Below are 56,769 nucleotides of genomic sequence, written 5' to 3' on the forward strand. Positions count from 1 at the left end.
GATCCGGGGTGCCCGGATCCGCACCGGCCCGCCGTGGACGCATCAGAGGTGGTAGGCGAACTTCCGGCCCGCGCCGCCGTCCACCACCAGGGTCTGGCCCGTGATCCAGGCCGAGAGGTCCGTCAGGAAGAACAGGATGGCCGACGCGATGTCGCTCGTCCTGCCCACCCGTCCCAACGGCACCTGTGCGGCGGCCTTGTCGTAGTAGTCGGGTTCGGGGTGCCGCTCGGCCACGCGGGGGGTCGCCGTCTGGCCGGGTGCCACGACGTTCACCCGGATGTCCGGGCCGAGTTCGAGGGACGCCGTACTGACCAGGTTCACGAGGCCGGCCTTCGCCGCACCGTAGACGGCGTGGTGGGGAGCGGACCGCAGACCCGAGACGGAACCGACGAACACCATGGAGCCGCCCTCCGTCATGGCCCTCGCGCCGATCTGCAGGGCGAGGAAGACATGACGGAGATTCAGATCGAGCCCGCGCTGCCAGAGTTCGTCGGTTACCTCGCCCAAAGGGCCGTTGTCGGAGATGCCGACGATGTCCGCCAGCCCGTGCAGCGGCCCGAAGCGTGCGACGGCCTCGGCGACCAGCCGTTCCACGTCCGCGCGGTCGGTGGCGTCACCGGTGAGGGCCAGGCCGTCGACCTCGTCGGCGACCGCGGCGGCACGCTCGGGGTCCCTGTCCACCACGGACACCCTGGCACCGACGTTCGCCGCGGCGAGACAGGTCTGCCGACCGATGCCCAGCCCCCCGCCGAGTACCAGCACATGTCTGCCCTTGAGATCGATCAAACCGCGGTAGTCCGGTGTGAGCTCGGTGATGCCCATCCTGCCTCCCTCTCTGCCGAGGGGCCGGTCCGCAAGGCGTCGCAGAAGGTGCTGACACGTTCCTTGACGCCCGGTGGAGCCACCTCGTTAATATAGCCATATCCGTTAAAGAAGTTAGATGAATAAGCGAGAAGTGTTCAACGCCCCGGCCGAAGTCCGGACTTGAGGGAGCGGGACACCGCGACCGTGCCGCACGGATCCGCGCCCGCCGCCCGATGGAGAGGTGAACCCCGAATGATCCAGGTGGAGCCGGAACCCTTTCTCCGTGGTGTGCTGCCGGGACTGTCGTGGGCCGACGGCGGCTCACGGCTGCCGCTCGCGGGGTGCGCGAAGCTGCCGGCCGACACCGTGCGGGCCGCCCGCGTGCCGGCCGGCGTCCATCTCGCCTTCACCGGCCCGGTGTCGACGGTCGAGCTGAGGGTGGAGGTGGGGGAGCGGACCACCGTGCCGGCTCCCACCGTCCCCGAGGGATTCGTCGTACGAATGCCGGGAAGCCCCTCTCAGTTGATCCCCCTGCCCTCCCGGGACGGAACCGTGCGTGTGCGGTTGCCGGAGCGGGACCGGGACCGTGTGGTGCGGGTGTACCTGCCCGAGTCGGCCGAGGTGACGGTGGTCGGTCTCGCGGGCGACCACCTCCTGGAACCCGCTGCGCGGGGCCCCCTCTGGGTGGTCTACGGCGACTCCGTCACGCAGGGCTGGTCGGTCACGGAGCCCGGCCTGGCGTGGCCCTCACAGGTCGCCGACACCCTCGGACTCGACCTGGTCAACCTCGGCTTCGCGGGGGCGGCGCGCGGCGAACTCCTGACCGCCGACGTACTGGCCGCTTCCGGGGCGGAAGTCGTCACCCTGGCCTGGGGAACCAACGCCTACTCGTCCCTGCCGACCAGCACCGCCCAGATCGCCGAGACGATGCGGCTCTACCTCACCGCCCTGCGCGAAGGCCTTCCCGAGGTTCCGGTCGTGGTGGTGAGCCCGATCGTCCGTCCCGACGCGGAGCGCGTCCCCAACCGGTTCGGCGCGAGCCTCGCCGATCTCCGTGCCGCGCTGGAGGAATCGGTGCGCCGGTTCGCCGTGGCGAGAGGTGACGACCGCGTGACCCTCGTACCGGGGCTGCACTTGGTGCCGCCCGAACACCTCGTGGACGGCATCCATCCAGGGGACGAGGGGCACCGCAGCCTCGCCGAGGGCGTCGTCCCGCACGTCGCCGCCGGGCTCGGACGGAACCTGGCCCACACACGGGCCGGTGCGCCATGACGAGCCGTCCGCAGGCCGTCAGCCAGTGACCGCACCAGCGCAGCACCGCCGCACCACGGCGGGGAGGAGTGAGATGGACCCGTCGAACGTGTTCCGGCTGACCGGAAAGGTGGCCGTCGTCACCGGTGCGGGGAGCGGCATCGGGCGGGCGAGCGCGGGTGTTCTCGCCGCGTCCGGCGCCCGGGTCGTCGTCGCCGATCTGGACGAGTCGAGCGCCGAGGAGACCGTGGCCGGCATCAAGGAGGAAGGCGGGGAGGCCGTGGCCCGCCGGGTGGACGTGGCGGACCCGGCCGCCATGGGCGCACTGGTCGACGAGACCGTCTCCGGACTCGGACGGCTGGACGTCCTCGTCAACAACGCGGGCATCATGATCCGCCGCCCGCTCGTGGAGGTCCCGCCGGACGAGTTCGACCGCATCCTGTCGGTCAACCTCAAGAGCGTCCTCTACGGCAGCCAGGCCGCGGCCCGCGTGATGCGGCCGGGGTCGAGCATCGTCAACACACTCTCCACGATCATCGACTTCGCCACCTCCGGCACCGGCTCCTACGCCGCAGCCAAGAAAGGCGGCGAGGCGCTGACCCGGACCTTCGCCGTCGAACTGGGACCCCGGGGCATCCGCGTCAACGGCGTCGCCCCCGGCTGGACGGACACCGGCATCACCCGGCGGCGGCACGTGGACGACGCGGGCGAGTTTCAGCAGAGCGGGTTCGACCAGCTCGCGAGCAGGATGGCCGCCGCCGCTCCGCTGGGAACGGTGGCCGAAGCCGTCGACTCCGCGTACGCCGTGCTCTATCTGGCGTCGGACGCGAGCCGCTGCGTCACCGGACACGTGATCCGCGTCAACGGCGGCGCGTCCATGGCCTGAGGGGCGATCATGACAGGAAGACTGCAGGGCAAGGTGGCGCTGATCACCGGCTCCGCGCGCGGCCAAGGCGCCTGCGAGGCCGCTCTGTTCGCGCGGGAGGGCGCCGAGGTCGTCGTCAGCGACGTACTGGACGAGTGCGGCGAGGCGACCGCGCGTTCGGTGGCGGGCAGCTACCTCCACCTCGACGTCACCTCCGTCGCGGACTGGAGCGCCGCCGCCGACACCGTGCGGGAGCGGTTCGGGCGTCTGGACGTCCTGGTCAACAACGCGGGGATCGCACCCGCACGGCTGGGCCGGGTGGACGAGCTCGACATCGAGGACCACCTCCGGCTCTTCGATGTCAACGTCCACGGCGCCTTCTACGGCATCCGCGCCCTGCTGCCCCTGCTGCGGAAGGGCCGTGGCGCCTCGGTCGTCAACGTGTCCTCGATCGACGGGCTGACCGGCATCGGCTCGATGGCGAGCTATGTCGCGTCGAAGCACGCGCTGACCGGACTCACCCGGTCGATGGCGATCGATCTGGGCCCACTCGGGATCCGGGTCAACTCCCTGCACCCGGGGGTCATCGACACACCTCTGGTCCGCTCGATCGGCGAGGCCCGGGCCGCGAGGCTGGCCCGCACCGTGGGGCGGCAGCCCCTGGCCCGGATGGGCCGCTCCGAGGAGGTCGCGGCCATGGCCCTCTTCCTCGCCTCGGACGAGGCGTCGTACTGCACCGGGTCCCAGTTCACCGCCGACGGCGGTCATCTGGCCGGCCCCTACCGGGAGTTACCTGTCTGATCAAGGCCCGGCCGAGAGGCCGGGACGAGCCGCTCCGACCAAGAGCGGGCTCCGCCGGGAGTCCGCAGTGATCTGACGATGCAGAGCCGATGAAGTCTTTCCCCATGAGGGACCCGTTGGACGACGCCCGGTGCCGACCAGGCCGCCGTCCAGGGATGCTCAGGAGGTCACCGTGTCCGAATCCCCGTCCAGCATGGTCGACAGGGTCGTCATGATCCTGGGTGTCTTCGAGCGGTCCACCGGACCGCTCAACCTGGGGCAGATCAGCGCCCGCAGCGGTCTCCCGCGCTCCTCCGTGCACCGGATCCTCCAGCAACTGGTCAACGCCCGTCTGCTGAGCAGGTACGACAACGAGTACCGGCTGGGGCTGCGCATGTTCGAGATCGGCAGCCTCGTCGTGCACCGCACCCGGATGAACGAGGCCGCCAGGCCCCTGTTGCAGGAACTGTGCACGGCCACCGGACACGTGGTGCACCTGGCGGTACTCGACCGGCAGGACGTCGTGTATCTGGACAAGGTCGGCGGGAGCTTCGCCGGCACCCTGCCGTCCAGGATCGGGGGCCGTTTCCCTGCGCACTGCACCGCGGTGGGCAAGGCGATCCTCGCCCACTCGCCCAAGGAGGTGGTGGACGAGTACCTCTGGAGCGGTCTGGGCCGCCGTACGGAGGCGAGCATCGCCACCCCCCAGGCCCTGGAAGCCGTCCTCGCACGGATCCGCAGCACCGGATACGCCACGGAGGCCGGCGAGTCCGTCTCCGGGGTGGCGTGTGTGGCCGCACCCGTACTCGTCATGAACCAGGCGATCGCCGGCATCTCGGTATGCGGCCCCCAGGAGCGCATCCGCGTCGACGAGTTGAAGTTCCACGTGAAATGGATAGCCGCGGAGATCTCCCGCCGCCTGACGGCGACCTCCACGCCCCGCCCCCGCCCGCGCCCGCTGATCACTTCTGTCCCGCTCAGCGGACACATGGCGTCCGCCGGCGTGGCCGACGCCGGACGATGAGGGCGTGATGGACGAAGCGGTGATGACCGCCAACCCGCGACGACCGGTCCCGGCCGCGATCCGCCGGCCGCGCACACCGCGGTCCGGGTGGACCGCGGCCCGCGGCGGACACTCATGACGGCCGGGACGGACGCCGTTCTCGCGGCGGCCACCCGGCTGGAGCACGCGAGTGCCACCGGACGGGCCTGCGGGCCGGTCACCGACCTCATCGGCGGGACCGACATCGCGACCGCCTACCGGGTGCAGCAGACCGTCACCGAACACAGGCTTGCCGCCGGCGCCCGGCTGATCGGCCGGAAGATCGGACTGACCTCCGCGGCGGTGCAGTCGCAAGTGGGCGTCGACCGGCCCGACTTCGGTGTCCTCTTCGACGACATGCGCTACGCCGACGGTGACGTGGTTCCCTACGGCAGGCTGTTGCAGCCCAAGGCCGAGGCCGAGGTGGCGTTCCTGCTGTGCCGTGACCTCGCCGATGCCGACGACCTGTCCGCGCTCCGGGAGTCCGTGGCAGCGGCCTACCCGGCCGTGGAGATCGTCGACAGCCGTATCGCCGACTGGAAGATCGGCATCACGGACACCGTGGCCGACAACGCCTCGTCCGGGGTCTTCGTGCTCGGTGGCGAAGGACGGTCGCTGGACGCCTTCGAGCCGGTGGACACGGTCATGACGATGCGGCGCGACGGCGAGACCGTCTCCAGCGGCACGGGCCGCGCCTGTCTCGGGGACCCGCTCAACGCGCTCGGCTGGCTCGCCGCGACCGCGATCGAGTTCGGTTCGCCGCTGCGCGCGGGGGACCTGGTGCTCTCCGGGGCGCTCGGGCCGATGGTCCCGGTGCTCCCCGGGGACGTCTTCGAGGTGACGATCGAGCCGCTCGGCACCATCACCGCCCGCTTCTCGGAGGACAAGGGAGAGTGATGACGGACAGGGTGGGAGTCGCGATCATCGGGTCGGGCAACATCGGAACCGACCTGCTGATCAAGATCAAACGCACCTCTAAGAACCTCGAGGCACTGGCCATGGTGGGGATCGACCCCGAGTCGGACGGCCTGGCCCGCGCCGCCCGCCTCGGCGTGGCGACGACGGCGGAGGGGGTCGAGGGCCTGCTCCGCATGCCGGAGTTCGAGCGGGTCCGGATCGTGCTCGACGCGACCAGTGCCGCCGCCCATGTCGCCAACGCGCGGGCGCTGGAAGGGTCCGGGCGGCGGCTGGTGGACCTGACACCGGCGGCGCTCGGCCCCTTCGTGATCCCTCCGGTCAACCTCGGCGAACACCTCGACGCCCCGGACATCAACATGGTGACGTGCGGCGGACAGGCCACCATCCCGATCGTGGCCGCCGTCTCCCGGGTGACCGAGGTGCCGTACGCGGAGATCGTCGCGTCCGTCGCCTCGCGCTCCGCGGGTCCGGGCACCCGGGCCAACATCGACGAGTTCACCGAGACCACCGCCCACGCCATCGAGACGGTGGGCGGCGCCCGCCGCGGCAAGGCGATCATCATCCTCAATCCGGCCGAACCACCGCTGATCATGCGGGACACGGTGTTCTGTCTGGTCGGCCAGGCCGACCACGACGAGATCCGCCGGTCCGTCGAGGAGATGGTGGCCGAGGTCGCCACCTATGTGCCGGGCTACCGCCTGGTGCAGGACGTGCAGTTCACCCCGATCGAGCGGACCGAGGCAGCGACCTTGCTGCCCGAGGGGTCCGGCCCGGTCGACACCAAGGTGTCGGTGTTCCTGGAGGTCGAGGGAGCCGCGCACTACCTGCCCGCCTACGCGGGCAACCTCGACATCATGACGTCCGCCGCGCTGCGCGTCGCCGAGCGGATCGTCGAGCAGGCGGAGCTGGTGGCCCGATGACCGAGATCTACGTCCAGGACGTGACCCTGCGCGACGGCATGCACGCCATCCGGCACCGCATCGAGCCCGAGCAGGTCGGCCGGATCGTCGCCGCCCTCGACCGGGCCGGAGTGGCGGCCATCGAGGTCAGCCACGGCGACGGCCTGGCCGGCGCCAGCCTCAACTACGGGCCCGGCAGCCACACCGACTGGGAGTGGATCGAGGCTGCCGTCGCCCACGCCGCGCGCGCGATCATCACGACCCTGCTGCTGCCCGGCGTCGGCACCATCGCCGAACTCCGCAAGGCCTTCGACCTGGGCGTGCGTTCGGTACGGGTCGCCACCCACTGCACCGAGGCGGACGTGGCGGCGCAGCACATCGCCGAAGCCCGTGAACTCGGCATGGACGTCTCCGGGTTCCTGATGATGAGCCACATGCTCCCGCCGGCCGAACTCGCCCGGCAGGCGAAGCTGATGGAGTCCTACGGCGCGCACTGCGTCTACATCACCGACTCCGCCGGCCGGCTCACCTCGGAGGACGTCCGCGACCGGGTCAGGGCCTACCGGGACGTACTCGACGACGACACGCAGATCGGCATCCACGCCCACGAGAACCTCTCGCTAGGCGTCGCCAACTCCCTCGCCGCGGTGGAGGAGGGCGCCTACCGCGTCGACGCCTCGCTGGCCGGACAGGGCGCCGCCGCGGGCAACAACCCCATCGAGCCGTTCGTGGCGGTCGCCAACCTCAAGGGCTGGAAGACCGGTTGCGACCTGTTCATGCTGGAGGACGCCGCCGACGATCTCGTCCGGCCGCTCCAGGACCGCCCCGTGCGGGTGGACCGGGAGACCCTCACCATCGGGTACGCCGGCGTGTACGGCAGTTTTCTGCGCCACGCCGAGAACGCGGCGCGGCTGTACGGCGTCGACACCCGGGAGATCCTCGTCGAGGCGGGCCGCCGCCAACTCGTCGGCGGCCAGGAGGACATGCTCATCGACATCGCACTGACCCTCCAGACCCAGAAGTCCTGACGTCCCGGACGCCGGTCTTCCCGGCCCGGTCGATGTCCAGGACCCCGGGCCGGACCACCACATCGATCCGTACCCCGGGCCGCCACATCCTCGACCCGGACTGGGAGGCATGGAAATGGAAACATCCCGAGCCGGAGCACAGGCAGACCTGACGACCGCCCTCACCTTCGAGTCGAGCAGGGCCACCCTCGACGTGGACGGGCTCACCTTCGCCTACCACCAGTCCGGTGAGGGCGAGCCGCTGTTCCTGCTGCACGGATCGGGGCCCGGTGTCAGCGCCTGGTCGAACTTCCGCCACAACCTGCCGGTCTTCGCCGAGCACTTCCGCACGATCGCGCCCGACCTCCCGGGATTCGGCGGCAGCGACCTGCCGGAGCTCACCGAGGTCTATCCGGTGGCCGCGGCGCGCCGGATCGCCGGCCTGATGGACGAACTGGGCATCGAGTCGGCCGTGTTCGTCGGCAATTCCATGGGCGGCGCGGTCGCGGCGGAGCTCGCCGCCCTGCATCCCGAACGGGTCCGGAAGCTGGCTCTCATGGGATCGGGCGGACTCTCCGTGGGGCTGTTCGCCGCCGAGCCGAGCGAGGGTTTCGTACGGCTCTTCGAGTTCCTCGACGATCCCACCCGGGAGCGCATGATCGCCTGGGTCCGGACCATGGTCAGCGACCACGGCAGGATCACCGACGAACTCATCGACGAGCGTATGCACAACGCCCTGGAGAAGGGCGTCATCGACAAGACCCGGAAGATCATCGGGTCGATGTTCCATCCCGCCCTGCGGGAGAAGTACACGCCCCTGTGGACCAAGGCGGCGGCCTTCACCACCCCGACCCTGCTGCTGTGGGGCCGGGACGACCGCATGCTCCCCTACGACCAGGCGCACTTCGCCACCCGGTGGCTGCCGGAGGTCGAGTTGCACACCTTCGCCCGCTGCGGCCACTGGGTGCAGGTGGAGCGCAAGACCGAGTTCGAACGAGTGGTACTGGAGTTCCTCACCCGGAAGACAGCGGAAGTGGAAGGTGCCGGGCATGGCGCATGAAGTCGTCGAACGAGTCGAGCAGTACGGTCCGAAGCTGGCGGAACTGGCCGTCGAGAACGAGAAGTTGGGCAAGTTGAGCGACGAGACCGTGAGTCTCCTGCGCTCCGCCGGCGTGCTGCGCCTGCTCCAGCCGACCAAGTTCGGCGGCTACGCGGCCCACCCCCGCGACTTCGCCGAAGCCGTCATGACCGTGGCCCGGCACGACGGTGCCGCCGGCTGGGTGTGCGGGGTCGTGGGAGTCCACCCGTGGGAAGTCGCCCAGATGGACCCGCGGGTCGCCCAGGAGATATGGGGCGAGAACCAGGACACCTGGATCGCCTCCCCTTACATGCCGAACGGGATCGCCGAGCCGGTGGACGGCGGCTACGTCCTCTCCGGGCGGTGGCCCTTCTCGTCCGGGACCGACCACTGCGACTGGGTGTTCCTCGGCGCGCTCGTCGGGGACGGCAAGGGCAGGCCGGCCTCGCCGCCGAGCGTCCTGCACGTGATCCTGCCCAGGGCGTCGTACGAGATCGTCGACGACACCTGGGACGTCATCGGACTGTCCGGCACCGGCAGCAAGGACGTCGTCGTCGACGGCGCGTTCATCCCCGCCTACCGCACCGTCAACCAGGACGAGGTGTCGGCCGGGGAGGCGGCGGTGGGCAACGGCGTCACCGAAGCCCTCTACCGGCTGCCGTTCACCTCGATGTTCCCGCTCGGGATCACCTCGGCCGTCATCGGCATCTGCGAGGGAGCCCTCGACGTCCATCTGGCCCAGCAGCGCGACCGGGTCGCGGTGACCGGTGTGCAGGTGCGCGACGACCCGTACGTGCTCTACTCGGCGGGCGAGGCCGCCTCGGAGATCGCCGCCTCCCGTGTGCAGCTGATCGACGGCATCAGCCGGGTGTACGACCAGGTCGCGGCCGGAGAGCCGGTGTCCGTCGAGGAGCGCTCCAGGGTCCGGCGCAACCAGGTGCGCTGCGCCTGGCGGGCGGTGTCGGCCCTCGACGAGATCTTCGCGAGGTCCGGGGGCAACGTCATCCGGCGTGACAACCCGTTGCAGCGCTACTGGCGGGACGCGCATGTCGGCCTGGCCCACATGATCCATGTGCCGGGTGCGGCCTACCACGCCAACTCCCTGGCACAGATGGGTCTCGAACTGCCTCCGCAGCTGCGGGTGCTGATCTGAACTCCGGTGCTGCGGGCGAGGAGGAGAGAACCCATGCACACTGAGAGCGGCACGAACGCCTCTTCCCCCGAACTCCGGGACTCCCCGAACGACAGGACCCACTTCCGCCAGGTGCTGGGGAACTTCCCCACGAGCGTGGTGGCCATCACGGCGGGGGTGCCCGGAGGCCGGCCCGAGGGGATGATCGTCGGATCCTTCACGTCGGTCTCCCTCGATCCGCCCCTGGTGGCCTTCCTGGCGGACCGCTCCTCCGGGACCTTCCCCAGGATCCGGGCGGCCGGCCGCTACTGCGTCAACGCACTGGCGGCCGACCAGGAGGTCCTGTGCCGGTCGATGGCGGCCAGGAGTGCCGACCGCTTCGACGGCGTCCCCTGGCGGCTCTCGCCGTTGGGAAACCCCGTGCTCGACGGCGTGGTCGCCTGGATCGACTGCGAACTCGCGGAGGTCGTCGAGATCGGCGACCACTACCTGGCGGTGGGGCGGGTCCATGCCCTGCGCGCCGAGTCGGCCAAGACACCGCTGCTGTTCTTCCGCGGCGGCTACGGCGACTACTTCTCCACCACTTCACTGGTACTGGACCGGCTCGTCGGCTGGTAGCGGCGGTGCCGCGAACGCGGAGCGGGCGGCGGGTCCCAGGACTCGCCGCCCGCTCCGCCGCGTGGCCGGGTGAGGGAGCGGCCTCAGCCGGCCAGGTCCGGCTCGCGCACGGTGACCTCGGCCAGTTCGATGCCGCGGGTCTGGAGCCCCTCCTCGATGAACGCCTTGAGCGACTCGCCGTCGAGCACGCACGTGGCGCAGGCGTCGTTGTGGCCCCGGGAGTAGTCGACCGTGAGACGGGACTGCTCGGGAGCGAACTCCGCGAGCTGGATGGAGCCGCCGTCGGGGGCGACCATCGGTTCCAGCAGTTCGAGCACTTCCTTGACGACGTCCTGTGCTTGCGGCATGGCCGGTCTCCTCTGTCGTGGGGTGAGCGTGCCCGGTGTTTGCGGGGCATCCCTCTCAGGGCGCTTCGGTGGCGCCGAGTGTGTCCATCAGCGCCAGACTGGAACGTGCGTAGGCCTGACGGCGGCGCTCGCCGACCATGAACGACGGCGGCGCGAAGTAGGCGACGTCACGGGCGATCGATCCCCGGCGCCGGCGCAGGGCGGCCGTCGCGTCGGCGGTGCTGCCGCACAGCGCGATGGCGTCGACCATGTCGTCCGTCACGGCCCGCCCCATGTCGTCGAACCGCCCGTCGGCGAACGCCTCCCGGATCTTCTCGACCTGGGAGGTCCAGCCGTGGTGTGCGGCGAACGCGTCGTAGGTGCGTACGGTCAGGTAGAAGGCGATCATCCGGCGCATGTCGGTGACGGCACGCTCGGGATCGTCGTCGTCGATCGCGGTCAGCAGCCAGCCGTGCTCCAGCGGCCGCCGGTCGTGTTCGCTCCGGCGCGCGCCGGCCTCGACGGCCGGCCGGACGACGCTGTCCCACCAGTCGTCCGTGAAGAGTCCGTGGCCGATGATCCCGTCGGCCGTGCGGCCGGCGGCGGTCGCCATCCCGCGCTGGAACCCGGCCAGCAGGATCGGCACGTCGATCCGGCCCAGTACCGGTGCCTTCACCCGCGCGTCGATCCGGTAGAACTCGCCCTCGAAGCCGATGCGTTGACCGTTCTCGGCGTGCAGCCACGCTCGTACGGCCCTCACCAGCTCGGACATCCGTGCCACGGGACGGTCCGCGGCCACACCGCACCAGTCACGATTGATGGCGAACGCCCCCGAGCCCAGGCCCGCGAAGACGCGTCCGGGCGCCTGCTTCCACAGGTCGCGGATCGCCGTCGCGTGGGCGAACGGCGTACGCGAGAACCCGTAGGCGATCGCCGGGCCGATGAGAGCGCCACGGGTCGACGCGACCATCCCGGCGACCGTGACATAGGCGTCGTGGTCCGCGAACTCGCCGGTGCAGAAGGCCGCGACGCCCGCGGCCTCCGCCTCCCGGCCGAGATCCGCTCCCGGCCAGGGCATACCGAACCCAGTCATGTGCGCCGATCCTCCCGCAAGTGTCGTGCGCTGCTCGGCTGAGACCGTGAATTGTAGCATTGAGTTAGCTGATTCAAGTGTCGGATACCTTCACATGATTTAACTGTTCTTCTAAACTCACCCCGTTGGTCGGAGGCCCCAGGACGGAGATACAGGGATGACGCACACCTCGGCCGCGCCCACGGATCTCGATCGGGCGCGCGCCAAGTACCGAGCCGAGCGGGACAAGCGCCTCGATCCCTCGCGCCGGGAGATCCTGGACCTCTCAGGACGCGAGAAGCTCGTCGAGGACCCCTTCATGGACGTCGTGCCACGTCAGCCGCTGCACGACACGGTCGACGTGATGGTGGTGGGAGGAGGGTTCGGCGGCCTGCTCGCCGCGGCACACCTGCGCAAGGCCGGAGTCGAACGCATCCGCATCGTCGAAAAGGGCGGAGACGTCGGCGGCGTGTGGTACTGGAACCGGTATCCGGGCGCGATGTGCGACGTCGAGTCGTACGTGTATCTGCCGATGCTGGAGGAGCTGGACTACATACCCCGGCGCCGCTACTCGTACGGCCCCGAGATCCTCGCCCACGCCCAGCGGCTGGCCAGGCACTTCGAGCTCTACGACCACGCGCTCTTCCACACCTCGGTGACGGGGCTGAAGTGGCAGGAGCAGAGCGCCAGGTGGAGCGTGCGCACCGATCGCGGCGACGAGTTCCAGGCGCGGTACGTGGTGGTGGCCCACGGCTCCTTCACCTCGCTCAAGCTGCCGGCGATCGAGGGCATCGACGGCTTCGAGGGCAGGCTGTTCCACACCTCGCGATGGGACTACGACTACACCGGCGGCGACAGCTCCAGCCCGCTCGCCGGACTCGGTGACAAGACCGTCGGTGTCATCGGCACCGGCGCCAGTGCGATCCAGATCGTGGCCCCGCTCGCCGAGTCGGCCCAGAAGCTCTACGTGTTCCAGCGCACCCCCTCCACGGTCGCCGTCCGGGACAACAGGGAGACGGACTACGCGTGGGCGCGGTCCCTGGAGCCGGGCTGGCAGAAGCGGCGACGGGACAACTTCACCGCGGTCACCAACGGCGAGCCGATCACCGAGGACCTGGTCGGCGACGGCTGGACCGTCTTCTACCACGCGATCCTCAGCCGCGACGAGAACGGCGCTCTGACTCACCAGGAGCTCGCGGAACAGCGCGAGTTGACCGATCTGGGGCACATGGAGCACGTCCGGGCCAGGATCGACGAGGTGGTGCGGGATCCGGCGACCGCGGAAGCACTCAAGCCTTACTACCGCTACCAGTGCAAACGCCCCTGCTTCCACGACGAGTACCTGCCGGCCTTCAACCGGCCGAACGTCGAACTGGTCGACACCCAGGGCGAGGGCGTCCGGCGGATCACCCCGCGGGGTGTCGTGGTCGGCGAGGCCGAGTACCCGCTGGACTGCATCATCCTGGCGACCGGCTTTGACCAGGACTCCGCATACGTCGACCGGGTGGGATTCGACGTCACCGGCCGCGACGGCCTCATCCTCTCCCGGAAGTGGAAGGACGGTCCGGAAACTCTCCACGGCGTGATGTCGAGCGGCTTCCCCAACTTCTTCCTCCTGCCGCCGAACTACACCCAGGGCACCGCCGCCGTGAACTTCTGCCACACCCTGGACGAGACCGCACAGCATGTCGCCTTCCTCGTGGCCGAGTTCGAGCGGCGGGGTGTGATCGCGGACGTCACCAGGCAGGGCGAGGAGGCGTACGTCCGACAGGTGACGGACGGTTCCGGCCTGGCCATCCTCGGCGCGGGCGGCTTCCTGAAGGACTGCACGCCGGGCCGCTGGAACAACGAGGGCGATCCCGACGGCCGCCCCCGCAAGAACGTCAACTACCCGGGCACCTCCACGACGTACTTCACCATGCTGGAGGAGTGGCGGCACAGGGGCGAGTTCGCCGAGCTGAGCCTCACCCCGGCGCCGAAGCCGACCGCCGACCGAAGGAGCACACGATGACCGGCACCGTTCCCGAGGCACCCGTGCCAAGCGCGCCGAACGCGCACCGCTTCCAGGGCAAGGTCGTCTTCATCACCGGAGCCGCCCGCGGACAGGGCAGGGCCGAGGCGGTGCGCTTCGCCGCGGAGGGCGCGGACATCATCGCGCTGGACATCTGCGAGGACCTCCCCACCACGACGTATCCGGGGGCGACCCCCGAGGACCTCGCCGAAACGGCCCGGCTCGTCGAGAAGCTCGGCCGGCGCGTCCTCACCCACAAGGCCGACGTACGCGACTTCCCCGCCGTACGGGCGGCCCTGGAGGAGAGTGTCCGCGCACTCGGCCGCCTGGACGTCGTGGTGGCCAACGCCGGTATGACGACCTTCGCCCGCACCTGGGAGATCGAGCTGGAGCACTGGAACGCGACGCTCGACATCAATCTCACCGGCGCCTTCCACACCGTGAAGGCCGCCGTGCCGCTCATGATCGAGCAGGGGACCGGCGGCGCCATCGTCTTCACCAGCTCGGTCGCCGGACTGCGCGGGCTGCCGCTGCTCGCCGACTACGTGGCGGCCAAGCACGGGGTCACCGGACTGGCCAAGACCCTGGCGAACGAACTGGGGGACCACCGGATCCGGGTGAACTCCGTTCATCCGCACGGGGTCGACACCAAACTCGTCCCCGGGATCCGGCCGATCCTGGAGAAGGACCCGCAACTGAGCGCCTTCTTCCAGGGCGTCCTCCCCGACGGCGTGAGCCAGGCCGATGACATCGCGGCGACCGTGGCCTGGATCGCCTCGGACGAGGCACGTCACGTCACCGGCATACAGCTGCCGGTGGACCTCGGCCGCACCAACCGCTGACTCCAGCGCGTCCCGCACATTCCGTTCCGGTCACCGGAATCGCGCCACCTGCGTGCCTGAAGCCGACAACACACTGATGACGCGGCCGCCCGAACGCACAAGCCCGCCGCACCGCACCCGATGACGACGACCGGCGACCCCTCGGTGGCCGGGCCCCCGGTCGGTCGCCCGGCCGGCGGGGGGCTGTCTCGCCGGCTCCGGCTGATCGGAATCCACTGCGCGCGGCAGCCGAGCAGCAGAACCGCGCGCGGGGACGGGCGGGCGTACCGGGGGCGTCCGGCCAGGGACGGGCGCCCGAGGCTCCAGGACGTCGTCCTCGGCTCGGTGAGCCGGGCGCGAGAGCCTGAGACGAGGAGGACTGTGATGGCCGGTGGGGAGAACTACGACGTCGTCGTCGTGGGATCCGGAGGAGGTGGTCTGGTCGGGGCCTACGTCGCGGCGTCGCGAGGCCTGCGCACGCTCGTGATCGAGAAGACGGACCGGGTCGGCGGTACGACCGCCTACTCCGGTGCGGGGCTCTGGTTCCCGGGGTCGGCGCCGCTGCTGCGGGCCGGTGTCGAGGAGGGAAGCGAGGTCGCCAGGACCTATCTGCGCAGTGTGGTGGCGGACGACACCAGGGAGCATCTGCAGGACGCCTATCTGGACGCAGGCCGGAAGCTGATCGACGAGCTTGAGCAGAATCCCTGGTTCCGGTCGTTCGTCCACGGACCCGTGCCCGACTACTTCGCGGGGGTACCGGGCTCCTCACCGGCGGGGCGGACCATCTTCCCGCCGGACGTAGCCGCAGCGGATCTGGGCGAACGAGCCGCGCTGGTAAGGGACTCGATACCCACCGAACGCTGGGGGGCAGAGCGCGCCGCCGTGCTCACCGGCGGCCGGGCACTCATCGGCCGGGCCCTGACGGCCTTCCTGGAGACCGGCAACGGGCAGCTGCGGGTCAACACCCGTCTGGAGAGCCTGCTGCTGGAGGACGACAGGGTCGTCGGTGTCACGGCGACGAGCGGGGGTGAGCGGACCACCTTCCGCGCCGAGCGCGGAGTGCTTCTCGCCGCCGGAGGCTTCGAACGCAACGGGGAACTCCGCAAGAAGTACCACGCGGTGCCGCTGGACGGCACGTGGTCGAACGGCTGCCCCGGCAACACCGGCGACGCCCTCCAGGCCGGCATCGCGGTGGGCGCCGCCACCGACCTCCTCGACGAGGCATGGTTCGTACCGGGACTCGTCCAGCCGGACGGACTGCCGGTGTTCCACACGGGAACCCGCGGCGGCATCTGGGTCAACGGCGCCGGCGAGCGCTTCGTGAACGAGACCCGCCCCTACGACCAGGCCGGCCACGAACTGGTCCGCCTGCACTCGACCACCGATGTCTCCCACATCCCCTGCCACTGGGTGTTCGACCAGCGTCAGCTCGACCGCGACAGCATCGGCGGGGACCCCGGCCAGGCGCCGGACCCGGCGTGGCTGGAGTCGGGCGCGCTGAAGAAGGCGGACACCCTGGAGGAACTGGCGGAGCTGATCGGGGTGCCGTACGAGGCTCTGAACAAGACCGTCGAGGAGTACAACGGTTACTCCGGTACCGGGGTGGACGAGCGGTTCCACCGGGGCGAGACCCCGTGGGACCAGATGTACCACCACATCGTCGGCTTCCCCGCCGGGCCCGTGATGAACTACCCGGCGAAGGCCTCACCGGGCTTCGCCCATCAGCTGCTGCTGCCTGTCGACACGGCGCCGTTCTACGCCGCGACCATCGTCCTCTCCGACATCGGCACCAAGGGCGGCCTCAAGACGGACGAGAACGCACGCGTGCTGCGCCCCGACGGCGGAGCGATCGCCGGTCTCTACGCCGCGGGGAACACGGCGGCGGCCATGTCGGGACGGGTGTACCCGGGCGCCGGGACCCCGATCGGCAGCAGCCTCGCCTTCGCCTACCGAGCCGTCCTCGATCTCGCCGGTGACAAGACGGGCTGACACCCGTTCCGCACCCACAGCGCCCGGAGGCCGCCACCCGCACAGGGTCGCGGTCTCGCGCCGAATGCCGACACTCTCATTGATTGTACCGACCGGTCGAAGTATTATTCCTTGCGTGCACATCGCAGTGCCGTCGATGTCGTGACGAACGCGCGGACCAGCGCCGTCCGACGGCGAATTCAAGGAAGAGGAGTGCGGACATGGCCGAGAAGGTGACCGGTGCCGGCGCGACGGAGGAGATTCCGAAGTACCCCTCGCCGCGGGCTGCGGAGTGCCCGTTCGCGCCGCCGCCGGGTCTGCGCGCCCTGCACGGCTCGGGCAGGTCGGTGCACAAGGTCGAGACCTGGGACGGCACCACCCCCTGGCTGGCCACGACGCACGCCTCGGCGCGGCAGTTGCTGGCCGACCCACGGCTCAGTGCCGACATCGGCGCTGCCGGCTATCCGCACACCACCGCCGGGATGAAGGCGCACGCGGGCCAGATGCAGCCCTCGATCAACAACACCGACGGCCCCGAGCACCAGCGGTGGCGCCGGATGCTGACGAGTTCTTTCACCCGGCACCGGATGGAGAAGCTGCGCCCGGAGATCCAGCGCATCACCGACGACCTCATCGACAGGATGCTCGCGGGCCCGAACCCGACGGAGCTGAACGAGGCGCTGTCGCTGCCCCTGCCGTCCCTCATGATCTGCGCTCTGCTCGGTGTGCCCTACGAGGACCACGACTTCTTCCAGCACCACGCCGGGGTCACCAACGCACGGTTCCAGACGCCCGAGGAGGGCGCCGAGACCGCCAGGGTGCTGCGCGCGTACATCTCCGGGCTCATCGAGGCCAAGATGGACGACCCCGGTGAGGACGTTCTCTCGGACCTCGCCGAGCGTGTGAAGGCGGGCGACCTGTCCATGACGGAGGCCGCCCCGCTCGGGCACATCCTGCTCGTCGCCGGCCACGACACCAGCGCGAACATGATCACCCTGGGTACGGCCCTGCTCCTGGAGAACCCCGATCAGCTCGCCGCCCTGCGGGAGAACAGCGACGATCCGAAGTTCGTGGCCAACGCCGTCGAGGAGCTGCTGCGGTATCTGACCATCCCGCACCTGCTCGCCCGGCGTGCGGTCGCCGAGGACATCGAGATCGACGGCGAGGTCATCCGCGCGGGAGAGGGCGTCATCGCGTCCCTGGCGGCGGCCAACTGGGACCCGGAGGCGTTCCCGGAGCCCGAGAAGCTCGATCTCGTCCGCAAGGCCGCCCATCACATGGCGTTCAGCTGGGGTCCGCACCAGTGCATCGGCCAGCAGCTGGCCCGTATCGAACTCCACGTGGTCTTCAGCACGCTGTTCCGCCGGATCCCGACGCTGCGGCCGGCCGCCGACCTGTCGGAACTGAAGTTCAAGGAAGACTCGCAGGCCTACGGCATCTACGAGCTGCCCGTCGCCTGGTAGCCCACCACCCGGCCGGGAACCGGGGCACGACGAGCTTGGACGCGAGCGGTGCTCCGCGGCGGGGCCGGTCCACGACTCCACCGCGCGGACGCCGCTCGCGTTCCGTCTTTCGCGCTCCCGAACCGGCCGTGGGCTTTCCCAACCACCCCAGTGCACGGCAGCCGTCCCATGTCGCCCGGCCACCGGGAGGACCGATTGTCCAGGTGGAGAGCACGACCATAGCGTCGCGTCAAAGAGCCGCCGATCCCCCGGGGAGCGACGATGACGCCACGCCAATCCCGCACGGCGAAGACGCCGAGCCAGGACGGACAGGGCTGGACACCACAGCTCGTCGTGTCGACGGTCGCCATGGTGATGGTGGTGGAACTGGTCGCGCTGAGCTACACGATGACGTCGACGGCGCTCCCCTCGGTCACCCGGCACTTCCGTACCGACCAAGGCGGTTGGCTCCTCACCTGCTACATGCTCACCGGCGCGGTCGTCAGCCCGCTCCTGGGCAAGCTGGCCGACCTGCACGGCAAACGGCGGATGCTGCTCGGCGGCCTGACCGTGGCCACGGCCGGCGCGGCCGTCTCCGCGGTCGCGCCGAGTTTCGGGGTGCTCCTGGTGGGCCGGTGCCTGGAGGGGTTCGCCATCTCCGGCATGTTCCTCACCTACTCGCTGATGCGCGACGTCTATCCGCCGCGCACGCTTCCCCTCGCCGCCAGTATCTCGGTGACCGGTATCGGCGCCTTCGGCGTGGGAGTGCCGTTCCTGGTCGGATGGCTGCTCGACACGTTCGGCTTCCGGGGCATGTACACCTTCAATGTGATCGTGATGGTCGTGCTGGCCGCGCTGATCCGGCTGAGCGCGCCCGAGACGCCCCTGCGGCACCCGGCGCGTGTCGACTACGGGGGTGCCGTGCTGCTCGGGGCCGGCGTCGCCCTGGTGCTGGGGGCGGTCAGTCAGGGACAGCGGTGGGGCTGGACCTCGGCTTCCGTCGTCGGCCTGTTCGTCGCAGGCTTCGCGGCACTCGCCGGCTTCGTGCTGAGGGCCCGCAGAACGGCGGAACCCATCCTCAACATCGCGCTGTTCACCCGGCGCCCGATCCTCCTGGCGGCCGTCACGGGTGCGACGGCCTACGGCGCGACGGTGGTGCCCGCCACCGTCCTCCCCATCCTCTCGCTCACCCCCGCCGCCGTCGGCGGCACGTACGGCCTGGGCATGACCGCGTTCGCCTTCGCCGCCATCGCCTCACCCCAGGCCTTCGCCCAGGTGATCGGTGGAGTGACCGTCAGCCGTGCCGTCCGGCGTCTCGCGGCGCGCTGGTGCATGGTCGCAGGTCTGTCGCTGATCGCGGCCGCCGGGTTCTTCCTCGTCTTCTGCCACGACAGCCTCTGGAAGGTGCTGGCGGGTGCGGTGTGCGACGGACTGGGGACGGGGCTCGCCTACGGCGCCGTGCCGAACATGGTCATCGCGGAGACGCCGCCGGAGGAACAGGCCTCCATCGCCGGCAGCGTCCAGGTGTGCCAGAGCGGCTTCGCCAGCATCGTTCCCGTCATCATGTTCGCCATCATGGCGGGCTCGTCGACCGTCTCCGCAGCGGGTGTCCGCTACGGCGAGCCGGGTATTCGCGGCGCGCTGCTGCTCATGGTCGGTCTGGCGCTCGGCGGCGCCCTGCTCGCGGCCACCGTGCCGGCGCCGAGGCGGCGTTCAACGACCTCGGCCACACTCGCCACGGCGCGCACGACGCCGGCGGAGAGGCCCGCGGACGCCTGAGTGAACGACGGAGTCATCGACGCGATGGTGCGCAAGGAACAGGACCCCCAGCTCCTCGCCGACCTGTACCGCGTCGACCACCTCGCCACCCGCATGCGGCGCAACGCGGAAAGCCTGACGGTGCTGTCCGGTTCCACGCAGCGCCGCCGCTGGAGAGAAGCGGTGCCGCTGGCGGACCTGTTGCGCAGCGCGGTGTCCGAGATCGAGGGCTACACCCGTGTGGTCGTCGAACCGATGCCCGCGATCGCGGTCAGCGGCCCCGCGGTCGGCGACACGATCCACCTGATGGCCGAACTGATCGAGAACGGAGTGACCTTCTCGCCACCGCACACCGAGGCGCGCGTCCGGGCCCTCGCAGACTCTGACCTCGACCCCACAGCGATCTCACCCGACGCGGAGACCGCCAAGATCCTCGTGGCGGGCGGCTTCGGCGTCGGCAAGACGACTCTCGTCGGCGTCATCAGCGAGATGGTGCCGCTGCGTACCGAAGAGCTGATCACCCAGGTCAGCGTGGGTGTGGACGATCTGGCCGGTGTGGAAAGGAAGACCACGACCACGGTCGCCATGGACTTCGGCCGGATCATCACCCTGAGCCGGTCACTCGTGGTCCATCTCTTCGGAGCTTCGGGACAGGACCGCTTCTGGTTCATGTGGGACGACCTGTCGCCGCCGTGCGCTCGGAGCGGTCGTGCTCGCCGACACGCGACGGCTGGAGAGCTGTTTCGCCTCCGTCGACTCCTTCGAGCACCGTGGCATTCCCTTCGCACTGGGCGTGAACTGTTTCGACGGCCGGTGCGACGAGGATCCGGAGGACATCCGTGCCGCACTCGATCTCTCTCCCGACGTACCGCTCGTGCTGTGTGACGCCCGGGACAAGGAGTCGGTGAAAGAGGTGCTGCTCGCGCTGCTCGAACACGTCATGCGTGGGCTGGCGGCGGAGATGACGGGCCGCCGGCCGGTGTGACGCCCGGAGGGTACCCCGTACTCGGTTCGCAGCAGCCCAGGGGAGCCGACACCGGAGCCCTGGTCAGCCCCGTACCGCAGCGATGGCGTGCACGGCGTCCGCGACGGCGCCGAAGGGGGCGACGGCCTGTGGTCCGAAGAACATGCGGTTGTGCAGGACGGCCACGGAGAGGCCCAGTTCGGGCTCGGTCCAGGCGATCGTGCCGCCCGCGCCGGTGTGGGACAGCACGCCCTCGGTCAGGGCCCCGCCAGGGCTGTCGTCGCTCACGCCGGGGGCGATGTGCCACAGGCCGCCGTGCCCGACCGGCATGCCGAAGCCGTAGGTGTGGTCGATGCCCACCGGCCGGGGTCTGCGGCAGCGCCGCAGCGTGTCACCCGTGAAGAGCTGTGCTCCGTCCTGCCTCCGGGCCGCGGCGTAGGCGTCGAAGAGGCGTACCGTGGCCCGGGCTGTGGCGATGCCACCCGCCGAGGGCAACCCCACCCGCTGGACCTGCGGCAGGTTGAACATGGCGGGACCGAACGGCAGGTGCGACGGTGACGCGTCTTCCAACAGCCCGTCGGGGCTCGTGGTGGGAGCGCTGTCGCCGACCAGGGTCGCGACGCGGTGGCGTTGGTCGTCGGGCAGTCCGAGGAAGAAGTCGTCCATGCCGAGCGGGAGCAGTCCTGGCGGACGATGTCCGGGAAGGGGCGCCGACGCGGGTCGACGCGCCGCACCGCTTCCGCCAGTACCCAGCCGAAGGCGAAGGGGCTGTACGCGTTTCGGGTGCCGGGCTCGGCGACCGGCGACTGCTCCGCGACCCTGGCGGCCATGGTGTCCCAGTCGCACAGCTCCTCGAGCGTGGTGCCGGCCCCGATGGTGGGCGCACCGGACCGGTGGCTCAGCACATGGTCGAAGGTGATGTCTCCCTTGCCGTGCGCCGCGTACTCGGGCCAGACGTCTGCCACCGGACGGTCCAGATCGATGAGGCCGCGCTGTGCGTAGACGTGGATCACGGATGCGGTGACCGCCTTGGTCACCGAGAAGACCGGGAACAGGGTGTCGCCGTCGACGGGCTGCCCCGTCCCGGTCTCACCGGCCCACGCGTCCACGATGAGTTCGCCGTCGAGGAGGGCCGCGATCTGGACACCCTTCTCACCCGCGTCGAGGGCCTGGTCCAGTGCCTTGCTGATCCTCGGGTCGGCGTTGCCCGCAACCTGCATTCCGCATCCCGCCTCTGTCCATGATGTGGGCCAAGGCCCCTGGGACTGCGCTCAGTTGTCGATGCAAGAGTATATATAGTTCACTGATATGGCGCTATCGTCGTCGCTCGTACAGGACGGGGCCGAGCCGACTGCCGTGGCCCCGGTCCGTCGCGCACGAGAGGGAGGGCCGACATGGCCGGACGGGTAGAGGGCAAGGTCGCGTTCATCACCGGTGCCGCGCGCGGTCAGGGCCGCAGTCACGCACTGCGATTGGCCGAGGAGGGCGCCGACATCATCGCGATCGACATCTGCGAGGACATCGACTCCGCGCACTACCCCCTTGCCACGGAGAAGGACCTGGCCGAGACAGCTCGTCTGGTCGAAGGGGTCGGCCGCCGGATCGTCACCCGCCGGGCCGACGTCCGCGACCGCTCGTCGCTCGTCTCCGCCGTCAGGGACGCGGTCGCCGAACTCGGCCGCCTCGACATCGTGGTGGCGAACGCGGGGATCGCCCCGGTGGGCCTGGACGTGCCCCCGCAGGGTTTCCTGGACGCGGTCTCCGTGAATCTCGTCGGCGTCGTCAACACGGTCGAAGCCGCCTATCCGTACCTGGGCTCCGGAGCGTCCGTGATCTGCATCGGCTCGTCGGCGGGGCTGATGGCGGGGAGCGTCGACAGCCCGGAGAGCGGTCCCGGCGGTGCCGGTTACTCGCATGCCAAACGAGGGGTGGCGCGCTTCGTGCACGACCTGGCGCTGCAACTGGCCCCGCGGCTGATCCGGGTCAACACCGTCCACCCCACCAACTGCGACACGGACATGCTCCAGAGCGGACCCATGTACCGGATCTTCCGCCCCGACCTGGACGACCCGGGCCGGGAGGACGTCGAGGAGTCGTTCCGCACCACGCAGCCCATGCCGATCCCGTACGTCGATCCGTCCGACATCAGCAATGCGGTGCTGTTCCTCGCTTCGGACGAGTCGAGGTATGTCACCGGCCTCCAGATGAAGGTCGACGCGGGCGCCATTCTGAGGCGCAGCACGTCCGGAGCGCCGGCCTGACCTGGCCGTCCTGCGACATGGGCGGCGGAGGCGGCGTGCACCGGAACGGCCCCACCGTCACTCCGACCCGGTGCGCACCATGTCCACCCCGACGGACCGGACGGGCGGGCCCGGGCCGTGTCAGCGCCGAACCCGCCCCTGGTGAAGGTGTCCTACTTGGACTGCCTCATGATCCAGTCCCGGATACCCGGAATGGTGTACGCGATGTGCCACGTACCCATGTGCGCGCTGGTGCCGGAGCCGGCGGAGACGGTCGTGCCGGTGAGGAAGGAGGCGTAGTTGACCGGTGCCTTCTGGGCCTTGAGGCTGCGGACGTCGGTGGCGAACTGGGCCGCGACGGACTGGCCGTCCCATACCGCGGTGGCGACCTGGGTGCCCGCTTCCCCGATGGCCTTGGTGATGGCGTTCTCACCGGCGTAGGCCTTGTCGTCGTCCTGGGAGACGACGATCCACAGCTTCTTCTCGGCCAGCGGTGCCACCTGTTCGGCGGGCCACTGGCCGGCGACGACGAACGCGGCAGCGAACAGGTCCGGGTACCTGATGTTCAGGCCCAGCGACATCATCGCGCCCATCGACTGGCCGGTCGTGTAGCGGCGGTTCTCGTCGATGGAGTACTGGTCGGTCACGGCCTGGACGAGGTTGGCCGTGGCGTCGAACAGCGTCGAGGGCGCGTAGTCGTCGTCGATGACGACGGAGCCGTACTCGGGGGCGAGTACGAAACTCTCGTGCTTCGCCTGGTCCTCGGCACTGGCCCAGCACACGGCCCCCAGGCCCTGGACCAGCGGGCCCTCGGTGGCCACGTTGACGACGCTCGCGTCATGCATGAACAGCACGAGTGGATACCGCTTGCGGGGGTCGTAGTCCTTCGGGATGAAGAGGTTGTACCGGAGGGTCTGCCCGGTGGCGGGGTCGTCGAAGGTGAACTGCCGGAAGTCGTCCACGACGAGGTTCACGACGGCACTGGTCGTCAGCGTCGTGCCGGTGGCCGCATAACGGGCGCCGTGCGTGGTCCTGACGGTGTCCTTCTGGATCACCGAGGCCTTCGCCGCCACGATCGTGCCGCCTGGCGTGCTGTCGCCGACCTTCGGTCCGCCGGCCCCCGGGGCACCGCCGGAGCCGCTCGAGGCGCTGGCGCTGGGGCTGGGGCTCGGAGAGCCCGTCGAGGTGCCGCCACCGCCCTGCTGTGTCACCCACAGCGCCGCCGAGTCGTCGTCGGGCGAGAGCTCGACGACGACGAACCGGCCGTCGCGGCCCCGCTCGGCCAAGGCGGCCGCCCTGTTCGCGTAGACCTTGGTGACCGTCCGGCCGGTGACGGCGAACGTAGATGTGGAGAGGGTGGACCCGTCGATGTCGCGGTCGTACTCGACAGCCACGGCGATGAGTTTCTGACCGTCTCCGAACACCTTCGTGATCGCGGTCGCGCCTCGGACGTGGCCGGCCGTGGAAGCCGTTTCGTTCGGGTCGGCCGCCGCACCGAGAGCCGTTCCGCCCACGACGGCCGCTGCACCGGCCGCTGCGGCTCCCGCTATGAACGTACGCCTTTCCACCAAAGCAGACTCCTTTGCCAGTGACGACTGATCGCCACAATTCATCGGCCCGTGCAGACCGCCCGGACAACGTCCGCAACGCTAAGAAGCCCTGCTTGGAAAGCGCTGTGCGAGTTCCAGCCACACAGCTGCGGCAGCTCTCATTTTTCACAGGTGATGCAGAGATCTCCTGGTCATGCCGTCACTTCGTGGTGCGCAATCTCATCTTTCGCGATCTGGTCCACGCGGCTCTGTGCTGTGTACACCTGCCGCACCAGCCCGCCCGCGCGGGACGACCTGATGGGCTCGAAGACACCCGACACTGCTAGGAACTGTGAATTCAGTCTGTGAGTTTGCACTGCATTCCATGTGTGCTTCCAGCGTTTTACCGAGCATGGCCAGAAGTCTCCCTGCGCAATCGAGCCGTCGATACTCGTCGTGAAAGCTGAGCTTGCGTCCTGCGAATTGCCGATTCCTGGAGGCGCTGTGATGCTTCCTCGGTGTTATGGCGCCGCTCCCGACGCACGTCGAGTCGACTGACCGAAAGCGCCGGCACCGGTTACGCATCTGGCCTTTTCCTGTGGAGGACTGCGATGGCTGAGCGAAACGAGAACGAGATGGACGAAGCCGGCTCCTCCGGGGACGTGAGCCGCCGTTCGTTCGTCGCGGCGACGACCCTCGCGGTGGCGGCCACGGCCGTCGTGGGCAGCGCGACGGCCGCCGCGGCCGCCACGAAGCAGGCGACCGGACTGAAGGTGGGCGCAGGCAAGGCCGCGTTCACGCCCAGTGCCTCGATCCTGCCCCTGGACAACTTCACCTCGGTGCACGACGACCTGTACGCGCGTGTCCTGCTGGTCGAGTCCGGCACCCGACGAGTCGCCCTGGCCGTGCTGGACCTCACCTCGATCAGTGCCGAGGCGATCGGACTGATGCGCGAGGCCATCACCGCGGCCACCGGCATCGCGGCGGCGAACATCATGGTCACCGTCACGCACTGCTTCTCCGCACCGCACGTCGCGGCCAGCAACTCGTCGGCGGGTGCCGCCACGTACGTGCAGAACATCGTCACCGCCACCAAGAGCGCGGTCGCCGACGCGGTCAGGAACCTCCAGGACGCCCAGGTCGGCTACGGCCAGGGCGAGGCCGACATCAACGTCAACCGCAACGTGCTCACCGCGGACGGCTACTGGCTGGGCGTCAACGAGCGGGGCAACTCCGACCACGGCGTGTACGTCGCCCGGTTCAACGATCTCGACGGCAACCCGATCGCCGTCCTGACCAACTACAACGTGCAGTCCTGTGTGATGCAGGACTCCGTCATGAGCGACGGCAGCCTGCCGATCACCGCCGACCTGGCCGGCGCCGCCACCGCGCACGTGGAGAGCGAGTTCCCCGGCGCCGTCGGCTTCTGGCTCGTCGGCGCCTGCGGTGACCAGTTCCCGGCCTACCGCTCGAAGCGGTACACGATCGACAGGAACAAGGCGTGGACCTACGGCGTCGACCTGCACGACGCCGGCTTCGCGCTGCTGACCGCGCAGGGCGAGCGCCTGGGAAACGAGATCGTGCGGGTGTCCCAGGCCATCACCAGGTACGAGAGCGGCAAGAACGTCACGGTGCGTCTGCTCACCGACGAAGTCACCACCACCGAGATGGCGACCGACCATCCCACGGGCCCGGTGAAGACCGCCACCTACACCCCCACCGACGCCGTCGAGGTGCCGATCTGGGTCTTCCAGGTGGGCAAGGGCCTGTTCGCCGGCGTGGAGCCGGAACTGTCCACCAGCACGGCGGACGCCATTCGCAAGGCGTCCCCGTTCGCCGGCACCTTCGTCATGTCGATGTTCGAGGGCGGCGCCAAGAACATGCCCGACCGCTGGAACTACGACAACTTCACCTACGAGGCACGTGACGGCTTCTACGTCGAGGGCACCGCCGAGAAGGTCGCCGCGCGGATCGAACGCCTCGCCAAGTCCCTGCACTGAGAGGCGGAGTCGACCGGTGTCCCCGGCCTGAGCGCCCGCGCCGATGGCGATCGTCACCAGGAGCGGGCCGGGCCGGGGCCATCACCTCCGGGTTGCCGTGAGGTCGGAAGAGGAGCCCGTTTACGCAGGACACGAGCCCGATGGGGCGCTCCCGGGCCGGTGCCGGACCCGGGGGCGTCATGTTGCGAATATGTTCCGCACTCTTGACGGACATCTTCTGACTGCGTAGACATGGCTGCGCAGTCAGGTCGCCGGGGCAACCGGCGCGGAACGCGGCCATCGGGAGACATCATGACGCCATCAGCAGGACGGGCCGGCGTTTCCGGCGCGCCCCGGAGCGTGGATGTGGCCCGGCTGGCAGGCGTGTCGCAGAAGACGGTGTCGCGGGTCTTCAACGACGAGGCGTACGTCTCGGCAGAGGTACGCAAGCGCGTTCTCGACGCGGCCGACGAACTCGGCTACCGGCTGAACCACGCGGCCCGGGCGCTGGCCTCCGGCCGGACTCGCTCCATCGGCGTGGTGACCCTCGGGACGGCACTGTACGGACCGGCGTCACTTCTCATGGGCATCGAGCGGGCCGCCCGGGACACCGGTTACGCGCTTCGCGTGGTCAACACGCTGGAAGGCGATCCGGGGGGCGTCGGCGGAGCCATCGACTCGCTCCTCAAACAGGGCGTGGACGGCATCGTCATCTCCGAGCCGATCGACGAGGAGGGGGACGGGGGAGCGGTCCCCACCGACGTGCGCGTACCGGTACTGGTTCTGGGCGCGCCCGTGGCCACGACGGGCCCCGGTACCGTGGCCGCCGGCGTCGGCGCCGACCTGCTGGCAAGGGCGGCCACCGAGCATCTCCTGGACCTCGGACACGAGACCGTCCACCACCTCGCGGGTCCGCAGCGCTGGTATGCCGCCCGCGACCGCCTGCGGGGGTGGCGTGAGGCACTGGCGGCACGGGGCCGCGACGAGCCGGCGGTCGTCGAGGGCGACTGGTCCGCGGCATCGGGCTACGCGGCGGGCCGGGTACTCGCCGCGGACCCCGGCGTGACCGCTGTGTTCGCCGCCAACGACGACATGGCCATCGGCCTCATGCGCGCACTGACGGAGGCCGGCCGCACCGTGCCGGACGACGTCAGCGTCGTCGGATTCGACGACATCCCGGTGGCCGCGTTCGTGACCCCTCCGCTGACCACCGTGCGTCAGCCGTTCGACGCCGTGGCCCAGGAAGGGCTGAGACTTCTCGTCCACGCCATCGAGAAGCCCGGAGCCGACCTGCCCCCGGCCAACGATCCGCCCGTCGAACTCGTCCTTCGTGCGTCGACCGCGCCGCCGAGCGGAGGTCTATCCGACCGTTCCTGATCAACTTCAGCCCCAGTCGGCCCTGACCACGGGTTCCGGGCCGGACCTGTAACGCACACGCAGCCGCCGTACCGGCCGCTGTCCGGTTCGCCCCTCCCTGCCATGCCGGCTCGGCCGCCCGCAGGGACTCGGGCGCCGCACGATCTCCTTCTCGCCGAGCGGGCCGCTGCACCGGCGCCCGCTCCGACCGCCCTCCCCTCGTGGTCCGCCATCCGTACCGCGAGCCGGGAGCAGCTGCTGACGACGTGCCCTTCCACGCACCGACCTCGAAGTCCCGGTCGTCACCTCCTCGCGTTCCCTTGCCCGGCATGCCGCCGCAGGCATGCCCTCACCTTCGCCCTACCGGCGGGAGTTCACCATGCCCAGATCCTTCGTCACGTCCTCCTCCCCGAGCCGTCGCGGATTCCTCGCCGCCGTGGGGGCGGCCACCTTCAGCGTCGCGCTGTCCGCCTGCAGTGGTGGCAACGGCAGCGGGAACAGCGGCGGCAGCTCCGCCAAGCCGCTGTCCCAGGCCGACATCGACAAGGCGATGAAGACGCCCACCGAACTCACCTTCTGGACCTGGGTCCCGAACATCGACAAGGAGGTCGCCCTCTTCGAGAAGAAGTACCCGGCCATCAAGGTCAAGGTCGTCAACGCCGGTCAGGGCGTGGCCCATTACACCAAGCTGCGTACGGCGATCAAGGCCGGCAAGGGCGCCCCGGACCTGGCGCAGGTGGAGTACCAGGCGATCCCCACCTTCACCATCACGGACAGCCTGCTGGACCTGAGCCCCTACGGTGCGGCCGGCCTGAAGAGCGAGTTCGTGGACTGGACCTGGGCGCAGGTCAGCGGTTCCGGCGGCGAGATCTGGGCGATCCCGCAGGACACCGGCCCGCTCGGCATGCTGTACCGGCAGGACATCTTCCACAAGCACGGCATCAAGCCGCCGACGACCTGGGACGAGTTCGCCGCCGCCGCGCGCAAGCTGCACAAGGCCGACCCGGACGTCTACCTGACGAACCTCGCGGCGAACGAGGCCGCAGCCTGGCACGGCCTGCTGTGGCAGGCGGGCGCCCACCCCTACGCCCTGTCCGGCAAGAGCGACATCACCATCGACGTGAACGACGCGATCTCCCAGAAGCTCGGCACCTACTGGGGCGGCCTCGCGAAGGAAGGCGTCATCAGCACCGACCCGGACTTCACCGACGGCTGGTACGCCGGGCTCAACAAGGGCAGGTACGCCACCTGGATCACCGCCGCGTGGGGCCCGGCGTTCCTCTCCGGTTCCGCCAAGGCCACGGCGGGCAAGTGGCGGGCCGCTCCGCTGCCGCAGTGGGACGCGTCGAGTCCCGTGTCCGGGAACTGGGGCGGATCGACCAGCGCGGTCATCCGCTCGACCAAGAACCCCGTCGCCGCCGCGCAGTTCGCCCAGTTCCTCAACAGCGACCCCGCGAGCGCGAAGATGTTCGCCACCGAGCAGTCGTTCTTCCCGGCGACCAAGGCCCTGTTGGCCGACTCGTCCTTCGCCGGCGCCACGCCGTCCTTCTACGGCGGCCAGAAGGTGAACCAGGTCTTCGCCGGCATCAGCGAGACGGTCAGCGACGACTTCCAGTGGCCACCGTTCCTCGACCAGGCCGCCACCGACTGGACCGAGACCGTCGGAAAGTCCCTCGCCGACAAGACCGACAGCGGTGCCGCCCTCGACGCCTGGCAGCAGCGGCTCACCACCTACGCCAAGGGCCAGGGCTTCACCGTCAAGTCCGCCTGACCGCCGGCGGGTCCCGGCCCCGGCGCTCGCCGCCCGAGCCCCGGGACCCGCGACCGGCCCTCCCCACATCCAGAAAGGCCCGTTGATGACCGCCATGACCGCGGCCTCCACCGAGGACCCGCGCCGAGCAGGGCCGCAGCGCCGTCGGCTCGGTGGCCTGCGCCAGGGTGCGGCAGGCCCGTTGTTCATCGCACCGTTCATGGTGCTGTTCGTGCTGCTGTTCCTGACCCCGCTCGGCTACGCCGCCTATCTCAGCCTGTTCCAGGAACGGCTCATCGGCGGAACGACGTTCGTCGGGCTGGACAACTACCTGACCGCCCTGAAGGACCCGCTCCTGAGGGAGGGCCTCCTGCGGGTCGTGGCGTTCTTCGCGATCCAGGTCCCCGTGATGCTGCTGCTGGCGCTGCTCTTCGCGCTCGCGCTCGACAGCGGCCTGCTACGGCTCGCCAAGGTCATCCGGCTCGGCATCTTCGTCCCGTACGCGGTACCGAGCGTGGTCGCGACCCTCATGTGGGGCTACCTCTACGGACCCGACTTCGGCCCCTTGGCGCAACTGGGCCGCAAACTCGACGTGCCGGTCCCGCACTTCCTCAGCGACACCTGGATGCTGGGCAGCCTGGCGAACGTGGTGACCTGGGAGTTCGTCGGCTACAACATGATCATCCTCTATGCCGCGCTGCGGACCATCCCGGGTGAGCTGTACGAGGCGGCCGCCGTGGACGGCGCCGGCGCCTGGCGCATCGCCTGGTCGGTCAAGCTGCCCGCGCTCCGGCCGGCGCTCCTGCTGACCCTGCTGTTCTCGGTGATCGGCAGCTTCCAGCTGTTCAACGAACCGAAACTGCTGCAGACCATCGCCCCCGACGTGATCGACAGCTCGTACACCGCGAACCTCTACGCCTACACCCTCGCCTTCACCGGACAGCAGGTGAACTACGCGGCCGCGGTCTCCTTCCTCCTGGGCCTGGTCATCGTGGTCTTCTCCTACGCCGTGCTGATCACCGCGAACCGCAGGAGGACGTCGTGACGGTCGTCTCCCAGTCCTCGACCCGTGCCGCCGCGACCTCGGCCACGGCAACCTCCCGGGCCACCGCGTCCCTCCGTGCATCCAAGGTCCCGCGCGGCCGCCGCTCCCCGGTCCGACGCCGCAGCACCCCGCTGACGATCGTCATGCTGGCCGTACTCGCCTACTTCCTCCTGCCGCTGTTCTGGCTGGCCGTCGCCTCGACCAAGAGCACCCAGGACCTGTTCAACAGCTTCGGCCTGTGGTTCTCGCACAGCCCGCGACTGCTGGCGAACATCAGGCAGACCCTGACCTACGACGACGGTGTCTTCCTGCACTGGCTGCTCAACACGGTTCTGTACTCGGTAGGCAGCGCGCTCGGCGCCGCACTGCTGGCCACCGCGGCCGGGTACGGCTTCGCCAAGTACCGCTTCCGGGGCAACAGTTCCGCTTTCAACCTGGTCCTCGGCGCCATCATGATCCCGACCACGGCACTGGCGATCCCGACCTACCTGCTCTTCGCGAAGGTGGGACTGGTCAACACCCCCTGGGCGATCGTCCTGCCGTCGCTCGTCAGCCCGTTCGGCCTCTACCTGATGCGCATCTACGCCCAGGACGCCGTACCCGACAGCCTTCTGGAAGCCGCCCGGATCGACGGCGCCGGCGAGCTGCGGATCTTCGTCCGGATCGCCCTGCGGCTGCTGGCACCGGGTCTGGTGACGGTCGTCCTCTTCACGCTCGTGGCGACCTGGAACAACTACTTCCTGCCGCTGATCATGCTCAACGACCCGAAGCTGTACCCCGTGACGGTCGGGCTCTCCTCCTGGGCGGCCCAGGCCCAGAACGGCGGGGCCGGCGCCAGCAGCGACATGCTCGCGCTCGTCGTGACCGGCTCGCTGATCTCGGTCATCCCTCTCGTCGCGGCTTTCCTCATGCTCCAGCGGTACTGGCAGAGCGGCCTGGCCGCCGGCGGTGTCAAGCAATAGGCGCCGGCCACCACACCCTGCTCCCTCTCCCTTCCCCCTCTTGGAGGTCCCTTCATGGCGGTCCTGCCCGCCCGTGTCCTGTTCGGCGCTGCCTACTACCACGAGTACACACCGGCCTACGGCGGCACGCGGCCCGACGAACAGCTCAAGACCGACCTCGACCTGATGGCCGACGCGCACTTCACCGTCATCCGCGTCGGAGAGTCGGTCTGGTCGACCTGGGAGCCGGAGAACGGACGTTTCGACCTCGACTGGCTGCAACCCGTGCTCGACGGCGCCCATGAGCGCGGCATCTCCGTGATCCTCGGCACGCCGACCTACGCCGTGCCGCCGTGGCTGGCCAGGCAGTACCCGGAGATCACCGGTGAGCGGCACACGGGCGAGCGGATCGGCTGGGGCGCCCGCCAGGAGGTGGACATCACCCACCCGGCGTTCCGGTTCCACGCCGAGCGGGTGATCCGGAAGATCGCCGAACGGTACTACGACCACCCCGCGGTCATCGGATGGCAGGTGGACAACGAACCGGGGCTGCATCTGCTGCACAACCGGGGCGTGTTCGAGCGGTTCGTCGACCACCTGCGCCAGAAGTACCGGGACGTCGAGACCCTCAACCGTGAGTGGGGCCTCGTCTACTGGTCGCACCGCCTGTCCACCTGGGCCGACCTGTGGACCCCGGACGGCAACGAGCAGCCCCAGTACGACGTCGCCTGGCGAGAGTTCCAGGCCCGCCAGGTCACCGAGTTCATCGGCTGGCAGGCCGACATCGTGCGCGAGTACACCCGGCCGGAGCAGTTCGTCACGACCTGCATCTCCTACACGCGTAATGGCGTGGAGGACGACGAGCTGTCGGACCGCCTCGACATCGCGTCCGGCAACCCGTACTACGACATGCAGGACGGCCTGCTGCTCCCCGACCCCACACCCGACGAGCACCGGCAGATCTGGAAGACCACCGGAGTCTGGTCGATGTACCAGACCGCGGACTGGATGTTCTCCTCACGCCAGGAGCCGTTCCTGGTCACCGAGACCAACGCGAACTCCATCGGGTTCCCCTGGGACAACCGCCCCGGATTCGACGGCCAGTGGCGCCAGGCCGCCTGGGCCCATGTGGCACGCGGCGCCCGGATGATCGAGTACTGGCAGTGGCAGACCCTGCGCTTCGGCGCCGAGACCTACTGGGGCGGCGTCCTCCCGCACAGCGGCCGCCCGGGCCGGACGTACGCCGAACTCGCCCGACTGGGCGCGGAGTTCGAGAAGGCAGGACCGCTCGTCGCGGGGCTGGAGCCGGACGCCGACATCACGATGGTCTACTCGACGCCGAGCAAGTGGCTGATGCAGAAGTACCCACCCCTGGCGACCGCCGACGGCGCCCCGGACCCGGCCTCCTACCACCGCATCTTCGACCCGTTCTACCGAGGCGCCTTCGACGCCGGCCGCCAGGTCCGCATCGTCCACGCCCGGCAGCTCCACGACCCGGACGGCGCCCGGGAGGGCATCGCACCCGCCGAAGCGGCCCGGCGCCACCCGGTCCTGGTGGTGCCCGCCCTGTACCTCGCCCACGACACCACCGTGGACTGGCTCGCCGCCTACGCCCACGCCGGCGGCCACCTCGTCCTCGGCCCGCGGACGGCCTACGCCGACCACGAGGCACGGGCCCGGCTGGAGCCGGCCCCCGGCGGTCTCGCCGACGCGGCGGGCGTGACGTACGACGAGTTCAGCAACCTGCCCGCCGGGATCACGGTCACCGCCACCCCCGGCGGCCCGCTCGACCTCCCCGCGGACGCGACGGCCACCCACTGGGCGGACGGCCTGACCGTGCACGACGCCGAGGTACTCGCCCGGTACGACCACCCCCACTTCGGCAAGTGGCCGGCGATCACCACCCGCCGTCACGGCGCGGGGCGCGTCACCTGCGTCGGCACCGCCCCGGGGCGCGGTCTCGCCCGGGCCCTCGCCGACTGGCTGGCGCCCGCCGCGCGCAGCGGATGGCAGGACCTTCCGGCGTCCGTCACCGCCACCACGGGCACGGCCCCGGACGGCCGCAGGGTGCACGTGATCCACAACTGGAGCTGGGAGCCCGCGCGGGTCGTGGCTCCCGTCGAGCTGACCGATGTTATCGACGGCACTCCCGTCCCCGCGGGCACGGCGCTCGAACTGGGTGCCTGGGACGTGAAGGTGCTCGTCGCCGCCGATTCCGACGGAGCGAGGGTCTAGGACGAAGGCCCGTCGGTGTCACCCCGAGGACCACCCACCTCAAAGGAGAGGCTGTGCAGAGAAAGAGACTGAGAAGACTGCTGGGAGCCGCCGTCGTGGCCGCGGCACTGCTGGCGATCCCGGCGTCCGGCGGCGCCCAGGCGTACGCCCCCACGGGCGGGACCATCTACCAGCTCGGCAGCGAGGCATGCCTCAAGGGCCGGGGGAACTGCGCGGTCTACCCGAAGTCGGCGGAGCTGCCGAACGGTCGGCTGGTCGCGTCGTTCGAGAAGTCGACGGTCCCGGCCTCGGGCAGCGCCGACGGGCAGACGCTTCCCGTCTACAAGAGCGACGACGACGGTACGACGTGGCAGTCGCTGTCCGAGGTGAAGGCACCGGCCTATCTGTCCAGTGACGCCAAGTACGCGAAGTACACCAGTAACTGGACCAACCCGTACCTGTACGTCCTGCCCCAGGACGTGGGCGACCTGAAGCAGGGCACCCTGCTGCTGGCGAGCGTCGTGTCGGGCGACGACTACTACTACAAGGAGCACAAGGCGGCCGACCCGACCTGGACGCCCACCAACGACGGTGACCGCAAGGACCTGGCGATCGCGCTCTACTCCAGCGTGGACAACGGGGCTACCTGGAAGGTCGAGAACGTCGTCGCCACCGGCGGCTGGCAGGGCGGCAGCGCGGGCGCGATCGGCCAGAACGTCTCCTCGGCGAACACCAGTCACGAGGTGGACCCGGTCTGGGAGCCGTACCTGATGGTCTACAAGGGCAAGCTCGTCTGCTACTACTCCGACGAGAACGACTACACCGGCTTCGACCCGACCACCGGTGTGCCCACCCTCGACCCCGCCAACGACACCGCCACGGACTCGCAGGGCCAGATCCTCGTGCACAAGACGTGGGACGGCCAGGCGGCGCAGTGGAGCGACCCGGTCGTCGACATCGCCGGGCTGACCCAGGACATGGGAGGCGGCAAGTCGGAGATCGGCGGCGGCCGGCCCGGCATGACGAACGTGGCCCGCACCACCGACGGCAAGTGGATGATCACTTACGAGTACTGGGGCGGCGGCGCCAACACCCGGTACCAGATCGCCGGCAACCCCCTGGAGTTCTTCAAGGGGTCCGCCACCGGAACCGGCGTCAACTCCCTTCCCGTAGACACCGGTTCCCGCACCCTGGCGACCGGCGGCAGCCCGGTTCTCGTCCGGCTGCCCGGCGGCCGCCTGGTCTACAACGCGGCGGGCAGCGGAGGCGTCTGGGTCAACCAGACCGGACGCGGCGACGGCACCTGGAAGGAGTACCAGACCACTTCGAAGGCCGGCTACAGCCGCAACCTCCAGTACGTCGACGACACGGGCCGTCTGGTGATCCTCAACAACCAGGGGACCTCGACGATCGCGTACGCCGAGACGGACCTCGGTAACTCGGCCGGCGCCTACTACCAGCTGTTCAACCGCAAGACCGACCAGGTCATCGGCACCGGGAACAAGACCAACGACGCCAACCTCGGCAACGGCGACGTGCCGGACGTCCGCCTGGAGGACCCGGGTTCGGCGGCCAACCCCGACACCCAGTTCTGGCACGTGGTGACCGAGCCGGGCGGCGGAACCACGCTGCTCAACAAGTCGGGTGGCCGCGCGGCGGCGATCTGGACCGGCAACGCGACGGCCGGGCAGAAGATCGGCCAGTGGGTCGACAACAGCTCCACCGGCAGCTGGAACCTCGTCAGGACCGGCGACGGCCTCTACAAGCTGCAGTCGGTCAAGAACACGAGCCTGTACTTGACCGGGGCAACGGCAGGAGGGCAGCTCACCCTGCAGACGGCGACCACGGACGGCTCCCAGGACTGGGAACTGGTCCGGTAGACGCCGGCCGGTGACGCGAACGGACAGTCGAAACGAACCCCGCTGCCGGGTACTTCCGGTGAGCGGGGTTCCGACGTGTGAAGCCGGTTCTGACGCGGTGTGAAGCGCTGCGGTCAAGCGTGCCCTGGCTCCGGCACCCGTCACGCAGCCGGTTCACAGGCGCACGATGACCAGAGCGGTGTCGTCGGTGGCGTCACCGGGTGGGAGCAGGTCGGTGAGCACGGCGTCGGCGAGAGCTTCGGGATCGTCTGCCCGGTGGCGGGTCAGGGAGTCGGCGAGCCGGGCGAGGCCCGTGTCGATGTCTTCGCCGCGGCGTTCGATCAGACCGTCGGTGTAGAGCACGAGGACAGCGCCCTCGCGGAAGGGCGCGACAGCCTGGGTCCGGGGGCCGTGTTGAGGGCGGGCGGCCAGTGGCGGGTCGGTCGCCTGGTCCAGGAAATCGACGGTCCCGTCCCGCTGCAGGAGCGCCGGCGGGGGGTGACCGGCGCTGCTGTAGGTGATGGTGTCGTTCTCCCAGTCGATGAATGCCGTGGCCACGGTGGTGTTCTCGGCGCCGTCGAGGGTGCGGGCGTACAGCCCGAGGACTTCCAGGGCGCGGGCGGGGCCTTCCGGGACGAGCGAGGCGGCGGTGAGGGCGCTGCGCAGTTGTCCCATGACGCCGGCCGCCGACAGGCCATGGCCGACGACGTCGCCGACGGCGACCGCGATGCGATCGCCGGGCAGGTCGACCAGGTCGTACCAGTCGCCGGCCACATTGAGCGCTTCGGCGGCCGGCCGGTAGCGCACGGCCGTTGGGTGCCGGCCGTGCGGGCGAGGGGCGGGCAGCATGGCTTCTTGCAAGGTCAGCGCGACTTCACGGGCGCGGATGAGTTCGGTGACGTCCTCCAGCCGCTGCAGCAGCAACGTCACCCGCCCATCAGCTCCGAACACGGGAATGTTGGTCACGTTGACATACCGCTCGTGCCATACCCCGGGCTGAACGGGGTCCTTCATGTCGTACCGCTGCAGCGCGACGATGCTGCGCTCACCGGTGTCCGCCGCCCGGCGCAGTGACGCCAGGACTCTGAGCAGGAGAGGCTCGGCGGAGTCGTTCTCGGGGCGGTCCTCGGGTATGAAAGTACCGACCACCCGCTCGCGAGGCAGGCCCCGGAGGCGCAGGAACTCCGCGTTGGCGTCCGCGACGACCAACTGCGGAGTCACCAGCGCCGCCGCCCCGGGAAGAGCCTGGAACACTGCCGCGTAGTCGACCGCCGGGTCTGCCATGATCCCCTGCTTACCGCGCCGCTCTCTGTCCTCTCACGATACGAGCAGTCGGTCATGGCTCGCATCATGAGGTCGCAGTGCGCCCGGGACATGGGGCTCAGGACGCGGGGGTCCCGACGGCCGAGGCCTCCGTGAGGAGGCGGATGTCCTCGGCGGTGAGGGTGAGGTCCTGTACGGCGAGGAGGGCCGGGAGCTGCTCCAGGTTGCGGGCGCTGGCGATCGGGGCTACGACGGTGGGACGGGTGAGGAGCCACGCGAGGGCGACGGTGGCGGGCTCGGCGCCGTGCGCCTCTGCGACGGTGTCCAGTGCGCCGAGCACCGCGGCGCCCCGCTCCGTCGAGGCGTGCCCGGCCGCCAGATCGGCGCGTGCGCTGTCGACCGCGACGCCGGGGCGGTACTTGCCGGTCAGGAAGCCGGCGGCGAGCGCGTAGTAGGGCAGGGCGGAGACGCCGGCGTTCTCGGCGGTGTCCTGGAGCGCGCCCTCGTAGGTGTCGCGGGAGACCAGGTTGTACTCCGGCTGGATCGCCACGTACCGGGCGAGGTTCTCGCGCTCGGCGAAGTCGAGGGACGCCTGAAGCCGTTCCGCGGAGAGGTTCGAGGCGGCGACGGCGCGTACCTTGCCCGCCTTCACCAGGTCGTCCAGGGCGGTGACGATCTCCTCCACGGGCACGGACGGGTCGTCGTAGTGCGAGTAGTAGAGGTCGATGTGGTCGACACCGAGGCGGCGCAGCGACTGCTCGGCCGCGGCCTTGATGGTGGGCGCGGACAGGCCCTGGTAGTCCGGGTGCATGCCGACCTTGGTGGACACGAGCACCTTGTCGCGGTTGCCGCGGGCGGCCAGCCACTTGCCGAGGACGGTCTCGGACTCACCGCCCTTGTTGCCTTCGATCCAGGCCGAATAGACGTCGGCGGAGTCGAGGTAGTTGCCGCCGGCCGCGGTGTACGCGTCGAGCACGGCGAAGGACTGCTTCTCGTCGGCCGTCCAGCCGAAGACGTTGCCACCGAGGGCGAGGGGGAAGACGGCGAGGTCGGACGTACCGAGTGTGCGGAGCGTGGCCACGGCGGGCATGTCCCTTCATTTTGTGGGGGTGCGGCGCTGGTGCGGCAGGCGTGAGCAGAGCCGGAGCGCGACGGGGCGGCCATATGCTGGACGTGCCCGGCGGTTCCTGCCCTGTGCGCAGAACGGCCGCTTCGACCAGTGCGTTGGCGCCTGGTTCGGAGTCCACTGTGCAGGAACACGGCAAACGTTACAAAAGGCATGTCAATGTTCCTGAGGAACATCGAATTGGCGTCACCAGTGAGCAACGGCGAAGGCCGGGCGGCTCGCGACGGGGCGCTTCAATCGCGCCTCCCACCGTCAGAAGAGTCATTCTCTCCTGCGGTATTGGCATTCTCTTTTTGCGCAAGTACTGTATTCAGAGATGAATGACTTCGCCCAGACCTCGTCCGGCATCCCGCTGAAGCCGGTCTACGGACCGGCGGACCGGGCAGCCGAGCCGCCCGAACCGGGCACGTTCCCGTTCACGCGCGGCAACTACGCCTCCGGGTACCGGGGGCGGCTGTGGACGCTCAGGCAGTACTCGGGGTTCGGCACCGCCGAGGAGTCGAACCGCCGCTACCGCTACCTGCTGGAACAGGGCGGAACGGGCCTCTCGGTGGCGCTCGACCTGCCGACCCAGTGCGGTTACGACTCCGACGACGCGGAGGTCAGCGACGAGGTCGGCCGGGTCGGGGTCGCCGTGGACACGCTGGCCGACGCCGAGGTGCTCTTCGAGGGCATCCCGCTGGACCGCATCAGCACCAGCTTCACCATCAACGGCACGGCGGCGATCCTGCTCGCCCTGTACGTGGCCGCCGCCGAGCGGAGTGGAGTGCCCCGGGCGAAGCTCACCGGCACCATCCAGAACGACATTCTCAAGGAGTACGCCTCCCGGGGCACCTGGATCTGGCCGCCCGAGCCGTCCCTGCGGCTGATCGCCGACACGATCGAGTTCTGCGCCGACGAAGTGCCGAGGTTCAACGCCATCTCGGTGGCCGGCGCGCACTTCCGGGACGCGGGTGCCAACGCCGTGCAGGAGATGGCGTTCACGCTCGCCGACGGCGTGACGTACTGCGACACCGTGCTGGAACGCGGCCGTATGACGATCGACCGGTTCGCGCCGCAGGTCTCCTTCTTCTTCTACACGCACGGCGATTTCTTCGAAGAGGTCGCCAAGTACCGTGCCGGACGCAGACGTTGGGCCACCATCGTGCGGGAGCGCTACGGCGCCGGGTCGGACAAGGCGGCCATGTTCCGCTTCGGATGCGTGGCCGGTGGCGCCTCGCTGTACGCCCCGCAGGCCCGCAACAACACCGTCCGGGTCGCCTACGAGGCCCTGGCGTCGGTGCTCGGCGGTGTCCAGTCGATGTTCACCGCCGCCTGGGACGAACCGTTCGCCCTGCCCAGCGAGGAGTCGGCGACCCTCGCGCTGCGCACCCAGCAGATCCTCGCCCACGAGACCGGCGTCGCCCGCGTCGCCGACCCGCTGGGCGGCTCGTACTTCGTGGAGGCCCTCACGGACGCCACCGAGGAACGGATCGTGGAGATCATGGCCGACCTGGAGGCGCACGGCGGCATGGTCCGCGCGATCGAGGACGGCTATCTGCAGGGGCTCATCGCCGACGAGGCCTACCGGGTCCACCAGCAGGTCGAGGCCGGCACCCGCCCGGTCATCGGCGTCAACCGGTACGCCGACGCCGGCGAGCCCGCCCCCGACATCGCCACCTACGCACTCGACGCGCGGGGCCGCGAGACCCAGCTGAAGCGGCTCGCCCGTGTCAAGGCCGAGCGGGACGCGGCCGAGGTCCGTACCCGCCTGGCCGCGCTCTCCCGGACCGCCGAGGGCACCGGCAACCTGATGGGCCCGCTGATCGACTGCGCGGGCGCCTACTGCACGGTCGGCGAGATGGTGACCGCGCTGAAGAACGTGTGGGGCGAGTTCCGGCAGCCGGTGGTGTTCTGATGGGGACCCGCGTTCTCATCGCCAAACCCGGCCTGGACGGCCACGACCGGGGTGCCAAGATTGTGGCGCGGGCGCTGCGCGACGCCGGCTTCGAGGTCGTTGTCACCGGCATCCGGCAGCGCGTCGAGGACATCGTGGCCACCGCCGTCCAGGAGGACGTGGCGATGGTCGGCCTGAGCATGCTGTCCGGCGCGCATCTCGCGCTGACGGCGAAGACGGTCGAGGCACTGCGGGCCGCCGACGCCGGAGACATCGCGGTCGTCGTCGGCGGCACGATCCCTCCGGCGGACGTCCCGCGCCTGAAGGCCGCGGGCGCGGCGGGGGTGTTCCCCACCGGCACCCCGCTGGACGTCGTGGTCGCCGAGGTACGCGCGCTCACGGCGTCCCCCTGACCCTGCGCGAGAGCGGAGCCCGGAGCCCGCACGGACGTCCGTGCGAGCGGAGCCCCCGACGACCCCTCCGCACCAGCGGAGCCCGAACCCGAACACCTGGAGGGAACGTGCGGATCGGTGTCATGATCGGGCCCGAGCGGGGTGACTCGGCCCGCAAGGTCTCGAGGATGCTCGCGGACGTGGAGTGGGCCGAGGCGGCGGGCCTGGACACCGCCTGGATCCCGCAGATCCCCACGGACTTCGACGCGCTGACCGCCGTCGCGCTGATGGGCACGCGCACCTCGCGGATCGAACTGGGCACCGCCGTCGTCCCGCTCCAGGCTCAGCACCCCGTCGCCCTCGCCCGCCAGGCCCTGTCCACCCAGGCGGCCACCGGCGGGCGGCTCGCCCTCGGCGTGGGCCCCTCGCACCACTGGATCGTCCAGGACATGCTCGGCCTGCCCTACGAGCGTCCGGCCGGCCTCACTCGCGACTACCTCGACATCCTGGACGCGGCCCGCGGCGGCCCCGGCCCCATCGACGTCGAGAACGCCACGTACACCGTGCACAATCCGCTCGACCTGGCCCCCGTCGCACCCCTGCCGGTCCTGCTCGCCGCCCTCGGCCCGGTCATGCTGGCCCTCGCGGGCGAGCGGGCCGACGGGACGCTGCTGTGGATGGCCGACGAGCGTGCCGTCGCCGAACACGTCGTGCCCCGCATCACCAAGGCCGCCGAGGCCGCCGGACGTCCGGCGCCCCGGGTCGTCGCCGGCATCCCGGTCTGCCTGTGCCGGTCCGCCGAGGTCGACGCGGCCCGGGAACGCGCGAACCGCATTCTCGGCGAGGCGGAGATCTCGCCCAACTACCAGCGGGTGCTGGAATACGGCGACGCCGAGGACATCGGCGACCTGTGCGCGGCGGGTGACGAGGCGGCCATCGCGGCCCGGTTCAAGCGGTTCGCGGACGCCGGGGTCACCGACCTGTCCGTACGCCTGCTGCCCATCGGCGACGGCCGCGAGGAACTGGTCGCCTCCAAGCGCCGTACCCGGGAGACGATCGCCGGCCTCGCGGCGGAGTTCCGATGAGCACCGCGCCCCTGGCCGGGCTGCGGATCCTCGAGGTCGGTCATATCCTCGCGGGCCCCTTCGCCACCATGCTGCTCGCCGACCTCGGCGCCGAGGTCACCAAGATCGAACCGCCCGGCGGCGACCTCTCCCGACAGGTGGGCGATACCTACTTCGCCAGCATCAACCGCAACAAGCGCAGCATCTGCCTCGACCTCACGACCCGGCAAGGACAGGGCAGGATGCACGAGTTGGTCGCCGTAGCGGACGCGCTGCTGGTCAACCTCAAGCCCTCGGCCGTACGACGCCTGGGGCTGACGTACGACAGCCTGCGCCGCGTCAACGAGCGCATCGTCTGCGTGGCCGTCACCGGGTACGGGCTGGACGCGGGGGACGATCCCGCCTTCGACTACGTCATCCAGGCCGCGACCGGCGTCGCCGCGCTCACCGGCGACCCCGACGGACCGCCGACCCTGCCCGGGTACTCGTCCGTCGACAACTCGGCGGCGCTGACCGCCGCGTTGGGACTGCTCGCGGGGATCGTGTCCGGGCGCGGCGGCCAGGTCGAGGTCGCCCTGCGGGACGTGATGCTCGCCCAGCTCAACTACCGGGCCGCCGCCTACCTCAACGACGGGGTCGAACCGCGCCGCATGCCCCACGGCGCGCACTCCTACTACGTACCGGCCCAGCTCTTCCCCACCAGGGACGGGCACTTGGCGCTGTTCGTCACCCACGACGGCTTCTGGCGGACCTTCGCCGCCGAGGCCGGGATCGACGGCTTCCCGACGATGGCCGAGCGGGCCGACCGCCGGGAGGAGGTCCTCGCCGTCGTCACGCACGCCCTGGCCGCGGACTCGGCCCAGGGCTGGGAGGCCCGGCTGCGCCCGCTCGGGGTCCCGGCCGCGGCCGTCCGCACCCTGCCCGAGGCCCTGGACGCCACCCCGGAGATGATCGTGCGAGCCGGAGACTACCGGCTGGTCGGCAACCCGGTCCGGGTCGCCGGACATCAGCCGGAGTTCCGGCCGCCGCCCCGGCTCGGCGAGCACGGCTCACTCGTAGTGGACGGTGACTGACCCCTCGTCCGGCACGCCCTGGCAGGTGAGGACGTAGCCCTCGGTGACCTCCTCCTCGGTGAGGACGTCGTTCACCCGCATGGTGGCGCTGCCCTCGGTCACCCTGGCCATGCAGGTGGCGCAGTTGCCGGCCTCGCAGGAGAACGGCGGGGTCAGACCGGCCCGGCGGGCGCTCTGCAGAAGGGTCTCGTTCGGGTGCTTGGGCACCGAGACGCGCTGGGTGCCGAGCAGGATCGTGACGGTACCGGAGTCCTCGGCGCGTGCCGTGCCGTCGGCCACGGGCGCCGCGGCGGCACCGTCGAACCGTTCGCTGAAGACCCGCCCCGGCCCGGGCAGCGCCGACTCCACGAGCTCCATGAAGGGCTCCGGCCCGCACACATACGCGTCCGCGGCACCGTCCGCCCCGACGAACTCCCTGATGCCGGCCGGGTCGAGGAACCCACGCTCGGCATCGAGATGGCGTACGACCGTCAGCCGCCCGGGGTACCGGTCCGCCAGCCGCTCCAGCGCCGAGCGGAAGATCGCCGCGTCCCGGTCCCGGTCGGCACAGAGCAGCCGCACGCTCCGGCCGGTGCCGGCCAGGGTGCTCTTGGCCAGGGAGAGGATCGGGGTGACACCGCTGCCGCCGCTGAAGCCGAGCAGCGGGGTGTCGGCCGGGCGCAGGCAGAACCGGCCGCGGGGCAGGGTCAGTTCGAGCTCGTCGCCCTCGCCGACGTGGTCGACGAGCCAGTTGGAGACCCTGCCCCCGGGGACGCGCTTGACCGTCGTCGTCAGACGGGCGTCGAACTCCGGGGCGCTCGACATCGAGTACGAGCGCAGCAGGTCCCGGCCGCCGACGCACACCCGGAAGACGCAGAACTGTCCGGCCTGATAGGAGAACGGGCCGTCGTGCGGGTCCAGCACGAAGGTCCGGGCGTCGGCGGTCTCGTGGACGATCTTGACGACGGTCGCGCGCCGGAACAGGGCCGGGCTCGCCATGGACGCCCTCCTCAAGCTCTGGTATCAAGGTTCTGTCGAGATGAGAATACTATTCTCATCCAGTAGATGGGACCCTCTCAACAGGTGGGGGCGAGAGATGAACCAACGGGCGGCGCTGGTCTTCGAGGACCGGGAGTACAGCCGTGCGGAGCTGACCGCCCTCGCGGATGGGCTGGCCGGGGCACTGGCCCGGCGGGGTGTGCGGTCGGGAGAGCGGGTGGCCCTGATGTCGTCCAACCGGCCCGAGTTCGTGATCGCCGTGCAGGCGGTCTGGCGGCTGGGCGCGGCGGTGGTCCTGCTCAGTCCGGCCTGGCGGCGGGGTGAGGTCGAACACGCCCTGGACGTCACCGAACCGGCGCATGCGATCGGCGACCACCCGGTGCTCGCCGAGCTGATGCCCATGCTGCACCTGGACGAGCCGATCGTCCCGGGACGGGCGGAAGAGGTGCCCGTCGACGGGGACGCCGACGCGGTCCTGGTGTTCAGCTCGGGCACCACCGGTATGCCCAAGGCGGTCCGCCACACCCACGCCTCGCTCGCCGCGGCCGTACGCCACTGGCGGGACGCCCTCGGTCTCACCTCCCGCGACCGTATCCAGATCGCCACCCCGCCCTCGCACATCCTGGGCCTGCTCAACATCGTCACCGCGCTGGAATCCGGTGCCTGGCTGCGGCTGCACCGCCGCTTCGACCTGGACCGGCTGCTGCACCACATCGAACTCGACCGCATCACCGTCGAGATGGCCGTCGCCCCGATCGCGCTCGCCATCGCCTCCCACCCGAAGCTGGAGTCGTACGACCTGTCCTCGCTGCGCTACATCATGTGGGGCGCCACACCGGTGACCCCGAGCATCGCCGAGACGGTGACCCGACGGACGGGCGTGGGCTGGGTGCCCGCCTACGGGACGAGCGAACTGCCCGTCATCGCCTGCAATCCGCTCGACGGCGCCCGCCTGGACACGCCCGGCCGGCCCGTGCCCGGGGTGCGCCTGCGGGTCGTCTCGCAGGCGACCGGGGAGCCGGTCGGAGCTGGTGTGACCGGGGAGATCGAGGTGCGCTCGGAGTCCCTCACCGCCGGGTACCTGCCGTCCGAGGCGACGGCGGACGCCCTGCACGACGGCTGGTACCGCACCGGCGACGTGGGCAGTGTCGACGCGGACGGCTGGGTGTACCTCACCGACCGCTCCAAGGAGATGATCAAGGTGCGGGCGTTCCAGGTCGCCCCCGCCGAGGTCGAGGCCGTGCTGCACGGCCATCCGGCGGTCGCCGACTGCGCGGTATACGGCGTTCCGGACGGTGCGGACGGAGAGGCGGTCGTCGCGGCGGTCCAGCGGGCCGCACCGGTCGAGGCCGCCGAACTCGTCGCCCTGGTCGGCAGCCGGCTGGCCTCCTACAAGCGGCCGCGCCGCATCGAGTTCGTGACCGGGATCCCGCGTCTGCCGTCGGGAAAGGTGCTGCGCCGGGTCCTCAAGGAGCAGGCCCTCAAGGAGCAGGCCCTTAAGGAGCAGGCCTTGAAGGACCGGGCTCACCAGGAACAAGCTCTCAAGGAGCCCGATGGACGTACGTCTGACCACTGAGCAGCGCCAACTCCGCGAGGCCGCCGCCAGGTTGGCCGATGACCTCGGACCCGGCTCGGTTCTCGGCCTGGACGACGCCGACCGGATCGCACGGCTGGAGAAGGCGGTCGAGGCCACCGGCTGGCGGGCGTTGCGCTCGGACGGCGCGTCCGGTGTCGAAGTGGCCCTTGTCGTCGAGGAGTTCGGGCGCGGACTGGTCGACGTCCCGCTCCTCGGCCCCGTACTCGCCGACGACCTGGCGCGGGGCATCTCGTCGGCGACCGTGGCCGTGGACGGCCGGGCGCGGGACGCGCGCGGCATGCGGCAGGCCGTCGGCCTCCAGGGCAACCGGGTGCTGTCCACCGGCGTCGGCCCCCTCGTGCCGGGCGCCGACCTCACCCGCCGGGACGCCGAACTGTGCGGCACCCCCGAGCAGATCGGCACCCTCACCGACGAAACCGGCGGCCGCCGAAGGACGTTGGCCCTGGTCGCGACATCCGCCGACCTGGTCGGCACGGCCCGCGGCGCGCACACCCTCGCCCGCGACTACGCGAAGATCCGGGCACAGTACGGCCGGACGATCGGCTCCTACCAGGCCGTCGCCCACCTCCTCGCCGAGGGACTGGCCCTGATCGAGGGCTCGGTCAGCGTCCTGCGGCACGCCGCCTGGGCCGTCGACGAGCTGCCGCCCGCCGAGGCGGTCCGCGCCGCCCGTATCGCCAAGCTCTACTGCGCCCGGGCCGCCCGCACCGTCTGCGAGACGGCCGTCCAGGTGCACGGCGGCATCGGCAACACCTGGGAGTGCCTCGCCCATGTCCACCTGCGCCGGGCCCTGACCTCCATCGACCTGTTCCCCGTCCGCCTGGAGGAGATCGACCGTGGACTTTCGTGACGCGCCCGAGGAGGCCGCCTTCCGCGAGCGCCTGCGCGGCTGGCTGACCGAGCACGCAGGCACCTTCCCCACCGCCGGCGACGCCTACTGGGCCCGCCAGGGCGACTGGCACCGCGCCCTGCACGCGGCCGGCTTCTTCGGCCTGTCCTGGCCCAGGAAGTACGGCGGCCAGGAACTCCCGCCCGTCTACGACGTCATCCTCGACGAGGAACTCGCCCGCGCCGGGGCCCCCGCCCGCCCCAGCCTCGGCTACCTCGTCCAGGGCCTCGGCCGGCACGGCAGCGAGGAACTGCGCCGGCGCTTCCTGCCCGGCATGATCGACGGCACCGAACGCTGGTGCCAGGGCTTCAGTGAACCCGGCGCCGGCTCCGACCTCGCCTCCCTCGCCACCACCGCCACCCGCGACGGCGACACCTACGTCCTGAACGGCCACAAGATCTGGACCAGTTACTCCGACGTCGCCGACTGGTGCCTGCTCCTCGCCCGCACCGACCGGGACGCCCCACGCCACAAGGGCATCTCGGCCTTCATCGTCGCCATGGACCAACCCGGCGTCGGACAGCGCCCGTTGAAGATGATGAGCGGGGTGACCAAGGAGTTCGGCCAGGTCCTGTTCGACGGCGCCACGGTCCCCGCGGACCAGATGGTCGGCGCACCCGGCGAGGGCTGGGCGCTGGCCCTGACGGTCGTAGGACACGAACGCGAACCCTCGACCCTCGGCTTCTCGGCCCGCTACGGCAAGCTCGTCCGCGACCTCGTGGCCCGCACCCCGGGCACCCCGCCCCCGGAACTCGCCTGGGCGATCGTCGAGACGGAGATGCTGCGCCTGCATGTCCGCCGACGGCTCTCCGAGCAACTCGACGGCGTCTCGCACGGCCCCGAGGGCTCCCTGGACAAGCTCCTGATGACCTGGACGGAACAGACGGTGGGCCATGCGGCCCTGGCCGTCGGCGGTACGGGGGACCCGGACCTCCTGCACGCCTACCTGTACAGCCGCGCGCAGAGCGTCATGGGCGGCACCTCGCAGATCCAGAAGAACATCATCGCCTCGCGAATCCTCGGACTGGGAGCCTGACATGACGGACGGTCAGCACATGTACGGCATGCCGGAGGAGATCGAGGTCCGTGCCGACGGCCCGCTGCGGATCATCACCCTCAACCGGCCCGACGCCCTCAACGCCGTCAACGATCCGCTGCACACGGGCCTTGCCCGGCTGTGGCCCCGGCTGGCCGAGGACCGGGACGCCCGGGCCACCGTACTCACCGGAGCGGGAAAGGCGTTCTCCGCGGGCGGCGATTTCGGCTACCTCGACGAGATCCGGCAGGATCCCGACCTGCGCGCGAAGACCATCGCCCATGGCCGGGACCTGGTCCTCGGCATGGTCCGCTGCCGCGTCCCGGTCGTCGCCGCCGTCAACGGCCCCGCCGTGGGCCTCGGCTGCAGCCTGGTCGCGCTGAGCGACATCGTCTACCTGGCCGAGTCCGCCTACCTCGCCGACCCGCACGTGCAGGTCGGCCTGGTGGCGGCCGACGGCGGCCCGCTCACCTGGCCGCTGCACACCAGCCTGCTGTTCGCGAAGGAGTACGCCCTGACCGGCGCCCGCATCCCGGCTCGGAAGGCCGTCGCCCTGGGACTGGCCAACCACGTCGTGGCCGACCCGCTCGCCGAGGCGACGGCCTGCGCCAAGCGGATCGCGGGACTGCCGAGGCAGGCCGCGGAGAGCACCAAGCGTCTCCTCAACATGCATCTGGAGCGCGCGGTGCTGGCCACCCTCGACTACGCCACGACCGCCGAGGAACAGTCCTTCCAGACCGACGACTTCCGGGACACCCTCGCCCGCCTCACCGGCCGGGAGAAGTGAGTCGCCGGGGAGAGCTGGGGCCGGGGCGCGAAGGGCGGGCCGTCGGCCGTCACTTGGGCGGGAACCGCAGCGCCCCGTCCAGGCGGATCACCTCGCCGTTGAGATAGTCGTTCTCGCAGATGTGCTGCACGAGTGCGGCGTACTCGGGGGAGCGGCCCATCCGCCGGGGGTGCGGCACCTGCGGCCCCCAGTACGCCTCCAACTGGTCACCCGCCTTGCCGTAGGCGGGCGTCAGGAACGTGCCCGGCGCGACGGTGACGACCCGGATGCCGAGCGGGGACAGGTCACGCGCGGCCACCAGGGTCATGGCGGCGACCCCGCCCTTGGCGGCGGCGTAGGGAAGCTGGCCGGTCTGGCCCTCGTACGCCGCTATGGACGCGGTGTTGAGAATGACACCCCGGCCGCCGTCCTCGTCCACCGGCTCCTGCCCGGCCATCGCGGCGGCGGCCAGCCGCATGACGTTGAAGACACCGGTCAGGTAGATGTCGACGGTCCGCCGGAACCCGGCGAGGTCCAGCGGCTCACCGTCCCGTCCGACCAGCCTGCCGCCGCTCGCCGGGCCGCCGTGCACGTCCACCGAGATCCGCAGCGGGCCGAGCGCCTGCGCCGCCGTGATCGCCGTCCGGACCTCGCCCTCGTCGGTGGCGTCCGTGCGTACGTACCGGACGCCCAGCTCCTCCTCCAGGGCCTTGCCCTTCTCGTCGGCGAGGTCCGCGACGACCACGGACGCTCCCGCCGCGCGCAGCCGGCGCACCGTGGCCTCGCCCAGGCCTCCCGCCCCGCCCACCACGACCGCCGACGCCCCTTGAACCCGCATCGCGACTCCCCTCCCAGGGATACCTGGTTCTAGAATCGGGAGAGTAGCATTCTCGCCCAGTGATGTGATCCCTGTCCGGCCCGCCGAGTTGGAGACCGTCATGCCCGAGGCAGTCATCGTGTCCGCCCTGCGCACCCCCGTCGGCACCGCTCGCAGGGGGACGCTGCGCGACACCACCGCCTTCGATCTGGCTCACCGCATCGTCGAAGCGGCCGCGGCCGGGCTCGACCCGGACCGCGTCGACGACGTGGTCCTCGGCGAAGGTCTCTACGGCGGGGGCGTCCTCGCCCGGCACGCCGCGCTCACCACCGGCCTCACCGGCGTCCCGGGGGCGGCCGTCAACCGGCACTGCGCCGCCGGGCTCGCCGCCGTGGCCGACGCCGCCGCGAGCATCCGCGCCGGCATGGACGAACTGGTGATCGCGGGAGGCGTCAACTCGGCCTCCACGGCACCGAGATCAGCCTTCCGTGTCGACGGTGAATGGATCGAGCCGTGGATGCCGCCCACCCACCCCCACCGCCCGGACGCCCCCAACAACGACATGTCGATCACCATCGGCTGGAACGTCGCCCGGCGGGCCGGCATCAGCCGCGCCGAGATGGACGCCTGGGCGCTGCGCTCGCACCAGAACGCCGTGCGCGCCATCGACGAGGGCCGTTTCGATGCCGAGACCGTCCCCGTCGACACCCCGCACGGGCTCTTCACCGTCGACGAACACCCTCGCCGGGACACCTCGTTGGAGAAGCTCGCCGCGCTCAAGCCGCTGCACCCCGAGATCGAGGGCTTCAGCATCACCGCCGGCAACGCCTGCGGTGGCAACGACGGCGCGGCGGCCCTGGTCGTCGCGAGCGGGCCGACGGCGGCCGCCCAGGGCCTGCCCGTGCTGGCGACCGTACGGTCCTGGGCGTCCGTCGGCGTGGACCCCGCGGAGACCGGGCTCTCCCCGGTGAAGGCCATCCCCAAGGCGCTCGCCCGCGCCGGCCTCACCACCGCCGACGTCGACCTCTACGAGATCAACGAGGCCTTCGCCTCGGTGGCCGTGGCCGCCGTCCGCCGCCTCGGCCTCGACGCCGACCGGGTCAACGTCAATGGCAGTGGCTGCTCCCTCGGCCATCCCGTCGCCGCCACCGGCGCCCGCATGCTGGTCACGCTCGTGCACGAACTGCGGCGCCGGGGCGGCGGAATCGGGGTCGCGTCGATGTGTGCGGGAGGCGGCATGGGGTCGGCGATGGTGGTGGAGGTGCCGGCGCCGTGAGGCAGGCGCCGGGAGGTCGCCGACCCGAGGTCATCCCGGCTCCGGCGCGAAGCGCAGCAGCGCCTCCTGGGCGTAGGACGCGACCAGGAGGCCGTCCTCGGTGAGGACGTCGCCCCGGCCGAAGCAGCGGCCGTGCGCCAGGACCGGGCTGTGCTGCCGCAGCAGCAGCCAGCCGTCGGCGTCGAACGGCCGGTGGAACCAGACGGTGTGCGAGGTGACCGCGGACGTGAAGGCCGTCCCGGAGTCGTGCTGGGTGACTCCGGCGAGGGGGCGCAGGGCGGTGCCGATGAGCGTCAGGTCGGTGGCGTAGGCGGTGAGCGCCGGGGCCAGGTCCGGGGCGGCGGCCGGGCAGCGCATCCACAGCTCGAACTCCGGCGGCTCGGACGCCGGGGCGTCCAGGTCGGCTGTGGTCCGTATCTCCCAGGGGATCGGGTGGAGGTCCCTACGGTGTTCGGGGCCGGGCAGTCCGGGCATGCCCGGGACCGTCTGGCGGGCGGGGCCGTCCTCCGGGACGTGCAGGGAGACCGACGCGGCGGCCACCACGCCCTGCGTCTGCCGGGCGACCACCGTCGACGCGGCGAAGGAACCCCCGTCGTGGTGGCGCCGTACCTCGTAGCGGACGGGCTCTTCCGGCCGGCCCGCACGGGCGAACAGGGCATGCAGGGACTTGACGTTCTTGCCCGGGCAGCCGAGCTGCGCCGCCCGGACGAACTGGGCCAGCAACTGCCCGCCGAACAGCCGGTGGTAGCCGAGTCGTTGGTTGCTCGCCTCGTAGACGGGGCCGGTCTCCTCGTCGTGCTCCTGGAGGTCGAGGCAGTGCAGGAGGTCGTCCCAGAGTTCACTCACGGCAAGTGGCATGCCGGCGAGGGTAATGGAAATATCCGAATGTGAGAATGGCGCTCTCGCGAGTAGGGAGGCGCCGGGTCGGCGGCCGACCCGGCTCGCCCTGCCCCCTACTCGCCCGTGATCCCGCTCGCGCAGAAGTCCCAGATCTCCTCCGCGGTCAGCGGGTGGGCCGCGTCCTGGCCGCTGGACTGGGCGTTGAACATGACGGTCTGCATGGTCAGCGCCGCCACCCGCTTGGCCTTGTAGCCCGGCCGGAGCACGTTCGCCTCCTCCAGACTCTCCATCAGTTCGGTGAAGAGCGCGAGGAGCGGCGCGTTCGCGACCCGCATCTCGGCCGGGTGCGAGACCAGCAGGCGCAACGCGAAGTCGCTGAACAGGGGGCGCTGCTGGCCGGTCGGGTCGGGGCGCGAGCTCTCGAACAGCTCCTGGACGACCACCCTGAGCCGGTCCAGCGGATCGGACTGCTCGGCCGCGATGGCCCGCAACTGGTCCGCGGACTTGCCCATCGCCTCCTCGAACAGGGCGAGCAGCAGCTCGTGCTTGCCGTCGAAGTGCTGGTAGAAGCTCCGCAGTGACTGCTTGGAGCGGTCGACGACCTCCTGCACGGTGAAGTCGGTCGTCCCCTTCTCCGCCATGATCGCCTGCGCCGCGTCGAGGAACCGCTCCACCCTCTGCTCCGCCCGGCGTTTCGCCGCCTGGGTGGAACGCTCGACCGCGCGCTGCTTCCAGGCCGGTTCCTCGGTCGAGGTGCTGCTCACGGGCTGATCCGCCTTCTGTGCCATGGGGAGAACATTACTGCACCACACCGGCAAGCAACCTATATCCAGTCTGGACATCACCACAGATCTGGAGGAGACTTCTGATTCCCGATAGTGAGAATGGGATTCTCCTCATCGTGCTCGGAGGTGCCGATGCTGTTCGAGTTCGACGCCGAGCAACGGCTGTGGCAGGACACCGTGCACAAGGCCGTCCTCAAGGACTGCCCGCCGGCGCTGGTGCGGTCCGTCGTGGACGACGGCGCCGACCCGGACCCACTGTGGCGCGGCTATGCGGACCTCGGCTGGACCGAGCTGACCGACCCGGCGGACGCGGTGGAACTGGCGATCGTCCTGGAGGAGCTGGGCCGGGCCACCGACCCCACGCCCTACCTGGCGACCCTGACCCAGTTCGTCCCGCTCGCACCGGAGTTCGCTGATCCGGGGCGATCCGGCACGGCCGTCCACGAGGGAGTCACCGCACGGCCCGTCGACAACGGCTGGGTCCTGGAAGGCACCGCCCGCCACGTGCTCGACGGCGACCGCGCCGACCGCCTCGCCGTCGTCACCGACGCCGGCGTCTTCGTCGTACCCGCCGCCGCGGCGACCGCCGTACGCACCCCGGTCTTCGACCCTGTACTGCACGTCGCCGACGTCACCTTCGCGCAGGTCCGGGTCGGCGAGGGCGAGCGGAGCGGGGCGGACCCGGGGAACGCCCGTCATGTCGCGCTCACCGGGATGGCCCTGACCATGGTCGGCGCCTGCCGTCGTGCGCTCGACCTGGTGCTCGACCACATCCGCACCCGCCGTCAGTTCGACGCGCCCATCGGCTCCTTCCAGGCCGTCCAGCACAAGGCCGCCGACATGCACGTGGCGATCGAACGGGCCCGCGCCCTCGCCTACTTCGCCGCCCTCACCATCGCCGAGGACGACCCCCGGCGCGGCCTGGCCGCCTCGATGGCCAAAGCTTCGGCGGGGGAGTGCCAGGCCCTGGTGTTCCGCAACGCCGTGCAGCTGTTCGGGGCGATGGGGCACACCTGGGAGAACGACCTGCAGTTCGCGGTCAAGCGGGCGAAGGCGGGCGAGCTGATGCTGGGCGGGGCCGCCGAGCACCGGGCGCTCATCGCCGACCGGTGGGTTGCCGAGGCGGTGTCATGAGGCTGTCCTTCGATGCCGAAGTGGAGGCCTTCCGCGCCGAGTTCGCCGCCTTCCTGGAGGCCGGCCTGCCACCCGAGGCGGAGGCCGCCGAACGCTCCCGCTCCACCGCGCACCTGCCGGAGTGGGCCAGACGCTGGCAGCGCCTCCAGTTCGACGAGGGCTGGCTGCTGCCCGGCAACCCACCCGAGTTCGGCGGCCGCAACGCCACCGTCGTCCAGCAGTACGTGCACCGCGAGGAGCTGTCCCGGCGCCGTATCTGCCACAGCTTCAACCCGCAGGGCGTCGGGATCATCGCCGCCTCGCTGCTCTCCTTCGGCACCGAGGAGCAGAAGCACCGCTGGGCCGTGCCCATCCTGCGTGCCGAGCTCACCGCCGCCCTCGGCATGAGCGAGCCCGGCGCCGGATCCGACCTCGCCTCCCTGCGCACCCGCGCCGTACTCGACGGCGACCACTTCACCGTCGACGGCCAGAAGGTCTGGACGTCCGGCGCCCACGACGCCGACGTGCTTCTCGCCTTCGTCCGCACCGACCCCGCCGCCCTCAAGCACAAGGGCATCAGCGTCCTGCTCGTCCCCACCGACACCCCCGGCGTGACCCGCCGCCCCTTCGCCTCCTACACCAGCCCCGACGACAAGGACTTCAACGAGGTCTTCTTCGAGGACGTCCGGGTCCCCGCCGAGAACCTCGTCGGCCCCCTCCACCAGGGCTGGCGGGTCGCGAACGGCTCCCTCGGGCACGAGCGCACCCTGATGTGGCTGGGCGAGGCCGAGCGACTGGAGGCCGCCGCACGCGACTTCCGGCCCACCGACGCCCTGGAGAAGGACTGGTACGCCACGCTCGTCATGGACCTCCAGGCGCTACGTCTGCTCGGCTCGGCCGCCCTCGCCCGCGCCGCCCGCGGCGAGCAGGACGTACCGGCGCTGTCCGTGCTCAAGGTGTTCGGCTCGGAGGCGGCACAGCACGCCCTGGAGCACGTCCTGGAGGCGTCCGGCCCCGACGGCCTGGTGCATCCGGCGCGGACGGCGCCGTACCACCACATGAGCTTCGACGACGACTCCGCCAGCTGGTTCAACCGCTTCGCCCGCAGCTTCGGCGGCACCATCGCCGGCGGCACGTCCGAGATCCAGCGCACGATCATCGCCGAGCGGGTGCTCGGTCTGCCCCGACGCTGAGGAGACGTCCGTGCACATCCTGTACGAGGCCGGGGACGGCATCGCCACCCTCACCCTCAACCGGCCCGAGGCCGCCAACGCCCAGAACGCCGCCCTCCTCGACGAACTCGACGCCGCCTGGACGCGGGCCGCCGAGGACGCGGAGGTGAAGGTGATCGTGGTGCGCGCCGAGGGGAAGCACTTCTCCGCCGGGCACGACCTCAAGGACCGCTGGCCCGGCCCCGACGAGATTACCCTGGAGTGGATCTACCGGGCCGAGAACCGCAGGTACCTGGAGTACACGCTGCGCTGGCGCAACGTACCGAAGCCGTCGATCGCCGCCGTGCAGGGCCGCTGCATCGCCGGCGGTCTGATGCTCTGCTGGCCCTGCGACCTGATCGTGGCCGCCGAGGACGCCCTGTTCTCCGACCCGGTCGTCACCATGGGCATCGGCGGCGTCGAGTACCACGGCCACACCTGGGAGCTGGGCGCCCGCAAGGCGAAGGAGATCCTCTTCACCGGCCGGCCGCTGACCGCCGAGGAGGCCGAGCGGGTCGGCATGGTCAACCAGGTCGTGCCACGCGCCGAGCTGGACGCGGCCACCCGTGAACTCGCCGAGCGGATCGCACGGATGCCCGCCTTCGGACTGCGCCAGGCCAAACGTGCCGTCAACCAGACCCTGGACGTCCAGGGCTTCTACGCCGCCGTCCAGTCGGTGTTCGACATCCACCAGACCGGCCACGGCAACGCGCTGAGCGTCAGCGGCCATCCGATCCTGGCGAAGCTGGACGAGATGAAGCAGAAGCTGCGTTAGCGCCGCTCGGCCAGGCTCTGGGTGCCGAGCACCGAGATCAGCTCCAGTTTCTCGGCGGCCTCGGTGCCCGGCTCGGCCGAGTACACGAGGATGTGCAGGTCGTGCCCCTCGACCCGGAGCTGGTCGCAGTCCAGGGTGAGCAGGCCCACCTGCGGATGCTCGACGGTCTTGCGTGACGCCTCCAGCCGGCCGACGACCCCCGCGTCCCACAGCTCCGCGAACCGCTCGCTCCCGGCACGCAGCTCCGTGATCATGCGCTGGAGCTGACGGTCCGCCGGATAGCGGGCGGCCGTCGAGCGCAGTTCGGCGACCATGCCGACCTCGAAGGCGCGGCGTTCCTCGGGAGTGTGCCGCACCCGGGTCGGCCGGCCGAGGAAGTTGCGCCACACGCCGTTGCGCTCGAAGCCGCGCCGGCCGGACGGGTCGCCCATCAAGGCCGCGTACATCGGGTTGGCCACCAGGAGCGTCATGGCCGCGTCGGAAACCGCGACCGGAGTGCCGGACAGCCGGTCCAGCAGCCGCTGCACGCTGGGCGTGAGATACCCGGGAACCACGTCCGGACCCGGCGGCACCAGCCCCGCCAGCCCGAACAGATACGTCCGCTCGTCCGCGGAGAGCCGCAGCGCCCGCGCCAGCGCCTCGACGACCTGCACGGACGGGTTGACCGCCCGGCCCTGTTCGAGGCGCGTGACGTAGTCGACCGAGATCCCGGCCAGCAACGCCAGCTCCTCGCGCCGCAGACCCGCCGCGCGCCGCTGGCCACCGGCCGGCAGCCCTGCCGCGTCCGGGGCCACCCGGTCGCGCCAGCGCCGCAGCGCCCGCCCGAGTTCCGTCGCCGTCATGCCCCCCAGTCAACACCGTCGGCCGCGGATGTGCCTGGTACTGGCAGTCCCGGTCTCGGACCGCCTCGCGTCGTTATTTGTGCAGGTCAGACGGATGCTTCACGGGTGTAGGACGGTGTGGGGTCGAATCCGGGTCGAAGGGGCTGCGCAGCAACAAGGGCCAACAGAATGAAATGTGCCGGCACCCCACACCTGTGCTCGCGCCACAAGCGGTGGCTCAGCTAGCGGCTGTTCTCGCTGGTCGTGACGGGTGCACGACCCGTAGCCATGCGCTCATGGTGGAGGAAGACGAGACGAGTCCGGCCGTCCGTGTGGGCGGGCACCGAGGGTCGTCACTCACCGTGAGTGGCTGTGCGGTCAGGAAGATCGGGGCGGTTTGATCCAGCCCAGCGACCGTTCGACGGCCCGCTGCCAGTTGTCGTACTCCGACTCCCGGTGACCGGGGTCCATGCCGGGCAGCCAGCGAGCGGCAGGGTGCCAGTTACGGCGCAGGACCTCGAGGTCCGGCCAGTAGTCGGCGGCGAGCCCGGCGGCGTAGCCGGCGCCCAGGGAGACCGTCTCGGAGACCATGGGCCGTACGACGGGCACGTCGAGCACGTCGGCGACGAACTGCATGAGCAGGTTGTCCGCCGTCATGCCGCCGTCCACCTTCAGCTCCTTCAACGCGACCGAGGAGTCGGCGTTCATGGCGTCGACGACCTCACGCGTCTGCCACCCCGTGGCCTCCAGGACGGCCCGGGCCAGGTGCCCGCTGGTGATGTAGGAGGTGAGGCCGACGATGACGCCGCGTGCGTCGCTGCGCCAGCGGGGTGCGAACAGGCCGGAGAAGGCGGGGACGATGTAGCAGCCGCCGTTGTCCTCGACGGTCCGCGCGAGCGTTTCGATCTCCGGCGCGCTGTTGATCAGTCCCAGCCGGTCGCGGAACCACTGGACCAGTGCGCCGGTGACGGCTATCGACCCTTCCAGGGCATAGACGGGTTTCCGGTCCCCGATCTTGTAGGCGACCGTCGTGAGCAGTCCGTGCCGGGACCGTATGACCTCGGTACCGGTGTTGAGCAGCAGAAAGCTGCCCGTTCCGTACGTGCACTTGGCTTCTCCCGGGGAGAAGCAGGTCTGGCCGAAGAGCGCCGCCTGCTGGTCGCCGAGTGCGGCTGTGATGGGCACGCCGGGGAGCAGCGCGTGGGCCTCGTCGTAGGTCTCCGCGTTGGACCGGATCTCAGGCAGCATCGGACGGGGGACGCCGAAGAACGCCAGAAGTTCCTGGTCCCAGGTGAGGGTACGGATGTTCATCAGCATGGTGCGACTGGCGTTGGTCGCGTCGGTGATGTGCAGACCGCCCTCCGCACCGCCGGTGAGGTTCCAGATCAGCCAGCTCTCCATC

General features: G+C 70.5%; 48 protein-coding genes and 2 pseudogenes (1 of these 50 only partly in view). 36 read left to right on the forward strand and 14 right to left on the reverse strand.

The features are described from left to right. Positions 1–42 precede the first annotated feature (42 nt). A complete protein-coding gene (locus tag ACFWXC_RS08150) occupies positions 43–822 on the reverse strand; it encodes an SDR family NAD(P)-dependent oxidoreductase (protein WP_384474907.1) in 780 nt (259 codons plus the stop codon). Between the two features lie 234 nt (positions 823–1,056). On the opposite strand from ACFWXC_RS08150, the gene ACFWXC_RS08155 reads away from it, so the two are divergent. The 10 genes from ACFWXC_RS08155 to ACFWXC_RS08200 all read left to right on the forward strand — a co-directional run bounded on the left by ACFWXC_RS08155 (position 1,057) and on the right by ACFWXC_RS08200 (position 10,394). Next, complete coding sequence (locus tag ACFWXC_RS08155) at positions 1,057–2,076, forward strand: GDSL-type esterase/lipase family protein (protein ID WP_384474910.1); 1,020 nt, start codon at positions 1,057–1,059, stop codon at positions 2,074–2,076. A 73-nt stretch (positions 2,077–2,149) separates the two neighbouring features. Next, positions 2,150–2,941: an SDR family NAD(P)-dependent oxidoreductase gene (locus ACFWXC_RS08160; protein WP_384474913.1), complete on the forward strand. Its 792-nt coding sequence runs from the start codon at positions 2,150–2,152 to the stop codon at positions 2,939–2,941. Between the two features lie 9 nt (positions 2,942–2,950). Beyond that, on the forward strand, positions 2,951–3,721 hold the full coding sequence (locus ACFWXC_RS08165) for an SDR family NAD(P)-dependent oxidoreductase (RefSeq protein ID WP_384474916.1): 771 nt from the start codon (positions 2,951–2,953) through the stop codon (positions 3,719–3,721). Between the two features lie 172 nt (positions 3,722–3,893). Beyond that, positions 3,894–4,724 (forward strand): IclR family transcriptional regulator, encoded by an 831-nt coding sequence (locus tag ACFWXC_RS08170; RefSeq protein WP_384474919.1) that lies wholly within the window; start codon positions 3,894–3,896, stop codon positions 4,722–4,724. 114 nt (positions 4,725–4,838) lie between these two features. After that, on the forward strand, positions 4,839–5,639 hold the full coding sequence (locus ACFWXC_RS08175) for a 2-keto-4-pentenoate hydratase (protein WP_384474922.1): 801 nt from the start codon (positions 4,839–4,841) through the stop codon (positions 5,637–5,639). Beyond that, complete coding sequence (locus tag ACFWXC_RS08180) at positions 5,639–6,580, forward strand: acetaldehyde dehydrogenase (acetylating) (protein WP_384474925.1); 942 nt, start codon at positions 5,639–5,641, stop codon at positions 6,578–6,580. Before ACFWXC_RS08175 ends, ACFWXC_RS08180 begins: the two co-directional genes overlap by 1 nt. After that, a complete protein-coding gene (gene dmpG, locus ACFWXC_RS08185; RefSeq protein ID WP_384474927.1) occupies positions 6,577–7,587 on the forward strand; it encodes a 4-hydroxy-2-oxovalerate aldolase in 1,011 nt (336 codons plus the stop codon). Before ACFWXC_RS08180 ends, dmpG begins: the two co-directional genes overlap by 4 nt. Before the next feature lie 115 nt (positions 7,588–7,702). Beyond that, positions 7,703–8,626 (forward strand): alpha/beta fold hydrolase, encoded by a 924-nt coding sequence (locus tag ACFWXC_RS08190; RefSeq protein WP_384474930.1) that lies wholly within the window; start codon positions 7,703–7,705, stop codon positions 8,624–8,626. Next, on the forward strand, positions 8,616–9,797 hold the full coding sequence (locus ACFWXC_RS08195; protein WP_384474933.1) for a hydroxylase: 1,182 nt from the start codon (positions 8,616–8,618) through the stop codon (positions 9,795–9,797). The genes ACFWXC_RS08190 and ACFWXC_RS08195 overlap by 11 nt, the downstream gene beginning before the upstream one ends. 33 nt (positions 9,798–9,830) lie before the next feature. Beyond that, the gene (locus tag ACFWXC_RS08200; protein WP_384474936.1) at positions 9,831–10,394 is read left to right on the forward strand and encodes a flavin reductase family protein; all 564 of its coding nucleotides are present in this window, start codon (positions 9,831–9,833) and stop codon (positions 10,392–10,394) included. A gap of 83 nt (positions 10,395–10,477) precedes the next feature. Here ACFWXC_RS08200 and ACFWXC_RS08205 read toward each other — a convergent pair whose 3' ends face one another. Both ACFWXC_RS08205 and ACFWXC_RS08210 read right to left on the reverse strand, forming a co-directional pair. Next, positions 10,478–10,741: a NifU family protein gene (locus ACFWXC_RS08205; protein ID WP_384474939.1), complete on the reverse strand. Its 264-nt coding sequence runs from the start codon at positions 10,739–10,741 to the stop codon at positions 10,478–10,480. A 55-nt stretch (positions 10,742–10,796) separates the two neighbouring features. Further along, complete coding sequence (locus ACFWXC_RS08210; protein WP_384474942.1) at positions 10,797–11,813, reverse strand: LLM class flavin-dependent oxidoreductase; 1,017 nt, start codon at positions 11,811–11,813, stop codon at positions 10,797–10,799. 157 nt (positions 11,814–11,970) lie between these two features. Here ACFWXC_RS08210 and ACFWXC_RS08215 point away from each other — a divergent pair, with 157 nt between their 5' ends. The 6 genes and pseudogenes from ACFWXC_RS08215 (at position 11,971) to ACFWXC_RS08240 (ending at position 20,777) form a co-directional block, all read left to right on the forward strand. Then, on the forward strand, positions 11,971–13,803 hold the full coding sequence (locus ACFWXC_RS08215; RefSeq protein WP_384474945.1) for a flavin-containing monooxygenase: 1,833 nt from the start codon (positions 11,971–11,973) through the stop codon (positions 13,801–13,803). Then, on the forward strand, positions 13,800–14,645 hold the full coding sequence (locus ACFWXC_RS08220) for a mycofactocin-coupled SDR family oxidoreductase (RefSeq protein WP_384474948.1): 846 nt from the start codon (positions 13,800–13,802) through the stop codon (positions 14,643–14,645). The genes ACFWXC_RS08215 and ACFWXC_RS08220 overlap by 4 nt, the downstream gene beginning before the upstream one ends. Before the next feature lie 363 nt (positions 14,646–15,008). Next, the gene (locus ACFWXC_RS08225) at positions 15,009–16,613 is read left to right on the forward strand and encodes an FAD-dependent oxidoreductase (protein ID WP_384474951.1); all 1,605 of its coding nucleotides are present in this window, start codon (positions 15,009–15,011) and stop codon (positions 16,611–16,613) included. Between the two features lie 200 nt (positions 16,614–16,813). After that, complete coding sequence (locus ACFWXC_RS08230; protein ID WP_384474954.1) at positions 16,814–18,055, forward strand: cytochrome P450; 1,242 nt, start codon at positions 16,814–16,816, stop codon at positions 18,053–18,055. 261 nt (positions 18,056–18,316) lie between these two features. Further along, positions 18,317–19,813, forward strand: a complete 1,497-nt coding sequence (locus tag ACFWXC_RS08235) for an MFS transporter (RefSeq protein ID WP_384474957.1) — start codon at positions 18,317–18,319, stop codon at positions 19,811–19,813. A gap of 285 nt (positions 19,814–20,098) precedes the next feature. After that, positions 20,099–20,777: pseudogene (locus ACFWXC_RS08240) on the forward strand (ATP/GTP-binding protein). 63 nt (positions 20,778–20,840) lie between these two features. Here ACFWXC_RS08240 and ACFWXC_RS08245 read toward each other — a convergent pair. Both ACFWXC_RS08245 and ACFWXC_RS08250 read right to left on the reverse strand, forming a co-directional pair. Continuing rightward, positions 20,841–21,422, reverse strand: a complete 582-nt coding sequence (locus ACFWXC_RS08245; protein ID WP_384474960.1) for a serine hydrolase domain-containing protein — start codon at positions 21,420–21,422, stop codon at positions 20,841–20,843. After that, positions 21,419–21,976 (reverse strand): annotated as a pseudogene (locus ACFWXC_RS08250) (serine hydrolase domain-containing protein); the annotation flags it as partial. The pseudogene ACFWXC_RS08250 and the gene ACFWXC_RS08245, both read right to left, overlap by 4 nt. Positions 21,977–22,150: 174 nt before the next feature. On the opposite strand from ACFWXC_RS08250, the gene ACFWXC_RS08255 reads away from it, so the two are divergent. Beyond that, positions 22,151–23,017 (forward strand): mycofactocin-coupled SDR family oxidoreductase, encoded by an 867-nt coding sequence (locus ACFWXC_RS08255; protein WP_384474963.1) that lies wholly within the window; start codon positions 22,151–22,153, stop codon positions 23,015–23,017. 152 nt (positions 23,018–23,169) lie between these two features. On the opposite strand, the gene ACFWXC_RS08260 is transcribed toward ACFWXC_RS08255, so the two are convergent. Next, entirely contained in the window at positions 23,170–24,564 is a 1,395-nt protein-coding gene (locus tag ACFWXC_RS08260; protein ID WP_384474965.1) for an alpha/beta hydrolase-fold protein, read from the reverse strand. Positions 24,565–25,136: 572 nt separating this feature from the next. Here ACFWXC_RS08260 and ACFWXC_RS08265 point away from each other — a divergent pair. The 7 genes from ACFWXC_RS08265 to ACFWXC_RS08295 all read left to right on the forward strand — a co-directional run bounded on the left by ACFWXC_RS08265 (position 25,137) and on the right by ACFWXC_RS08295 (position 35,690). Next, positions 25,137–26,525, forward strand: a complete 1,389-nt coding sequence (locus tag ACFWXC_RS08265) for a hypothetical protein (RefSeq protein WP_384474968.1) — start codon at positions 25,137–25,139, stop codon at positions 26,523–26,525. A gap of 291 nt (positions 26,526–26,816) precedes the next feature. Continuing rightward, on the forward strand, positions 26,817–27,881 hold the full coding sequence (locus tag ACFWXC_RS08270) for a LacI family DNA-binding transcriptional regulator (protein ID WP_384474971.1): 1,065 nt from the start codon (positions 26,817–26,819) through the stop codon (positions 27,879–27,881). A 358-nt stretch (positions 27,882–28,239) separates the two neighbouring features. Beyond that, positions 28,240–29,631, forward strand: coding sequence for an extracellular solute-binding protein (locus ACFWXC_RS08275; RefSeq protein ID WP_384474974.1), 1,392 nt, complete (start codon positions 28,240–28,242; stop codon positions 29,629–29,631). Positions 29,632–29,716: 85 nt separating this feature from the next. Further along, on the forward strand, positions 29,717–30,655 hold the full coding sequence (locus ACFWXC_RS08280; protein ID WP_384474977.1) for a carbohydrate ABC transporter permease: 939 nt from the start codon (positions 29,717–29,719) through the stop codon (positions 30,653–30,655). After that, positions 30,652–31,617: a carbohydrate ABC transporter permease gene (locus ACFWXC_RS08285; RefSeq protein WP_384474980.1), complete on the forward strand. Its 966-nt coding sequence runs from the start codon at positions 30,652–30,654 to the stop codon at positions 31,615–31,617. The genes ACFWXC_RS08280 and ACFWXC_RS08285 overlap by 4 nt, the downstream gene beginning before the upstream one ends. A 54-nt stretch (positions 31,618–31,671) precedes the next feature. Beyond that, the gene (locus ACFWXC_RS08290; protein ID WP_384474983.1) at positions 31,672–33,831 is read left to right on the forward strand and encodes a beta-galactosidase; all 2,160 of its coding nucleotides are present in this window, start codon (positions 31,672–31,674) and stop codon (positions 33,829–33,831) included. A gap of 53 nt (positions 33,832–33,884) precedes the next feature. Next, the gene (locus tag ACFWXC_RS08295; RefSeq protein ID WP_384474986.1) at positions 33,885–35,690 is read left to right on the forward strand and encodes an RICIN domain-containing protein; all 1,806 of its coding nucleotides are present in this window, start codon (positions 33,885–33,887) and stop codon (positions 35,688–35,690) included. A 153-nt stretch (positions 35,691–35,843) separates the two neighbouring features. Here the strand turns inward: ACFWXC_RS08295 and ACFWXC_RS08300 are convergent, their stop codons facing one another. Next, the gene (locus tag ACFWXC_RS08300; RefSeq protein WP_384474989.1) at positions 35,844–36,953 is read right to left on the reverse strand and encodes a PP2C family protein-serine/threonine phosphatase; all 1,110 of its coding nucleotides are present in this window, start codon (positions 36,951–36,953) and stop codon (positions 35,844–35,846) included. Between the two features lie 97 nt (positions 36,954–37,050). Continuing rightward, positions 37,051–38,013 carry an aldo/keto reductase gene (locus ACFWXC_RS08305; protein WP_384475515.1) on the reverse strand — a complete coding sequence of 321 codons (963 nt, stop codon included), beginning with the start codon at positions 38,011–38,013 and terminating at the stop codon, positions 37,051–37,053. A 361-nt stretch (positions 38,014–38,374) separates the two neighbouring features. On the opposite strand from ACFWXC_RS08305, the gene ACFWXC_RS08310 reads away from it, so the two are divergent. The 4 genes from ACFWXC_RS08310 to ACFWXC_RS08325 all read left to right on the forward strand — a co-directional run bounded on the left by ACFWXC_RS08310 (position 38,375) and on the right by ACFWXC_RS08325 (position 42,463). Continuing rightward, positions 38,375–39,955 carry a methylmalonyl-CoA mutase family protein gene (locus tag ACFWXC_RS08310; protein ID WP_384474991.1) on the forward strand — a complete coding sequence of 527 codons (1,581 nt, stop codon included), beginning with the start codon at positions 38,375–38,377 and terminating at the stop codon, positions 39,953–39,955. After that, positions 39,955–40,347: a cobalamin B12-binding domain-containing protein gene (locus tag ACFWXC_RS08315; protein WP_384474994.1), complete on the forward strand. Its 393-nt coding sequence runs from the start codon at positions 39,955–39,957 to the stop codon at positions 40,345–40,347. The genes ACFWXC_RS08310 and ACFWXC_RS08315 overlap by 1 nt, the downstream gene beginning before the upstream one ends. A gap of 107 nt (positions 40,348–40,454) precedes the next feature. Continuing rightward, positions 40,455–41,411, forward strand: a complete 957-nt coding sequence (locus ACFWXC_RS08320; RefSeq protein WP_384474997.1) for a TIGR03564 family F420-dependent LLM class oxidoreductase — start codon at positions 40,455–40,457, stop codon at positions 41,409–41,411. Then, positions 41,408–42,463, forward strand: a complete 1,056-nt coding sequence (locus ACFWXC_RS08325) for a CaiB/BaiF CoA transferase family protein (RefSeq protein WP_384475000.1) — start codon at positions 41,408–41,410, stop codon at positions 42,461–42,463. Before ACFWXC_RS08320 ends, ACFWXC_RS08325 begins: the two co-directional genes overlap by 4 nt. Here the strand turns inward: ACFWXC_RS08325 and ACFWXC_RS08330 are convergent. Then, a complete protein-coding gene (locus ACFWXC_RS08330) occupies positions 42,440–43,441 on the reverse strand; it encodes a 2Fe-2S iron-sulfur cluster-binding protein (RefSeq protein WP_384475002.1) in 1,002 nt (333 codons plus the stop codon). The two genes, ACFWXC_RS08325 and ACFWXC_RS08330, sit on opposite strands and share 24 nt — an antisense overlap. A gap of 40 nt (positions 43,442–43,481) precedes the next feature. On the opposite strand from ACFWXC_RS08330, the gene ACFWXC_RS08335 reads away from it, so the two are divergent. From ACFWXC_RS08335 to ACFWXC_RS08350, 4 genes are read left to right on the forward strand one after another with little or no spacing between them, the layout of a single operon-like run. Further along, positions 43,482–45,017, forward strand: coding sequence for a class I adenylate-forming enzyme family protein (locus tag ACFWXC_RS08335; RefSeq protein WP_384475518.1), 1,536 nt, complete (start codon positions 43,482–43,484; stop codon positions 45,015–45,017). Then, positions 44,995–45,888, forward strand: a complete 894-nt coding sequence (locus ACFWXC_RS08340) for an acyl-CoA dehydrogenase family protein (protein ID WP_384475005.1) — start codon at positions 44,995–44,997, stop codon at positions 45,886–45,888. Before ACFWXC_RS08335 ends, ACFWXC_RS08340 begins: the two co-directional genes overlap by 23 nt. Then, positions 45,875–46,963 carry an acyl-CoA dehydrogenase family protein gene (locus ACFWXC_RS08345; RefSeq protein WP_384475007.1) on the forward strand — a complete coding sequence of 363 codons (1,089 nt, stop codon included), beginning with the start codon at positions 45,875–45,877 and terminating at the stop codon, positions 46,961–46,963. Before ACFWXC_RS08340 ends, ACFWXC_RS08345 begins: the two co-directional genes overlap by 14 nt. Position 46,964: 1 nt before the next feature. Then, a complete protein-coding gene (locus ACFWXC_RS08350) occupies positions 46,965–47,750 on the forward strand; it encodes an enoyl-CoA hydratase/isomerase family protein (RefSeq protein ID WP_384475010.1) in 786 nt (261 codons plus the stop codon). 49 nt (positions 47,751–47,799) lie between these two features. Here ACFWXC_RS08350 and ACFWXC_RS08355 read toward each other — a convergent pair whose 3' ends face one another. Further along, complete coding sequence (locus ACFWXC_RS08355; protein WP_384475013.1) at positions 47,800–48,567, reverse strand: SDR family NAD(P)-dependent oxidoreductase; 768 nt, start codon at positions 48,565–48,567, stop codon at positions 47,800–47,802. A gap of 100 nt (positions 48,568–48,667) precedes the next feature. On the opposite strand from ACFWXC_RS08355, the gene ACFWXC_RS08360 reads away from it, so the two are divergent. Next, positions 48,668–49,822: a thiolase family protein gene (locus ACFWXC_RS08360; protein WP_384475015.1), complete on the forward strand. Its 1,155-nt coding sequence runs from the start codon at positions 48,668–48,670 to the stop codon at positions 49,820–49,822. 30 nt (positions 49,823–49,852) lie between these two features. Here ACFWXC_RS08360 and ACFWXC_RS08365 read toward each other — a convergent pair whose 3' ends face one another. Together ACFWXC_RS08365 and ACFWXC_RS08370 are read right to left on the reverse strand one after the other, a co-directional pair. Next, the gene (locus ACFWXC_RS08365) at positions 49,853–50,680 is read right to left on the reverse strand and encodes an acyl-CoA thioesterase (protein ID WP_384475018.1); all 828 of its coding nucleotides are present in this window, start codon (positions 50,678–50,680) and stop codon (positions 49,853–49,855) included. A 95-nt stretch (positions 50,681–50,775) separates the two neighbouring features. After that, a complete protein-coding gene (locus tag ACFWXC_RS08370) occupies positions 50,776–51,450 on the reverse strand; it encodes a TetR/AcrR family transcriptional regulator (protein ID WP_384475021.1) in 675 nt (224 codons plus the stop codon). Positions 51,451–51,579: 129 nt separating this feature from the next. On the opposite strand from ACFWXC_RS08370, the gene ACFWXC_RS08375 reads away from it, so the two are divergent. From ACFWXC_RS08375 to ACFWXC_RS08385, 3 genes are read left to right on the forward strand one after another with little or no spacing between them, the layout of a single operon-like run. Beyond that, positions 51,580–52,581 (forward strand): acyl-CoA dehydrogenase family protein, encoded by a 1,002-nt coding sequence (locus tag ACFWXC_RS08375; RefSeq protein WP_384475024.1) that lies wholly within the window; start codon positions 51,580–51,582, stop codon positions 52,579–52,581. Continuing rightward, complete coding sequence (locus ACFWXC_RS08380; RefSeq protein WP_384475027.1) at positions 52,578–53,753, forward strand: acyl-CoA dehydrogenase family protein; 1,176 nt, start codon at positions 52,578–52,580, stop codon at positions 53,751–53,753. Before ACFWXC_RS08375 ends, ACFWXC_RS08380 begins: the two co-directional genes overlap by 4 nt. 10 nt (positions 53,754–53,763) lie before the next feature. Then, positions 53,764–54,546: an enoyl-CoA hydratase gene (locus ACFWXC_RS08385; protein ID WP_384475030.1), complete on the forward strand. Its 783-nt coding sequence runs from the start codon at positions 53,764–53,766 to the stop codon at positions 54,544–54,546. Here ACFWXC_RS08385 and ACFWXC_RS08390 read toward each other — a convergent pair. Continuing rightward, positions 54,543–55,388, reverse strand: a complete 846-nt coding sequence (locus tag ACFWXC_RS08390; protein WP_384475033.1) for a helix-turn-helix domain-containing protein — start codon at positions 55,386–55,388, stop codon at positions 54,543–54,545. The two genes, ACFWXC_RS08385 and ACFWXC_RS08390, sit on opposite strands and share 4 nt — an antisense overlap. 357 nt (positions 55,389–55,745) lie before the next feature. After that, on the reverse strand, positions 55,746–56,769 hold the 3' portion of the coding sequence (gene glpK / locus ACFWXC_RS08395) for a glycerol kinase GlpK (RefSeq protein WP_384475036.1). The gene runs 497 nt beyond the window's last position; the window shows 1,024 of its 1,521 coding nt (coding positions 498–1,521); its start codon lies off the right edge, out of view; the stop codon is at positions 55,746–55,748.

The organism is Streptomyces sp. NPDC058683, from assembly GCF_042716195.1.
Taxonomy (GTDB): domain Bacteria; phylum Actinomycetota; class Actinomycetes; order Streptomycetales; family Streptomycetaceae; genus Streptomyces.

What these genes read in the sequence shown, in the direction of transcription:
- ACFWXC_RS08150 (WP_384474907.1), bottom strand. Translation starts at nt 822, where the DNA reads ATGGGCATCACCGAGCTCACACCGGACTACCGCGGTTTGATCGATCTC.
- ACFWXC_RS08155 (WP_384474910.1), top strand. Translation starts at nt 1,057, where the DNA reads ATGATCCAGGTGGAGCCGGAACCCTTTCTCCGTGGTGTGCTGCCGGGA.
- ACFWXC_RS08160 (WP_384474913.1), top strand. Translation starts at nt 2,150, where the DNA reads ATGGACCCGTCGAACGTGTTCCGGCTGACCGGAAAGGTGGCCGTCGTC.
- ACFWXC_RS08165 (WP_384474916.1), top strand. Translation starts at nt 2,951, where the DNA reads ATGACAGGAAGACTGCAGGGCAAGGTGGCGCTGATCACCGGCTCCGCG.
- ACFWXC_RS08175 (WP_384474922.1), top strand. Translation starts at nt 4,839, where the DNA reads ATGACGGCCGGGACGGACGCCGTTCTCGCGGCGGCCACCCGGCTGGAG.
- ACFWXC_RS08180 (WP_384474925.1), top strand. Translation starts at nt 5,639, where the DNA reads ATGACGGACAGGGTGGGAGTCGCGATCATCGGGTCGGGCAACATCGGA.
- dmpG (WP_384474927.1), top strand. Translation starts at nt 6,577, where the DNA reads ATGACCGAGATCTACGTCCAGGACGTGACCCTGCGCGACGGCATGCAC.
- ACFWXC_RS08190 (WP_384474930.1), top strand. Translation starts at nt 7,703, where the DNA reads ATGGAAACATCCCGAGCCGGAGCACAGGCAGACCTGACGACCGCCCTC.
- ACFWXC_RS08195 (WP_384474933.1), top strand. Translation starts at nt 8,616, where the DNA reads ATGGCGCATGAAGTCGTCGAACGAGTCGAGCAGTACGGTCCGAAGCTG.
- ACFWXC_RS08200 (WP_384474936.1), top strand. Translation starts at nt 9,831, where the DNA reads ATGCACACTGAGAGCGGCACGAACGCCTCTTCCCCCGAACTCCGGGAC.
- ACFWXC_RS08205 (WP_384474939.1), bottom strand. Translation starts at nt 10,741, where the DNA reads ATGCCGCAAGCACAGGACGTCGTCAAGGAAGTGCTCGAACTGCTGGAA.
- ACFWXC_RS08210 (WP_384474942.1), bottom strand. Translation starts at nt 11,813, where the DNA reads ATGACTGGGTTCGGTATGCCCTGGCCGGGAGCGGATCTCGGCCGGGAG.
- ACFWXC_RS08215 (WP_384474945.1), top strand. Translation starts at nt 11,971, where the DNA reads ATGACGCACACCTCGGCCGCGCCCACGGATCTCGATCGGGCGCGCGCC.
- ACFWXC_RS08220 (WP_384474948.1), top strand. Translation starts at nt 13,800, where the DNA reads ATGACCGGCACCGTTCCCGAGGCACCCGTGCCAAGCGCGCCGAACGCG.
- ACFWXC_RS08225 (WP_384474951.1), top strand. Translation starts at nt 15,009, where the DNA reads ATGGCCGGTGGGGAGAACTACGACGTCGTCGTCGTGGGATCCGGAGGA.
- ACFWXC_RS08230 (WP_384474954.1), top strand. Translation starts at nt 16,814, where the DNA reads ATGGCCGAGAAGGTGACCGGTGCCGGCGCGACGGAGGAGATTCCGAAG.
- ACFWXC_RS08235 (WP_384474957.1), top strand. Translation starts at nt 18,317, where the DNA reads ATGACGCCACGCCAATCCCGCACGGCGAAGACGCCGAGCCAGGACGGA.
- ACFWXC_RS08245 (WP_384474960.1), bottom strand. Translation starts at nt 21,422, where the DNA reads ATGGACGACTTCTTCCTCGGACTGCCCGACGACCAACGCCACCGCGTC.
- ACFWXC_RS08255 (WP_384474963.1), top strand. Translation starts at nt 22,151, where the DNA reads ATGGCCGGACGGGTAGAGGGCAAGGTCGCGTTCATCACCGGTGCCGCG.
- ACFWXC_RS08265 (WP_384474968.1), top strand. Translation starts at nt 25,137, where the DNA reads ATGGCTGAGCGAAACGAGAACGAGATGGACGAAGCCGGCTCCTCCGGG.
- ACFWXC_RS08270 (WP_384474971.1), top strand. Translation starts at nt 26,817, where the DNA reads ATGACGCCATCAGCAGGACGGGCCGGCGTTTCCGGCGCGCCCCGGAGC.
- ACFWXC_RS08275 (WP_384474974.1), top strand. Translation starts at nt 28,240, where the DNA reads ATGCCCAGATCCTTCGTCACGTCCTCCTCCCCGAGCCGTCGCGGATTC.
- ACFWXC_RS08280 (WP_384474977.1), top strand. Translation starts at nt 29,717, where the DNA reads ATGACCGCCATGACCGCGGCCTCCACCGAGGACCCGCGCCGAGCAGGG.
- ACFWXC_RS08290 (WP_384474983.1), top strand. Translation starts at nt 31,672, where the DNA reads ATGGCGGTCCTGCCCGCCCGTGTCCTGTTCGGCGCTGCCTACTACCAC.
- ACFWXC_RS08300 (WP_384474989.1), bottom strand. Translation starts at nt 36,953, where the DNA reads ATGGCAGACCCGGCGGTCGACTACGCGGCAGTGTTCCAGGCTCTTCCC.
- ACFWXC_RS08310 (WP_384474991.1), top strand. Translation starts at nt 38,375, where the DNA reads ATGAATGACTTCGCCCAGACCTCGTCCGGCATCCCGCTGAAGCCGGTC.
- ACFWXC_RS08315 (WP_384474994.1), top strand. Translation starts at nt 39,955, where the DNA reads ATGGGGACCCGCGTTCTCATCGCCAAACCCGGCCTGGACGGCCACGAC.
- ACFWXC_RS08325 (WP_384475000.1), top strand. Translation starts at nt 41,408, where the DNA reads ATGAGCACCGCGCCCCTGGCCGGGCTGCGGATCCTCGAGGTCGGTCAT.
- ACFWXC_RS08330 (WP_384475002.1), bottom strand. Translation starts at nt 43,441, where the DNA reads ATGGCGAGCCCGGCCCTGTTCCGGCGCGCGACCGTCGTCAAGATCGTC.
- ACFWXC_RS08335 (WP_384475518.1), top strand. Translation starts at nt 43,482, where the DNA reads ATGAGAATACTATTCTCATCCAGTAGATGGGACCCTCTCAACAGGTGG.
- ACFWXC_RS08340 (WP_384475005.1), top strand. Translation starts at nt 44,995, where the DNA reads ATGGACGTACGTCTGACCACTGAGCAGCGCCAACTCCGCGAGGCCGCC.
- ACFWXC_RS08350 (WP_384475010.1), top strand. Translation starts at nt 46,965, where the DNA reads ATGACGGACGGTCAGCACATGTACGGCATGCCGGAGGAGATCGAGGTC.
- ACFWXC_RS08355 (WP_384475013.1), bottom strand. Translation starts at nt 48,567, where the DNA reads ATGCGGGTTCAAGGGGCGTCGGCGGTCGTGGTGGGCGGGGCGGGAGGC.
- ACFWXC_RS08360 (WP_384475015.1), top strand. Translation starts at nt 48,668, where the DNA reads ATGCCCGAGGCAGTCATCGTGTCCGCCCTGCGCACCCCCGTCGGCACC.
- ACFWXC_RS08365 (WP_384475018.1), bottom strand. Translation starts at nt 50,680, where the DNA reads ATGCCACTTGCCGTGAGTGAACTCTGGGACGACCTCCTGCACTGCCTC.
- ACFWXC_RS08370 (WP_384475021.1), bottom strand. Translation starts at nt 51,450, where the DNA reads ATGGCACAGAAGGCGGATCAGCCCGTGAGCAGCACCTCGACCGAGGAA.
- ACFWXC_RS08375 (WP_384475024.1), top strand. Translation starts at nt 51,580, where the DNA reads ATGCTGTTCGAGTTCGACGCCGAGCAACGGCTGTGGCAGGACACCGTG.
- ACFWXC_RS08380 (WP_384475027.1), top strand. Translation starts at nt 52,578, where the DNA reads ATGAGGCTGTCCTTCGATGCCGAAGTGGAGGCCTTCCGCGCCGAGTTC.
- ACFWXC_RS08390 (WP_384475033.1), bottom strand. Translation starts at nt 55,388, where the DNA reads ATGACGGCGACGGAACTCGGGCGGGCGCTGCGGCGCTGGCGCGACCGG.